We start from the raw sequence: 55169 nt of genomic DNA on the forward strand, positions 1-55169 counted from the left end.
GCCCGCATCATGCTGCGGCCGGAACAGGTGCTGCTGAAAAGGACGTCGCGAGAAGGCATGTCGGGCACGCCGGACATGCTGTTCGGCGAGGTGACGGAATCCGAATTCGCCGGTTCCATGTGCACCATCGCCGTGCGGCTCCTGAACAGTCCCGATCCTCCGGACGCTGCCGCAATCGGCAACACGCCGCTCATCCTGCGCAAACCCGGCATGGACGCTCCGGCCCTTGGCGAGATCGTCCGACTGACGGTTTCAGGCAAGGCGCATGTGTTTGCATGACTGGTCCTGCGCCGGCTTGGGGTCGGCGCCGCGACCGACGACGCTATTCGACGAGCTTGCCCGTCTCGGTCGAATAGGTGGGCCACCGCTCCAGGAAATCGCAATTGTGCACGACCACCCGTCGGGCGGCAGCGTCAATGAGGACGATCGCGTAGGTGGGCGGCGCCTGCTCGACCACCTCCTCCCCCACCAGATCGAGCACGAAGCGGGCATGCAGCCCGCGTTGCGCGGTAAACGGGATACCGGCGACGGTGCCGGCAATGTCGCGATGGACATGCCCGAAGAAGACGTGGCCGACATTACCGTGGCGCTTGAGCAGTTCCAGGAAGCGCGTGGGCTGTTCGAGCCCGAGCGGATCGAGCAGCGGCAGGCCGAGCTCGACCGGCGGATGGTGCAGGAAGATGTAGGCCTGCCGTCCCGCCGCTTCGCTGAGCCTGGCATCCAGCCAGGCTAGCCGCTCGTTGGACAACTCGCCGGTGACGCGGCCTTCGGCCAGGCTGTCGAGAAACAGCAGCGACGCCTCAGGTGTCTCGAAGACCGACTGCACGAAGCCATTGTCGTCGACCGGGTTTTCGGGAAATGCCGCGGCGAGATTGGCGCGCCTGTCGTGATTTCCCGGCAGCAGCCGATAAGGCAGGGAAAGCCTGCCCAGGGCCGATTTCAGATCGAAATAGCTCTCGGCTGCACCGGTTTCGGTCAGGTCGCCGGAGAAGACGCAAAGCGCGGCATCGCCGTGACGAGCGTTGATATGCGCGATGCAGCGATCGAGCCGCTCATGCAAATCCGCGCCGTAGCGGATTTCACCCCGCCGGCCGAGATGCACGTCGGTGACCTGGATGATTTTCATTGCGCGGCCCTTCTTCGATCCGACGGGGGAATTTCTGAACGCCCGGAGGGGGCAGGAATGAGCTAGCGGACGGCCGCGAAAATCAGAGCGCTGGAACCGGCACCGATGCCTTGAAGACGTCGAGGCGGCTTCCCGTCTCGGACGAGAAGAAATGCAGATCGGCCTCGGAAAACTGCAGGCCGACCGCGCTGCCGGGCGCCGGATGGACAGCCTCCGACGTCATCACGGAAAACGCCGCGCCGTCGAGGTCGACATAGACGACGCGGCCCGCGCCCAGTTCCTCGACCAGATCAACGCTGGCATTGAGCGCGCCCGTGGTGCCGGGAGCGACCAGGCGCACGGCTTCCGGCCGGATACCCACCGCGACCTTGCTTCCAACCGGCAGGCTGGCACGCGAAACGGCCAGGCGCCGGCTGCCGCCGAGCAGCGACAGGCCGTCGAGCGTGACCTCGCCTTCGAGCATGTTCATCGCCGGCGCGCCGACGAAGGTGGCGACGAAACGGCTGGCCGGCCGGCTGTAGATTTCGCTGGGCGTGCCGACCTGTTCGACGCGGCCGCCATTCATCACCACCAGCCGGTCGGCAAGCGTCATCGCCTCGACCTGGTCGTGCGTGACGAACACCGAGGTTGCGCTCAGCCGGCGGTGCAGCTTGCGGATTTCCGAGCGCATCTGCACGCGCAGCTTGGCGTCGAGGTTGGAAAGCGGTTCATCGAAGAGAAAAACCTTGGGCTCGCGGATCATGGCGCGACCCATGGCGACGCGCTGGCGCTGGCCGCCCGACAGCGCCATCGGCTTGCGGTCGAGCAGCTGTTCGAGCTCCAGGATGCGGGCGACTGCCTGGATGCGCTGGGTGCGCTCGGCGGTGGGAACGCCGGCGACCTTCAGCGAGTAGCCGATATTCTGCGCCACGCTCATATGCGGATAGAGCGCATAGTTCTGGAACACCATGGCGCAACCGCGCTCGCGCGGCTCGAGCTTGTTGACGATCGCGCCGTCGATGGCGATCGTGCCGCCGGAGATATCCTCGAGCCCGGCGATCATCCGGAGCAGCGTGGACTTGCCGCAGCCGGATGGGCCGAGGATGACGACGAATTCGCCCGACGTGATGTCGAGGTTGACCCCATGCACGACCTGCATTTTGGCGTAGCTTTTGTAGACGTCGCGAATGGTGATGGAGGCCATCTTTTCGTCTCCTACTTTTCGGTGGCGATCAGGCCGCGCACGAACCAGCGCTGCATGACCACGACGACCACCAGCGGCGGCAGCATGACGATGAGCGTGCCGGCCATGGCGATGTTCCATTCGGGTATGCCGCCGACATTCGGGATGAGCTGCTTGAGTTCGGTCACCGCCGTGGCATGCGACTGATCGGTGGTGATGAGCAGCGGCCACAGATACTGGTTCCAGGCCCACAGAAACATGATGGTTCCCAGCGCCGCCATGTTGTTGCGCGACAGCGGCAGCAGGATGTCGATGAAGAAGCGCACAGCACCTGCGCCGTCCATGCGCGCGGCCTCGGTCAGCTCATCCGGTACCGTCAGGAAGAACTGCCGGTAGAGGAAGGTCCCGGTGGCGGTGGCGATCAGCGGCAGGATCAGCCCGGTGTAGGAGTTGAGAAGGCCAAGGCTGAGCGAAACCTGGACGCCCGAGATTTTCTCGATGAGCCAGCTCAGCCCGGTCAGGTCGAGGATGGTCTGGTAGGGGGACAGCACATTGGCGACGACCGCGTAGGTCGGCACGATGCGCACTTCGAGCGGCAGCATCAGCGTGATGAAGACCAGCCAGAAGATCAGCATGCGTCCGGGATAGCGGAAGTAGACGATCGAGAAGGCGGTAAGCGCCGAGATGATGACTTTGCCCGCCGCCACGCCGGCCGCCATGATGAAGCTGTTGAACAGCTTGGGGCCGAGGTCGGCCGTCGTCCACGCGGTCTTGATGTTGATCCAGAAATCGCTGCCCGGCAGCAGCGACATCGGCACATCGTTGACGTCCTTCAGATTATGCGATGCGGCGATCACCACGATCACGAACGGTGCGACGCAAAACACGAAGCCCAGGAACAGGATCACATGCGTCAGGAAATTGAGGATCGGGGTGCGCTCGACCATGGCCGCCTCAGCGATAATGCACGCGCCGCTCGATGAAGCGGAACTGGAAGATGGTCAGCACGATGATGAGCAGCATCAGGATGATGCTCTGTGCAGCGGCGCCCGAATAGTCGAGGCCTTTGAAGCCGTCGGAATAGATCTTGTAGACCATCAGGTTGGTCGCGTTGGCCGGCCCGCCCGATGTCATGATGTCGACGATGCCGAAGGAATCCTGAAAGCTCTCGGTGATGTTGATGACCAGCAGGAAGAAGATGGTCGGCGTGATCAGCGGAAACTGGATATCCCAGAACCGCCTGATGACACCCGAGCCGTCCATCGCCGCCGCCTCGATCAGCGAACGCGGGATTGCCTGCAGGGCTGCGAGGAAGAAGATGAAATTGTAGCCGACATATTTCCATGAAAAGGCGACGATGATGGAAGCCATGGCATCGGTGCCGTCGAGGCCAGGATCCCAGAAGCCGGGCCAGACCTGGTTGACGACCGCCATGAAGCCGGCTTCCGGCGCCAGGATGAAGCGGAAAGCCATCGCCAGTGCCGGCGCGGCGATACCATAGGGCCAGATCAGCACCACGCGATAGAGCCGTGAGCCGGCAAGCTGACGATCCGTCAGGGTGGCGAGCACCAAAGCGATGAGCATGGCAAGACCGGTGCTGATCGCGGCAAAGGTCAGACTGGCCGTGATCGACTTCCAGTAGTCGGCGTTGGACAGGATCGAACGGAAATTGTCGAGCCCGACCCAGATGTTGCCGCCGCCCCAGGGCTGCTGCAGCGTCAGCGACCAATAGACCGCTTGGCCGGCCGGCCAGTAGAAGAAGGTGAAGATCAGGATCAGCTGCGGCACCGCGAACAGGATGCCGATCGACCATCTGCTGAAAGTGACGCGTTTTTCCATCGATCCGCCGACGCCGTTGAACCGCCAGCCCGCTTTCCCGAGATGAAACTAGATGTGAAATGGCCGCCCGTCGATTCCCGGCGGGCGGCCGCGGCAACACCTGAAATCAGGGCAGTGTCTTGTTCGGATAGGTCTGCTGGAAGCGGTCGAGGATCGCATCGCCGTTCTTGACCAGCGTGTCGATGCCTTCCTGGACGCTGACCTTGTTGGCGAAGATCGCCTGCATCTGCGTGCCGAATTCGGCTCGGATCTGGGTGAAATTGCCGAGACGGATGCCACGGGTGATTTCGGTCGGTTCCGAAGCGGTCAGGCTGGCGATCGCCACCTCACGGCCCTTGTAGGGCGCCTTGTCGTAGAAGCCCTGCGTTTTCAAGTAATCGAAGCCCGACTTCGTCACCGGAATATAGCCGGTGTTGGTCGACCAGAACAAAGCGGTCTTGGGGTCGTGGATGAAGTTGAGGAAGGCCGCCGCGCCCTTGTACTCGGCATCCGACTTGCCGGAGAGGACCCAGAGCGAAGCGCCGCCGACCAGCGAATTCTTGCGCTCTGTGCCGGCATAGACCGGCAACTCGGCGACGTCCCAGTTCATGCCTTCCTTCTGCGTCTTGCCGACCGTGCCGTGGTCGCCGACCGAGGTCATGATGACCTCGCAGGTGCCGGAGGCGAAGGCCTGGACCATGTCCTGGCCGAGATCCTTGGACTTGATCTTGATCAGGCCCGCATCATACCACTTCTTCAGGTCGGTGACGTACTGCACGAACTTGGTCTTGTTCATCTCGAGGCGGGCGTCGAGACCGTCATAGCCATTGTTCTTGGTGGCGATCGGCTGGTTGTGCAGCGCCGAGAATTGCTCCATCAGCTGCCAGCTTTCGTTGGCCGAGATGTTGATCGCCATCGGGCATTCATAGCCGGCGTCCTTCAGGGCCTTGAGGTCGGCGCCGACGTCTTCCCAGGTCTTCGGTGCCTCGGTCTTGCCGATCTTGGCGAAGGCGTCCTTGTTCCAGTACATCAGCGGGGTCGACGAATTGAACGGGAAGGACAGCATCTCGCCCTTCGACGTCGCGTAGTAGCGGGCGATGCCGGGGAAATAGTCGCTGTAGTCGATCTTGTAGCCGTTTTCTTCCATCAGCTTGTCGGCCGGCTTGTAGGCACCCGACAGCATCATCGTGGCGGTGCCGACGTCGTAGACCTGGACGACGGTCGGCTGCTTGCCGGCGCGGAAGGCGGCGATGGTGTTCTGCAGCGTGGCGTCGTAATTGCCCTGGCTGGTGCAGACGACTTCATAGTCGGATTGCGATGCGTTGAAGTTCTTGCACAGCGTATCGACGACGCGCGCGAGGTCGCCCGAAAGGCCGAACCAGAAATCGAATTTAACGGGTTCCGCGGCAGCCGGCTGTGCCAGCGCGATGCCGAGAGCGCCGGCGGCAAGGGCAGCTAAGCCCTGCTTGATGATGGACATGGATTTCATTCCCTCTTGAGTGGCTGATGACATCAGGCTTTGCGCAAGTCCTTTGCCGCTCTCATAGAGAAGGTATGTGACAGTTCTGTTGTGCCTTTTCAGGCCTGTGGACAGCCAAACTCTCCTCCCTCGACGGCACGCCGGCATGAAACCGCCACACCAGCGCTCCAGCTAGCTAGGGCGCCGCGGAGCGGCGTAAAGGCCAGGAGAACAAGAGTGGTTATCCGGCTAAATTGTATGGATGAAATGCCGGTCTCCAGGCTGTCGACCTGCCTACCCAGCCGCGCTAAGGCCGGCGATCCCGCACCGGTCGGCGGCATCGGCTCAGGCAAGACTGAGATTGCCATCCGATACAACCCGGAACAGCACGCTGCGGTTGTATGCGCAATAACTGATTCTTCAACCGTCGAGCCCTAATCAATACCATTGCCTAGATTGTCGCGGGAAGATCAGGTGAAGCGAGATGTTGACCGTCTATAATTGTATCGTGCACGAACACGATCTGAGACTGGTTGCACTGGCGGCGCTTATTTGTGGCATCTCTTCCTTTTCCGCGATCAATCTGCTTCGCCATGTCGACCGGTCGACCAACAAAAACCGCTACGCCTGGCTGATGATTGCAGCCACCTCGACCGGTTTCGGCATCTGGGCGACCCACTTCATCGCCATGATTGCATTCTCGCCCGGAATTCCGAACGCATACAATGCGGAACTTTCCGTGCTTTCGCTTGCCGCCGCCGTCATCCTGACCGCCGTCGGCATGTGGATCGCCACCTTGCGAGGCGGCATCGATCACTATCTTGTCGGCGGCGCCGTGCTCGGCGGCGGCATCGCCACCATGCACTATACCGGCATGGCGGCGTTCGAGGTCCAGGGCCGGATCGTCTGGGATCAGCTCCTCGTCGCCGTCTCGCTGGTGGCCGGCATCACGCTTGCCGCGCTCTCGCTTCTCGTCGTGCTGCGCCGGCCTTCGACATCAGGGACAATCGTCGCCGCCGTGCTTCTGACGCTGGCCATCTGCACCTTGCATTTCATCGCCATGGCCGCGGTGTCGATCTATCCGGACAGCTCCATAGAAATATCGAAATACACTGTCGAACCGATGTCACAGGCCTTCGCCGCCGCCGCGGTCAGCCTGGTGATCCTCGTGCTTTCGGCCGCGGCACTCTGGATCGATCTGCGCTTCCGCCGTCACAAGGTCGAGGCCGAACGCATGCATGGCCTGGCCAACGCCGCCGTGGAGGGTCTCATCGTCTGCGACGGCACCCGCATCGTCAGCGCCAATGACAGCATCGCGGCGCTGACAGGCATCGCGGCCGGCACGCTGAACACGATGCTGCTCGGCGATCTGTTCGGCGAGCGTGCCGCGTCGAGCATGGTCGAAGGACAGGCGCAGGAAGCCGAACTGCGAAGCCACGACGGCGCCCGCATACCCGTGGAGCTGATCGCCAGAAGCATCGACTATTGCGGCAAGCCGCACAATGTGGTCGCCGTTCGCGACATCCGCGAACGCAAGAAGGCCGAGCAGGAGATCGTCCGCCTCGCTCATTTCGACCCGCTGACCGGGCTTGCCAACCGCCGCAGCTTCACGAGCCGCCTCGAAGCCGAAATTGCCGCGGCGGACCGAGGCGGCAAGGGCGGCAATCTGGCGCTGCTGCTGCTCGACCTCGACCGGTTCAAGGAAGTGAACGATCTCTTCGGCCATGCCGCCGGCGACACCATGCTGCAAAAGGTTGCGCAATGCGCCTCCGCCGTGCTTCGCCACGGCCAGATGCTGGCGCGCCTCGGCGGCGACGAGTTCGCCATCATCGCGCCGAACCTTCCCGATCCCCAGGCGGCGGGCCGTATCGCCGAGGCAGTGCTTGCCGCCATGCGCGAGGAGAACAAGCTGTCGCCCGGCGGTGGCCTGGTCTCGGCCAGCATCGGCATCGCCCTCTACCCGCTCGACGCGGACGAACAGGCAGCCCTCGTCAGCCATGCCGACACCGCGCTCTACCGCGCCAAGGCCGAGGGCAAGGACACCTACCGCTATTTCGAGGCTGCGATGGGCGCCGAGGCGCGCGACCGGCGGGTGCTGGAACATGATTTGCGCCAGGCGGTGGCACGCAATGAATTTCGCCTCGTCTATCAGCCGCAGAAGGAAATCAGCAGCGGCAGGATGATCGGCTTCGAGGCCCTGATCCGCTGGCAGCACCCGCAGCGTGGAGAGGTTTCCCCGGCCGTGTTCATCCCGGTGGCCGAGGACAGCGGCGCCATCCTGCAGATCGGCGAATGGGTTCTGGCGACGGCCTGCGAGGAAGCCGCCCGCTGGAAGAACCCGCTGACGGTCGCCGTCAATGTTTCGGCCGTCCAGCTGCACAATCCGAATTTCAGCCGCAAGGTGCACGAAGTGCTGCTTCGATCCGGCCTGGCCCCGGGCAGGCTCGAGCTGGAGATCACCGAAACCGCGCTGGTCAAAGACATGCCGCGCGCGCTGGCGACCTTGCGACAGGTCAAGGCGCTCGGCGTCCGCGTCGCCATGGACGATTTCGGCACCGGCTATTCCTCGCTTTCCAACCTTCGCGCCTTCCCCTTTGACAAGATCAAGATCGACGGCTCCTTCATCAAATCCGTCGACAGGAACGGCCAGGTCGCTGCGATCGTTCGCGCCGTGCTGGGACTGGGTCGCGGCCTTGGCCTGCCTGTCCTGGCCGAGGGCGTCGAGACATTGGGCGAACTGCGCTTCCTCGACGCCGAGGACTGCGAGATCGGACAAGGCTTTTATCTCGGGCGGCCGAGCCCGATCGAGACGTTCGGCGAACTGACCGGCGTGACGGGGCCAGCGGTCAACGACGACGCCAGGCAACGCGGCGGCAGCATCCTGATGCTGGAGCCGGCCGCTGCGCTGCGCTCAATCTGACGAGCCAAGTGCGGCTTCGACCAGCCGCTTCGCGTCGGGGCTCGACCATTCAGCGGGTCCGTTCATATGGGCGATCAGGCAGCCATCGCCGTCGATCAGCATCGTCACCGGCAGGCCTAATGCCAGGCCGCGCTTCTTGACGTCGTTGAACAGCCCCATCGTCGAATCCCGGTAATAACCGAGCGTCTCGATGCCGATGTCGCCGAGAAACTTCTTCGGCTTGACGTCGTCGCCGGTATCGACATTGACCGCGACGACCTGGAAGGCATCGCTGCCCTTTTCCTTCTGCAGCGCGTCGAGCGCCGGCATCTCGGCACGGCAGGGCGCGCACCATGTCGCCCACAGATTGAGCAACAGCGTTTTTCCGGCATGGTCGGCGAGCGTCATCGGCTTGCCGTCGGGATCGTTGAAGGCAAGGCTTTTCAGCGATTGCGGCGGGTCGGCCGGCAAAAGTGCTGCAACCTGCCCGGTGGCGGCAGCCGCAACCTTCTTGGCACGGTCGGCCTTTGCCGCGCAGACGGCGTCGTCCTTGCCGTCGCCGGCGGTGGCTTGCGCCGGCGCGTTGTTGCCAGAACCGCTCTCGCTGACATATACCGCGACCGCGCCGGCCAGCACGCCCGCCACCAATGCGGCGAGGATGAGGCGCGGGGCCGGGAATAATCTATTGCCGTCTGCCATTTTCTTAAATCTGCTCCGGAGCACGGGTTATAGCGATGAGCGACAAGAAGGCCAGCAACCAGATGTGGGGCGGACGTTTTGCCTCGGGTCCGGCCGCGATCATGGAAGCGATCAACGCATCGATCTCGTTCGACCGCAAGCTCTACGCGCAGGACATCAGGGGTTCGATCGCGCATAGCGAGATGCTGGCGCAAACGGGCATTATTTCGGCGGCGGATCAAGAAAAAATCGCTCACGGGCTGAACACGATTCTGAAAGAGATCGAGGCCGGCAGCTTCGAATTCTCGACCCGTCTGGAAGACATCCACATGAATATCGAGGCTCGCCTCGCCGATCTGATCGGCCCGGCCGCCGGCCGCCTGCACACCGCCCGTTCGCGCAACGACCAGGTGGCGGTCGACCTCCGGCTCTGGGTCAAGGACGAGTGCTTGCGTGTCGCCGAAGCGCTGAAGGGACTGATCGGCGCCTTCCTGGAGCGGGCCGAGGAACATGCGGCGACCGTGATGCCGGGCTTCACCCATATGCAGGCGGCGCAGCCGGTGACCTTCGGCCATCACTGCATGGCCTATGTCGAGATGTTCTCGCGCGACCTGTCGCGGGTGCGCGACGCCATCGAGCGCATGGACGAAAGCCCGCTCGGCGCAGCAGCGCTTGCCGGCACCAGCTTTGCCATCGACCGCCACCAGACGGCCAGGGCGCTCGGCTTCCGCGAGCCGATGCGCAACTCGCTGGACAGCGTCTCGGACCGCGATTTCGCGATCGAGTTCCTGGGCCTGGCGGCGATCTGCGCCACCCATCTGTCGCGGCTGGCCGAAGAGATCATCATCTGGTCGACGCCGCAGTTCGGCTTCGTCAGGCTGTCGGACAGCTTCTCCACCGGCTCCTCGATCATGCCGCAAAAGAAGAATCCCGACGCCGCCGAACTGGTGCGCGGCAAGACCGGCCGCGTCACCGGCCATCTTGTCGGCCTGCTGACGGTGATGAAGGGCATGCCACTGACCTATGGCAAGGACATGCAGGAAGACAAGGAATCCGTCTTCGACGCCGCCGAGACACTCGACCTGATGCTGGCGGCGATGACAGGTATGGTGCGCGACATGACGGTGAATGCCGTCGCCATGAAGAAGGCGGCGGGCTCCGGCCATGCGACCGCCACCGACCTTGCCGACTGGCTGGTGCGCACGCTCGGCCTGCCGTTCCGCGAGGCGCATCACGTCACCGGCCGCGCGGTGGCGCTGGCCGAGGAAAAGAAGGTAGGTCTGGAGAAGCTCTCGCTCGAGGATCTGCAATCGATCCATCCCGGCATCACCGCGGACATCTTTTCGGTGCTGGCCGTGCAGAACTCGGTCAAGAGCCGCGTGAGCTTCGGCGGCACCGCACCATCGGAAGTCAGGAAGCAGATCCGCTACTGGAAAAAGCGTCTGGCCAAGGCGTGACCTCAGCGGCGGCCTGATTTGCCGGGGTGCAAAGGCTCAAAAATTTCGCTAGAAGCAGGCAACTGATTTTTCTCGGACGGATGGATCGATGACCGGAAGCAGGATTTTGGTGACGCTGACGTTGCTGGCGGCGATGGCCGTCGTGACGGCCTGCGGCAGGAAGGCCGGCCTCGACACCCCTTACGAGGCCGCCGTGCAGGCCCGCAAGGACGCCGAGAAAGCCAAGCAGCCCGTGCCGCCGGAGCCGGAAAAACCGGTCGAGGACAAGAAGTTCATCCTCGACCCGCTGCTCTAGAGCCGATGAGATCACCCGATCTCATCGTGCTCCAACTTCCGGAACCACTCTCGTGAACCATTTCGACTATCGCGACGGCGTGCTCTACGCCGAGGACGTGGCGATTTCAGACATCGCCGCAAGCGTCGGCACGCCGTTCTATTGCTACTCGACGGCGACACTGACCAGGCATTTTCGTGTCTTTGCCCAGGCCTTTGCCGGGCTCGACGCGCTGGTCTGCTATGCCATGAAGGCAAACTCCAACCAGGCGGTGCTGCGCACACTAGCCAGGCTCGGCGCCGGCGCCGATGTCGTGTCGGAAGGCGAGTTGCGCCGCGCGCTGGCCGCCGGCATCCCGGCCAGCAAGATCCTGTTTTCGGGCGTCGGCAAGACCGCGCGCGAAATGGACTTTGCGCTGTCAGCCGGCATCCTCTGCTTCAATGTCGAATCCGAGCCCGAACTCGAGCTGCTTTCCGCCTGCGCCGCCGCGCTCGGCAAGGTGGCGCCGGTCTCGCTGCGCATCAACCCGGATGTCGACGCCAGGACCCACAAGAAGATCTCCACCGGCAAGGCCGAGAACAAGTTCGGCATTCCCTGGCAGAAGGCGCGGCAGGTCTATGCCCGCGCCGCAAGCCTGCCGGGCATCAAGGTCACCGGCATCGACACCCATATCGGCAGCCAGATCACCGAGTTGCAGCCTTTCGACGATGCCTTTGCCCTGCTCGTCGATCTGGTCGGCGCGCTGCGCGACGACGGGCATGCGATCGAGCATGTCGATCTCGGCGGCGGCCTCGGTATCCCCTACCGCGTCGACAACAGCCCGCCACCGCTGCCCGACGCCTATGCCGAGATCGTCAGGAAGCACGTCACCAAGCTCGGCCTCAAGGTCATGTTCGAACCGGGCCGCCTGATCGTCGGCAATGCCGGCATTCTGGTCTCGGAAGTGATCTTCGTGAAGGAAGGCGACGCCAAGAATTTCCTCGTCGTCGACGCCGCCATGAACGACCTGATCCGGCCGACGCTGTACGACGCCTTCCACGACATCAGGCCGGTGGTGCAGCAGCCGGCGGCAGCACCGCGCATGACGGTCGACGTGGTCGGCCCGGTCTGCGAGACCGGCGACTATATTGGCCTCGACCGCGACCTGCCCAGGCTGAAGGCCGGCGACCTGATCGCGATTGCCACCGCCGGCGCCTATGGCGCTGTGCAGGCCGGCACCTACAATACCAGGCTGCTGGTGCCGGAAGTGCTGGTCGACGGCGACCGTTTCCATGTCGTGCGCCCGCGCCAGACCTATGACGAACTGATCGGACTGGACTCGGTGCCCGACTGGTTGAAATAGGCCGCGGTCCCGAACCGGGGTCCACTTCAAACCCCAGAGAGCAAGATATGGCCAGCAGCACCTTGATCACCCGCGAACGCATTGCCGCGATGGAGCCCCGCATCCGGCCCTTCGTGCGCCACACGCCTGTGCTGCGCGTCGACATGGCTGATTTCGGCCGCCCGCCTTTGGCTGTCGACCTCAAGCTCGAATGCCTACAGCATTCCGGCTCGTTCAAGGCACGCGGCGCCTTCACCAACCTCCTCGAACGCCCCGTGCCCGAGGCCGGCGTCGTCGCCGCGTCGGGCGGCAATCATGGCGCGGCGGTCGCCTATGCAGCCATGCGGCTCGGCCACAAGGCCACCATCTTCGTTCCCGAAGTGAGCCCGCCGGCCAAGCTCGACCGCATCCGCAGCTACGGCGCCGAACTGGTCGTCGGCGGCGCCCGCTATGCCGAGGCACTGGCCGCCAGCGAGAGCTTCGCCGAGAAAACCGGCGCGCTGCAGATCCACGCCTTCAACCAGGAGGAGACGCTGGTCGGCCAAGGCACGCTCGGCCTCGAGATCGAGGCCGACCTGCCCGAGATCGACACCTTGCTGGTCGCCGTCGGTGGCGGCGGCCTGATAGGCGGCATCGCCGCCTGGTTTGCCGGCCGCATCAGGATCGTCGCCGTCGAGCCGGAAGGCGCGCCGACGCTGCATCGCGCTTTCGAGGCCGGACGGCCAGTCGACGCACCGGCCGAAGGCATCGCCGCCGATTCGCTGGCGCCGAAGCGGGTCGGCGAAATGATGTTCCCGATCGCCGAAGCCTATGTCGAGCGTTCCCTCCTGGTCAGCGACGACGACATCATCGCCGCCCAGAAAGCGCTGTGGGACCGGGTGCGAATCATCTCCGAACCGGGCGGTGCGGCGGCCTTCGCGGCGGTGCTGTCCGGCCGCTACCAGCCGGCGCCGGGCGAGCGTATTGCGATTCTGGTGTGCGGCGCGAACGCCAATCCCGCAAAATTCTGACCATAACCGGTCAAGAATTCTTCTCGTTTCAGGAACCGCCTCGCCTTTGCCGTGTTTGCTGGTAAACTTGGAGTCGTAAGGTTCGGGCTATCCCGCCCGGACAGGAAGGGCCGATGACGGAACGACCCACTTCCAGCGGCGATCGCGGACTGGCCGGGCGTCTTGCCTTGAGCCGGCTGGCGACGCGGGTCTCAATGGTTGTCGAACGCGGCTGGCCGTTGCTTCTGCCGCTGATCATGGTCGCCAGCCTGTTCCTCAGTGTGTCATGGCTTGGCCTGTTTTCGCTTCTGCCCGATCCGGCGCGCATCGGCCTCCTCGCGGCGTTCGCCATCACCGGCCTTGCCGCCCTCTATCCGCTGCGTTTCTTCCGCCTGCCCTCCGCCGCCGAGATCGATCGCCGCATCGAAGCGGCCAACGAGCTTCTGCACAGCCCGGTTCTGGTGCAGACCGACCGGCCAAGCGGCCGCGATAGTATCTTTTCGCAGGCGCTGTGGCGCGAACACCAGAAACGCATGGCGGAGCAGCTGGGCAACCTTGGCGCCGACCGGCCGCGCACGCGCGTGCCGGAGCGCGACCGCTGGGGCTTGCGCGCCGTGGCGGTGCTGCTGCTCGTCACTGCCTTTGCCTTCTCCTTCGGCCCCTCGGGCGGCAAGTTGAGTGACGGCTTCGTGGCGCGCGCGGCGCGCGACACCGTGCCGCCACGCATCGATGCCTGGGTGACGCCGCCAGCCTATACCGGCAAGCCGCCGATCTTCCTCACCGCCGACGCCAACCAGGCCGCTGCGACATTCACCGTTCCGCAAGGCAGCGATGTCTCGCTGCGCGTCACCGGCGGCTCGGGCGAGGAAACGCTTGCCTACGCCGACAAGGACGGCAATGCCCGCGCCATCGACCCGGCCGGCTCCCCGGCAGCCACGCCTGTGGCGAACACGGTGGCGCCCAAGGTGCGCCAGTTCACCGGCAAGCTGACCAGCGACGGCACGCTGACGCTGAAATCCGGCGAGGATGACCTTGGCCACTGGGCCTTCGCGGTGATCCCGGACAAACCGCCGACGATCCGTTTCGTCGGCGAACCCAAGCGAGCCGTCAACGGTGCCTTCGAGCTCAACTACCAGATCGACGACGACTATGGCGCAGCCTCCGCCAAGGCTGTTTTCGCGCCTGCCGACCCGCAGGCGGCGAATGCGCGTCCGCTCTATGGCCCGCCCGACTTGCCGTTGGTGCTGCCGCGCCGCGGCGGCAAGGGCAATGCCGCCAAGACCAGCAAGGACCTGACCGAGCACGTCTGGGCCGGCAGCAACATCAAGCTGACGCTTGTCGCCACCGACGACGCCGGACACACCGCGAGCAGTGAAACCAAGACCCTGGTGATGCCGGAACGGCCCTTCTCCAATCCGCTGGCGAGAGCTGTGATCGAGCAGCGCCGCATGCTGGCGCTCGACGCCAATGCCAAGCCGCGCGTGCTCGACCTGATGGATGCCATCACGCTGCGCCCCGAAGACACCTTCGACAACATGGCGCACTATCTCGCCATCATGAGCGCCCACAGCCGGCTGAAGATGGCCGGCAACGACGACCAGTTGCGCAACGTGGTGTCCTATCTCTGGGAGATCGCGCTCGGCATCGAGGAAGGCAATCTGTCGGCGGCCGAAAGGCGGCTGCGTCAGGCACAGCAGGCCCTGCAGGACGCCATCAAGAATGGTGCCAGCGACGCAGAGATCGACAAGTTGATGAAGGAACTGCGCGAGGCGATGAACCAGTTCCTGCAGGAGTTCGCCGAGCGCGCGCAGCAGAACCCGAACGCGCCGCAGATGCAGCAGAACGGCCAGGAGCTGCGCCAGAGCGACATCGATCGCATGATGGACGAGATCGAGAACCTGGCAAAGTCAGGCGACCGCGACCGCGCCCAGCAGCTTCTGTCGGAATTGCAGGACATGATGAACAACCTGCAGGCCGGCCGTCGCCAGCCCGGCGGCGAGCAGGATAGCGAGATGCGCCAGCAGATGGACAAGCTCGGCGAGATCATGCGGCGCCAGCAGGAGATGATGAACGACACCTTCCGCATGGACCAGATGCAGCGCGGCCAGCGCCAGCGCGGCGAGAATCGCGACGAACAGCTCGGCGAAAACGGTGGCGGCCAGGATGAGGACAAACCCGGCCAGGGCGACGACCGCGATCCGCTCGCCCGCCCGAAGCAGATGACGCCGCAGGAATTCGCCGAAGCGCTGAAGCAGCTTCAGGAAGGCCAGGGCAAGCTGCAAAGCGACCTCGAGCAGCTGAAGAAGGGCCTGGAAGGCATGGGCATGCAGCCCAATGAGGGATTTGGCGAGGCCGGCAAGTCCATGGGCAATGCCGAACAGGCGCTCGGCGAAGGCGAGGGCGACCAGGCGGTCGGTCATCAGGGCCGCGCGCTGGAGGCGCTGCGCAAGGGCGCCAAGGACATGATGAAGCAGATGCAGGCCATGCAGGGCGACGAGGGCGGCAGTGAGCAGGGCGGCCGCCAGCAGAACGCCGATCGCGACCCGCTCGGCCGGCCGCGCGCCACAAGGGGTCCCGACGACGGCACCGAGGTGAAGGTGCCTGACGAGATCGACGTCCAGCGCGCGCGCCAGATCCTGGAAGCAATCCGCAAGCGGCTCGGCAATGCGCTCAGCCCCGACATCGAACGCAGCTATCTTGAGCGGCTGCTGGAACTGAAATAGCGCCCTGCCACTCCAACCTTCTCGAACAGTCGCAACGACATGCCGAAGCTCGGTGCCATCACCCCGATCCTGCGCATCTTCGACATCGCCAAGGCGCATGAATTCTATCTCGGTTTCCTCGGTTTCGAGGTGCGGTTCGAACATCGCTTCGACGACAATGCGCCGCTCTATACAGGCATTGCCCGCGACGGTTGCGAACTGCATCTGAGCGAGCATCACGGCGATGGCTCGCCGGGCTCCCACATACGCATCGCGGTGGCCGATATCGCGGCATTGCATCGCGAACTGATCGGCAAGAAATACCGCTTTGCCAGGCCGGGGCTGGAAGAGACGCCCTGGCGGACGAAGGAAGTCACCGTCGGCGATCCGTTCGGCAACCGCCTGACCTTCTACGAGGACATGCCCGCCCCGACAGTCACAGATCCGGCGTGATACCCGCCTGACCAGTGAGCATGAAGGCCTCGCGGATCGCCTGTTCCATGCTGTCGATGGCTTCACCGGAAACGCTCGGATTGCGGTGCAGCACGACATTCGAGGAATCGATATCGCCGAAGCCGTCGGCTGCGCCGAGCTCGCGGCAGCCGGCGGGAATGTTGCTGCGGGAGATCGGCGCGATCGCCAGGCCCGAGGTCACGGCAAGCGTCAGGCCGCCATTCGTGTCGCTGGTATAGGCGACGCGGTAGCCGACGCCGCGCTGCTCCAGCGACTTGATGGCGAAGTCGCGGCACCAGCCGCCGCGGTTGTAGAGCGCGATCGGCACCGGCCGTTCCTCGTGCATGTGATGGATGGCCGACGTGACCCAGACCGTAGGGTCATGCATCAGCACCTCGCCGCCCGACAGACCTTCCCATTCGAACACCACGGCGAGATCGAGCTGGCCCGCTGCCAGCGCCCGCATCTGCGAATCGGAATGGGCGTAGCGCACCGTGACCTCGACCTGCGGATGGCGTTTGGCGAAGGCGCCGAGCGCGCGCGACAGGATCGAATGTCCATATTCGGCCGGGATGCCGATGCGCACCGGGCCATCGAGCGGCGGCGCCACCAGCGACGCCGCCGTCTCGTCGAGCAGCGAGACGATGCGCCTGGCATTGACGATCAATTCACCGCCGCGGCGCGTCAGCGAAACGCCGCGCGAGCCGCGCTCGAACAGGCTGTCGCCGACCATGCTCTCGAGCTTCTTCATCTGCATTGAGACAGCCGACTGGGTGCGGCCTGCCTGTTCCGCCGCCTTGGTGAAATTGCCGGTCTCGGCCACCGCGACGAAGGTGCGCAGGAGGTCGCTGTCGAGGGTAGGCTTCATCGCAATTCGCCATAAGAATTTTTGATCGCTGGCATCATTTCAATTCGTTTGCAACATGTCAAACACCAGCCGATAGTCACCTCTCCCATTGGATATGCAACCGCGAAATCGGTTGCGGACCAATCGAAGAGTCCTCACTCATACCCGCTGCCCTAAAACGGTGGCGGGTTCTTTTTACTGGTACACGCAGTGGCTCGCGGGGGGCCGAAGCATATGCAGAACCGGATGACGTTTGGCATCCTGAGCCTCTGTCTGGGCGTCCTGGTCTTTTCGCTGCAGGACCCGCTCGTCAAAGCGGTATCGGGAGCCTATCCGGTGACCGAGGTGATGGCGATCCGCGCGATCGTCGCTCTTCCCATACTGATCGTTCTCGTCCACGCCGATGTTGGATTGCGGGCTTTGCTGTCGCGGCGCTTCGGCCTGCTGACATTGCGCGCCTTCATCCAGTTCTCGTCCTATACGGTCTATTATCTGGCGATCGCCGCCCTGCCGCTGGCCGACGCGGTGGCGCTTTATTTCATGGCGCCTTTATTCATCATGGCGCTGGCCGGCCCCTATCTCGGCGAGCGCGTCTCATGGCAGACGCTGGCGACCGTTCTGATCGGCCTGGTCGGCGTTCTGGTGATGCTGCGCCCCGGCGCCGGATTGTTCGACTGGGCGGCCCTGCTCTCGCTCGGCTCGGCGGCGCTCTATGGTTTTTCGCAACTTATGGCGCGCAGGATCGGCGATACCGAATCGTCGACGGTCATGGCCTTCTACCAGAACGGCGCCTATCTCACTGGCGCCATCGTGGTCGCCGGCGCGTTCCACCTCGCCGGCATCACCCATGCGGTCCATCCGAGCCTCGAATTCCTGGTGCGGCCATGGGTGTGGCCGGCGCTGCCGGATTTCCTCAAGATGGCCGCCTGCGGCTTCGTCGCCGCGGCCGGCATGATCCTGTTGTCGCAGGGCTACCGGCTGGCGCCGGCCAACCGCGTCGCCACCTTCGAATACACCGGCATCCTCTGGTCGCCGCTCTGGGGGTTTCTGTTCTTCGCCGAAGTGCCCAGGGGAACCACGATGCTAGGTGCGGCGCTGATCATCGGCGCCGGGCTGTTGGCGCTTAACGTTAGCCGTCGCAGGCAGACGGTGACCGTACTTGCCGCGAGCGGCGATCCAGCCTGACGCCTTTCAGGCGAAACAGGTCAGCGCGCGTCCAACACGGGCGCGGATCTCGGCCAGCGTAAACGGCTTCTGCACGACGTCGAGAATGATGCCGTTCAGTTCCTCGGCGCGCTCGCGCTGGTCGGCATAGCCGGTCATCAGCATGATCTTCATCGCCGGGAACAGCTTCGCTGCAGCGGTCGCCATCTCGATGCCATCCATCTCCGGCATGCGAATGTCGGAAACCACCAGATCGTAGCCGCCACGGGCCTGCTGGATCAGCGCCAGCCCTTGTGCGCCATCGGCGGCGATGGCCACGCTGTGCCCGTCGCGTTCAAGCGCGCGGGCGGCGAGAGTGCGGACGGACTCATCGTCCTCGACGATCAGAAGCTTTGCCATGGGCGGCATATTTGGCGGTGAAAAGTTGACTTTTCCTGAACCGCGAACAGCTTTTATGCATCCCCTTTGACGACGCCTACGAACGGCAATTCGCGAAACGCGTGCGCGACATCCATGCCGTAGCCGACGACGAAATAGTCGGGGCAGTCGAAGCCGACATAATCGGCGTTGAGCGCCGTCTGGCGGCGCATGCGCTTGTCGAGCAGCACGGCGATCGAACAGCTTTTGGCGCCGCGCGACAGCATCAGGTCGCGGGTGAAGGAGAGCGTCTTGCCGGATTCGAGAATGTCGTCGATCAAAAGCACGTCGCGGCCGGCGACCTCATTGTCGATGTCGCGCAGCACCCTCACCTCGCCGCTGGTGGTGCCGGCGCCATAACTGGAAATGAAGATGAACTCGACCTCCGGCGACAGGCCGACATCGTGCATGGCGCGTATGAGGTCGGCGGCAAAGATGAAGGAGCCCTTCAGCACCGAAATCACCAGGAGGTCGTGGTAGTCGTGACCGGCTATCTCTTTGGCGAGTTCAAGATTGCGTCGGGCGATCGCCGACGCCGAAAACAGGACCTCGATGTCCTTGCCGCGCACAACTGGCATTTGTTGGCTCCTCCAGGCGCTCCGCCTACAGGGCCACGACCTTTTGGGCCTGCGGAAGCGCTGTAGACCTTTTTGATTTTGCACACGATCTCAGGAAACCGGTTCCTGGACCGAGCCTTAGCCGGCGAATGTGACCGATACGGCCTTGACCCCGTTTCTAGGCACATCGAGGCGGCTGGAAAAGCCGAATCTTTCGCCGGGCGCCAGGGACCGGCTGGATGTCCCCAGTGTATAGCGCGTTACCTGGCTGTCATTGCCGGTGACCCGGATCTCCAGAGGCGGCAACGGTGCGGCCTTTGCCCCGTCATTGGCGGCTTCGCCATCGACGAACAGGACCGGCTTCAGCCCCGACGCATCGATGCGCGAGGTGACGCCCGAGATGCTGAGCGCTGCGGCCTGCTGCTCGGCGGCCCAGAACGGCGATTGCCGCACCAGTGCGTGGCCGCCCGAGACCCAGAAGGCGGCAAGTGCTGCACCGACGCCGGCGATCCAGAAGATCGGCCCGCCGCGCGAGGCCGGCGGGCGCTCTGCCGCGACTTCGGGTTTGCGCAGCATGTCCATGCCTTCGATCGAGGGCGCATCGCTCATGCGCGATGCAGGCGGCGACAGGGTTTCCGCCTTGACGCCATGGCGCGGCAGCACCTCATAATCGGCATCGACGATGTCGGCGGCCGGCGCGCGCGGTTCCGCCGCGGCACTTGTCCCCAGCCCGGTCATGATTTCGCCGGAAACCGGGCGCGCGGTTCGATCTTCAGCCATAATGGCCCTTGTTCGTCTTCGTTTCTTTTGCGTAAACGGAAATGGTTAACGCTTCCCCACCGGAACCCCTGTGTTGAACCGAAAAACACCGAAAATTAACCGACCTTTAACCATGCCGGCCGATGGTCGTTTGAGAGAAAGGGCTGGCACGCCGCCGCCGCAAGTTTCAGGTCGTCGAACGTGATCCGCTTTGAAAATGTCGGCCTCCGCTATGGCATGGGTCCGGAAATCCTCCGTGACATTTCCCTGCACATTCCGGAGCGCTCCTTCCAGTTCTTGAGCGGCCCTTCGGGCGCTGGCAAGACGACGCTGCTGCGCCTTCTGTTCATGTCGCTGAAGCCGACGCGTGGGCTGATCACCATCTTCGGCAAGGACCGATCGCGCATCTCGCGTAGCGAACTGCCGCATCTGAGGCGCCGTATTGGCGTGGTGTTCCAGGATTTCCGTCTGCTCGACCACATGACCACCTATGAGAACGTGGCCTTGCCGCTGCGCGTGCGCGGGCGCGAGGAAGCGAGCTATCGCACCGACGTCACCGAATTGTTGAAATGGGTCGGCCTCGGTGAGCGCATGCATGTGCTGCCGCCGGTGCTGTCGGGCGGCGAAAAGCAACGCGCCGCGATCGCCCGAGCGCTGATCGAGCAACCCGAGATCCTGCTCGCCGACGAGCCAACCGGCAATGTCGACCCACCGCTGGCGCGCCGGCTGCTCAGGCTGTTCATCGAGCTCAACCGTCTCGGCACCGCGGTGGTGATCGCAACCCATGATCTCGGCCTGATGGAGCAGGTCGACGCGCGGCGCATGATCCTGGCCGGCGGAAGGCTTGATGTCTATGACTGAGCTTTCCGCAGAACACCTGCACGAACAGCCCGCCGAGATGGCCGGCCCGGTGCAGCGCGTCCAGCGCAAGATGGCGCCGATCGTGCCGGCGCAAAACATTGCTGGCCGGGCTCTGGTGCTGGTCATAGCCATCATGACCTTCCTGTCCTGCCTGACCTTCGGCGCCGTGACGCTGGTGCGCGACACCGCGTCTGTCTGGGAGAACCAGATCTCGCGCGAGGCGACTATCCAGATCAAACCTGTCGAAGGTCTCGATATGGAGGCAGCCCTTGCCCAGGCCTCGCAGATCGCCGGCGAATTCCCCGGCGTGAAGGAGACCAAGATCATCGACCGCGACGCGACCGCCCGGCTGCTGGAGCCGTGGCTGGGCTCGGGCCTCAACATCGACGAATTGCCGGTGCCGCGCCTGGTCGTCGTCACCATCGACGAGAACAACCCGCCCGACTTCGCCGCCATGCGCGCCGCGATCACGCCCAAGCTGCCGAGTGCCGCACTCGACGATCATCGCACCTGGGTCGACCGGCTGGTGGCCATGGCCCGCACCACGGTGACCATCGGCATCGCCGTGCTGGCGCTGATGCTATCGGCCACCGTGCTGACTGTGGTGTTCGCAACGCGTGGCGCCATGGCCGGCAACGGCCACATCATCGAGGTGCTGCATTTCGTCGGTGCCGAGGCGCGCTTCATCGCGCGCGAATTCCGCTGGCACTTCCTGGTCACCGGTATGAAGGGTGCTGCCGCCGGGGGGGCCGCCGCCATTCTGGTATTCATTGTCTTTTCCTGGTGGTCGTCGCGCAATATGGCGACGCCGCAGGCCGACCAGGCAACCGCCCTGTTCGGCAATTTCGCCATCGGATCGGCGGGTTATCTCGGCGTCGGCCTGATGGTTCTGGTGATCGGCGCGCTGACGGCAGCGACGTCGCACGCCACCGTGGTCACCTATCTCAGCGACATCGACATCCGTCAGCCGGACGCGGGCTGATGCGCACGATGGCGGCATGCATGAAACGAAACGGGCTCAGGAACGATCACGGGTAGAAAACTGACGTAACGCAATGTGCGCATTTTTTCCTATCAAAGGCCACATTTCAGGATTAACCATAGGATGATGGACGCGAGGGACTCAACCGGAACGGCTGGACAGATGCCAGTGGTTGGTTCCCTTTTGCATGCCCGAGGCTGGTCGAGCCGATTGGCAAGAGCCCTGCGCATCTCCGCTTTCTCCATTCTCGTGCTGGCCGCATTGTTTGCCGGCGGTTTCGGCTGGTTCGCCAGCACCGTCAGCCACATGACCACGCCAGCCAATCCGGCCAAGGCCGACGCCATCATCGTGCTCACCGGCGGCCAGTCGCGGCTCGATGCAGCAATGGACCTGCTTGCCTCCGGCAAGGGCGAGCGTCTGCTGATCAGCGGCGTCCACCCTTCGGCCAGCCGCCGCCAGCTCCAGGCCGCGACCGGCGGCGACAAGGCGCTGTTTTCCTGCTGCGTCGACATCGACCGTGCCGCGCTCGACACGATCGGCAACGCCGAGGAGAGCGCCAAATGGGTGGAGAGCCACGCCTACGGTACCGTCATCCTCGTCACCAACAACTACCACATGCCGCGCAGCCTGCTGGAGATGAACCGGCTGCTGCACGGCGCCAGGCTCGAGCCCTACCCGGTGGTCAACACCAATCTCGGCGATGGCGGCTGGCTGACCAAGCCGGAAGCGCTGCGCGTGCTTCTGACCGAATACAGCAAATATGTGCTGGCGCTGGCGCGTGGCATCGTGCCGTCTCGCCAGACCGGCGGCAGCGTTGCTGTGGCGCAAGCCGCCACGGCGCACAACTGAGCGCTGCTGGCGGGCATCAGTCTGCGGCAGCAGTGCCCAGCGCGGCACGCAGACCGGCAATCTCCGCTTCAAGACCTTCTATGCGCCGGTCGCGCTCGGCCAGCGCGGCTGCCACGTCGGCCGCCTCGAAGCGCTGCGGAATGTGCTGCGGGCAATTGGCGTCCCAGGCCGCGACGGTGAACAGGATGACCTGCTCGGGGCGCGCCTTGTAATCCCCTGGCATCAGCTTCGCCATCAGCTCGGCGTCGTCCTCGACGATGCGGGCCGTGCCCCAGATCTTGATGCGTTGCCTGCGGGCGTAGTCGATCAGGAACAGGAAAGCCCGGGAATTGTCGCTCAGATTGCCCTGGGTGATGAATTGCCTGTTGCCGGAGAAATCGGCAAAGCCGATCGTGCGCCCGTCGAGCACTTTCAGAAACCCGGCTGGCCCGCCCCGATGCTGGATATAGGGTTGGCCCTCGCCATTGGCAGTCGCCAGGAAGATGCTGGTCTGCGCCTCGATGAAGCCAGCGAGGTCGGGGGTGATTTCCGATTGCCAGCCGCCGCGCTCCTCGACGCGGGCATAGGCATCGCGCGAACCCTTGCGGCTCTGGATCGCCTTGACGGTCGGTGTGAAGGCGACGTCGCTGGTGAAGGTGTGGGCATTCATGGAAACCTCCTCGAGGCACCTGTGGTCATCGCCCACGACAGATAGAACCTTCCATCTTTCGGATGTAGATGGCATATCTGCAACTCATACTTCCATTTTTCGGGAGAATTATGGATCGTCTCGAGGCCATGTCGCTGTTCGTCGCCGCGGCGGAGACCGGCAGCCTTTCCGCGGCGGGGCGCCGTTTCGGCATTCCGCTGGCGACGGTCAGCCGCAAGGTCTCCGACCTGGAAAGACATCTGAAGACGCGTCTTTTGAACCGGTCGACGCGACGGCTGACGCTGACCGATGCCGGGCAGGCCTATCTGGCCGCCTGCCGGCGCATCCTGGACGAGGTCGGCGAGGCCGAACGCAGCGCCGCCGGCGAATACAGTGTGCCCACCGGCGAACTGATCATCACCGCGCCGATCGTCTTTGGCCGCTTGCATGTGCTGCCGATCGTCACCGCCTTCCTAGCGGCCTACCCCGAAGTGGCGGTCCGGCTGACGCTCGCCGACCGGATCACCCAGTTGGTCGAGGAACATATCGACCTTGCCGTGCGCATCGGCGATCTGCCCGTCTCGAGCCTGGTCGCCATCCGCGTCGGCTCGATCCGCCGCGTCGTCTGCGCGAGCCCCGCCTATCTTGCCGCCCACGGCACACCGCGAACTCCCGGTGATCTGGCTGGACACAGGTGTATCACTTTCGAGAACCTCTCCGCCCCCGCCGCCTGGACCTTCGTCGCCGGCAAAAGCGAACTTGCCATTCCGGTCCGCTCCCGGCTTCGGGTCAACACGGCGGAAGCCGCGATCGATGCCGCTATCGCCGGCGTCGGGGTGACGAAGGTGCTGTCCTACCAGATCGCCGCCGAGGTCCGCTCCGGCACGCTGTGCCCCATCCTGCGGGAGTTCGAGTTGCAGCCATGGCCGGTGAGCCTCGTCCATGCCGGCCAGGGCCTGCTGCCGGTAAAACTGCGCGCCTTCCTCGACTTCGCCGCGCCGCGTCTGAAGGAGCGCCTGACGCAGGCAGTGTGGTAGATTGCGCGTAAGCCCGGGATCATTCCCGGCATCGCGTTTCCTTTTTGCCCGCGCTTGGTGTAACCAACGCACACCTCCTCACGGGCCCTTCCCGCATGCTCTACATCCGCTCGCTGGCGTTCAACCTCGTCTTCTACGTCAACCTGATCGTCCAGATGATCCTTTGGACCCCGTATTACTTCCTCTCGCCGCGCCACCGTGCCTGGTTCGTGCCGAAATTCTGGTCAGGCACCTGCATGTGGCTCTACGACAAGATCGCCGGCACCAAGAGCGAGATCACCGGCCTGGAAAACCTGCCCGAGGGCTCGTTCATCCTGGCGCCGAAGCACCAGTCGTTCTGGGACGCGATCGCCTTCTTCCCATTCCTGCAGGACCCGCTCTACATCCTGAAGCGGGAACTGACCTGGATCCCCTTCTTCGGCTGGTACATCATGAAGATGCGCATGATCCCGGTCGATCGCGGCAGCCGCTCAAAGGCGCTGAAGGCGGTGGTCTCCGCGACCAGGGAAGAGATGGCGCGCAATCCGCGCCAACTGATCATTTATCCCGAAGGCACGCGCCGCGCGCCGGGCGACGAGCCGGCTTACAAATACGGCATCGTCGAGCTCTACACCCAGCTTGGCGTCCCCGTGGTGCCCGTGGCGCATGTTGCTGGCCTCTACTGGCCACGCCGCAAGTTCCTGCGCTACCCCGGCACCATCAAGGCTCGCTTCCTGCCCCCGATCCCCGCGGGGCTCGACAGGGAAGAGTTCATGGAGCGGCTGATCGGCGAGACGGAAGCCGCCTGCGACCAAATGCTTGTCGAGGCCGTGCGCGCGCCGAACCCGCCGCCGATGCCGCCGACGGCGGTGAAGCGACTGGCGGAACTCGGCGCGGCGAGCAAGGCGAAGGCCTGATCCCCCGACAGTCCCGCCGGTCGGCTCAGGGCCACGTCGCCAGTGCCGTGGTCAGCACCAGCGTTGCCGCGAACACCAGATTGATGATCCGCGAAGCCAGCGGCTGGCGCAGGAAGCGGGCGAATGCCGCCCGGCGAGAAGCCACAGCGCATGGATGGCGACGATCATCGAGGCCAGGACTGCCAGCCTGGCCGGGATGCCGAGATCACCGGCTCCCGATGAGGCGCCGGCGAGCACGGCGGCAATCGCCACATAGGCTTTCGGGTTGGCGACGGCGAGCAGGAACCCGCCGAGGAAAGTCGGACGGTCAGCGCCACTTTCACGCGCGGCCAGCGGCGGCGCGGTCCCTATTTTGTAGGCAAGGTAGAGGATGTAGGCCGCCGAGGCGATCGCCAGCAGAGGCGCCAGTCTCGGCATCGAGGCAAGCACCGCCATGATGCCGGTGGCGACAACCAGCAGCACCGCGATGGTTCCGACGATGACGCCCGACGCGTAGCGGAGCGAATCGCGCAGGCCGAAGGCGGCGCCGACGGCGGTGACGCTGATCGTCGCCGGGCCCGGACTGCCCATGACGACGGTTGCCGCCAGCACCAATGCGAGCAATTGCTGCCACTGCTGCGTATGCGAAAGAACCTCTCCGGCCATCTCGGCTTCCCGCATCTTGCCACGATGCGAAAAGGCTATGACAGGCGGCACGGTGCGTCTTGAACGATCGTGCGTCGGCGAAAGGCCGCCGGCGGCTATGCGCTCGCCTCGTCCAGCGCGGCCATATCGTCCAAGCCGAGCTTCAGCGAAGCGGCGCGCACCAGGCTGTCCAGCTGGGCGAGCGTCGTGGCGCTGGCGATCGGTGCGGTGATGCCTGGCCGCGTCATCACCCAGGCCAACGCCACCTCCGCTTGCGTAGCCGAATGACGCTCGGCCACTGCATCGAGTGCGCTCAGGATGCGCATGCCGCGTGGATTGAGATAGTCCTTGACGCCTCCGCCGCGCTGGCTTTTGCCGAGGTCGGCCTCGCTGCGGTATTTGCCGCTCAGAAACCCCTTGGCGAGACCGTAATAGCTGATGACGCCAATGTCCTCCGTGAGACAGAGATCGCGCAGCGGACCGTCGAAGGATGAGCGGTCGTAGAGATTGTAGGCTGGCTGCAGCACTTCGTAGCGCGGCAGGCTGCGCAGGCTTGCAACATCCAGCGCCGCGCGCAACTGGCCGGCATCGAGGTTGGAGCAGCCTGCATGGCGGATCTTGCCCTTGGCGAGCAGGCTCTGGTAGGCGCCGAGCGTTTCCTCATAGGGCGTCGCCGGATCCGGCCAGTGCGACAGATAGAGGTCGATCACATCGGTTTGCAGCCGCTTCAGCGATTGATCGACCGCCTTTTCGATATAGGCAGCAGAGAGATCCCGCCTGCCCTGGCCCATGTCCGAGCCGACTTTGGTGATGACGATGACCTTGTCGCGGTTGGCGCGGCTTTTCATCCATTTGCCAATGATGGTCTCGGATTCGCCGCCCTTATTGCCGGCGACCCAGCGCGAATAGGCGTCCGCCGTATCGATGGCGTTGAGGCCGGCGCCGGCAAAGCGGTCGAGCAGGTCGAAGGAGGTCTTTTCGTCGGCGGTCCAGCCAAAGACATTGCCGCCCAGAACCAGCGGTGCGATGGAAAGGTCGGTACGACCGAGACGGCATTTCTGCAAGATCTGGCTCCGTGATGCGGGGGGACGGGCGAAAACCCGAAGGTTCGGGGCTGGAGCTAAGCTAGGTCTCGTCTTGCCAAGGTCAAAGGCCTGGCTGTTCTTTCCTGCGGGCCAGCGCTTCACAAAGGCGCGAGGCGCCGGGCAACCTCTTCCAGCCAATGGTCGCTTATGCCCAGTGCCTCCAGATGTTCCAGCGTGCTGAGCAGATAATCCTCGTTCCTGCCAGACTGGCCGACGGCGCCGCGGACGATTTCAGCCGCATGCGCTGCATCGAGCCCGCCGGCATACTGCTCATGCACGCGGTCGACGATATAGGCGACCGCGCTCACCGTCTCGCCTCCGCTCGTGCCATTCTTGTCGAGGCGGATATCGAGCGAGCGTTCGAGGTAGACGCTCGTCACCAGTTCGCGTTCGCGCAAATAGGTGAGCACCTCGTCACGCAACTCGCCGGGCACGCGAAACGCCAGCCCGACACAGGAGCCGCCACGGTCGAGGCCGAGCACAAGGCCCGGCCGCTCACGCGTGCCGCGATGCACGAAGGAATAGACGCAGAGCGACCGGCGGTAGCCGTAGAGACGGGCACGCCGCGTCTCGACATGCGCGAATCCCGGTCTCCAGATCAGCGACCCGTAGCCAAAAACCCAAAAATCGCCCATATCGCCAAGCCTGATTGCACGAGAGTGACGACACCGCATCGGAATCGGTGCTTTTTCCGTCTATCTGCTTGTTGCGTAAACGACAGCCCACCCGCAACAGGCGGCGTTAATGAAAGCTGCAGCATGACGTCAAGTGACGAGCGCCCGCCGAAGTTTCGCCGCCGGCTGTTCTGGCTTGTCGCTTTCATCGCCGTGCTGTTCGCCATCTACAGTGGCGGCTGGTTCTATCTGGCCGACCGCGTCCGGAGCGAAGCCGACAAGGCGGTGGCCGCGCTCAACGGCAACGGCATCGAGGCCGGCTGCTCCAACCTGACCGTCAGCGGCTATCCGTTCAGCTTCGCCGTCTCCTGCGATACGCTCGCCTATGAGGACGACACCAGGAATGTCGCCGCCTCGACCGGCAGCTTCAATGCCGTCGCGCAGATCACCCGGCCTCTGTCGCCGGTCGCCGACCTGCGCGGACCGCTCAGGACCTCCATACCGGGCATGACGCCGCTCTGGATCGACTGGGACAGACTGCGGGCAGACGTGAAGCTCTCCTGGCCGCTGCCGCGGCGCATTGCGCTGAAGGCCGAGGGCCTGTCCGGCCAGACCGACCCAGCCGACGACACGGATCCCGTCTCGCTGTTCAGCGCCGGAACGGCGGCGGGGCAATTGCAGCCCGATGGCCAGGACATCGTCTACACTGGAAGCTTCGGCGATCTCGAGATCGACGCCAACGCCATCGGCGGCCACGTGCTGCCGGCGCTCGACGGCAGCGGCGAGGCGACGCTGAAGAACGGCGTCGCGCTGATCGGAAAGCAGGTAAAGAGCCTGCGCGGCCAGGCCGTCGACATCACCAGCCTGGACCTCTCGTCAGGCACGGCGCGCGTTACCGTCTCCGGGCCCCTGTCGGTCGATGCCGAGGGCCTGATCGATGCCGATCTGACGATCAAGCTGAAAGATCCCAAGGCGGTGGCGGCAATCCTCGGCGCCGCTATCCCCGAGCGTAAGAGCGAGATCGAGCAAGGTTTTGCCGGCCTGGCGATGCTCGGCAACGAACCGTCGCTGCCGCTCAGGATCGTCAAGGGCAAGGCATCGCTCGGCTTCATTCCGCTGGGCAAGGTCAAGCCGGTCGATTAGGAACAACGAATGAGCAGACCGGTAAGGCTCCTGAGCGTTGGCGCGCTGACGCTGGACACCATCCTTCGTCTCGACACGCTGCCCATGCATCAGGGCAAGTTTGTCGCCTCCGATGCTGCCCAGATGGCCTCGGGCATGGCGACAAGTGCTGCTTGCGCCGCGCGACGTCTCGGCGCCGAGGTCTCGCTCTGGGCAAGTGCGGGTGACGATGCCGTCGCCGACCAACTCATTGCCGACATCGAGGCCGAAGGTGTCGACTGCGGCTTTGTCCGGCGCGTCAAGGGCGCCCGTTCGGCACTGGCCGCGGTCCTGGTCGACGCCCATGGCGAACGCATCATCGTGCCCTTTTACGACCCGAAGGCGCAGGCCGATCCCGAGAAATTACCTGCCGATCTTTCCGGCTTCGACGCCGTGCTGGTCGACGTGCGCTGGCCGGGCGCCGCCGCACTGGCCCTGACCGCGGCGCGGGCGATGGGCCGTCCGGCGATCCTCGACGCCGACACCGCGCCGTTGGAGGTGCTGGAACAGCTGTTGCCTCTAGCCACGCACATCGTCGCCTCGGAGCCGGCGGCACGCATCGTCTGCGGCCAGGCGCTGGATCCGGAGACCGCCTGCGCCGATCTCGCCAGCCGCACCGATGCCTTTGTCGCGGTGACCGGCGGAGCACAGGGAAGCTGGTGGCATGACCATTCAGCCGGCTGCGTGCGCCATGTCGCGGCGCCGCGGATCAAGGCGGTGGATACGCTTGCCGCCGGCGACGTGTTTCACGGCGCCTTTGCCGTCGGCCTTGCGGAAGCCATGCCTCCCGAGCAGGCCTTGCGCTTTGCCAGTGCTGCCGCCGCGCTCAAATGCCGACGCTTCGGCGGCCGGCTGGGCGCCCCGGACCGGGCCGAGACGCTTGCGATGATGGCGGCCCACTGGCCGGCCGATCCAGCAAGCTGAGGCCAGCCTATCCTTTGGCCGGGTGCTCGACCGCTTGCCGGCCGAAATCCGGCACGTCGATGTCCTGGCCGGCCTCGATGATCGAGCGGCGCACGGCGCGGGTGCGGGTGAACAGATCGAACAGCTTTTCGCCGTCGCCCCAACGGATCGCCCGCTGCAGCGAGGCGAGATCCTCCGAGAACCGCGCCAGCATTTCGAGGATGGCGTCCTTGTTGTGCAGGCAGACATCGCGCCACATGGTCGGATCGGAGGCAGCAAGACGGGTGAAATCGCGAAAGCCCGAGGCCGAATATTTGATGACTTCCGATTTGGTCACCGACTGCAAATCGTCGGCGGTGCCGACGATGTTGTAGGCGATGATATGCGGCAGATGCGAGACGATGGCCAAAGTCATGTCGTGATGCTGTGGGTCCATCGTGTCGATGTTGGAGCCGCAGCGGCGCCAGAACTCCGAAAGCTTTTCCAACGCCGCCGGATCAGTACCGGGAACCGGCGTGAAGATGCACCAGCGATTGTCGAAGAGGTCGGCGAAGCCGGCGTCCGGTCCGGATTTTTCCGTACCGGCCAGCGGATGGCCGGGAATGAAATGCACCCTCTCCGGCACGTGCGGCTGCATCTGCGCGATGACGGAGGCCTTGGTCGAGCCGACATCGGTGAGGATGGCGCCCTTCTTCAGCGCCGGCGCGATTTCTTCGGCGATCGCGCCGGAGGAGCCGACCGGCACCGAGACGATGACCAGATCGGCATCGCGCACCGCCTCTTTCGCATCTGTGGTGTAAGAATCGCCGAGGCCGAGTTCCTGCGCCCGCGCCAGTGTAGTCGGGCTGCGCGTCGCGATGGAGACGTGGCCGGCCAGCCCCTCGCGGCGGATGACGCGGGCCAGCGACGAGCCGATCAGGCCGATGCCGACCAGCGCGATTTTTTCGAACAGCGGTGATGTCATGGTGTTCTAGCTTTTCAGGAATGTCGCGAGGGCGGCAATGACGCCACGATTGGCTTCTTCGGTGCCGATGCTCATGCGCAGTGCATTGGGAAAGCCGTAGCCGGAAACGCGCCGCAAAATGAAGCCGCGCGCCGCAAGGTAGTCGTCCGCGGCGGCCGCCGAATGCTTCTTGTCGTCGGGAAAGTGGATCAGCAGGAAATTGCCGACGCTCGGCGTCACCCTGAGCCCGAGCTTTGTCAGTTCCTCACTCAACCATGTCAGCCATTTCTCGTTGTGCATCACGCTGCGCTCGACATGGGCGCGGTCACGGATGGCGGCGATGCCGGCCTCGATCGCCGTGGCATTGACGTTGAAGGGGCCGCGAATGCGGTTGATCGCATCGACAATGTGCATCGGACCATACATCCAGCCGATCCGCGCTCCGCCAAGGCCGAGCTTGGAGAAGGTACGGGTCATGACCACGTTCTCGGCGCTGCCCGCCAACTCGATACCGGCTTCATAGTCGTTGCGGCGCACATATTCGGCGTAAGCCGCGTCGAGCACCAGAAGCACGTTTTTCGGCAGGCTGGCATGCAGGCGCCGCACTTCCTGGAACGGCACATAGGTGCCGGTCGGGTTGTTGGGATTGGCGAGGAACACGATCTTTGTGCGCGGCGTCACCGCCGCCAATATCGCATCGATGTCGGCGCGCTCGTCGGTTTCCTTGACCGCGACCGGTGTTGCACCGGCCGACTGGATGTAGATCTTGTAGACCATGAAGGCGTGTTCGGTGAAAATCGCTTCATCGCCCGGCGCCAGATAGGTCTGCGCCAGCAGGCCCAGTATCTCGTCGGAGCCGTTGGAACATATGATGTTCGCAGCATTCAGCCCATGCACCTCGGCGATCGCCTCGCGCAGCCGCCTGGCGGTGCCGTCGGGATAGACGTCAAGCTTTGCCGCGACTTCGCGCGCCGCCTCGATCGCCTTCGGCGATGGGCCGAGCGGGTTCTCGTTCGACGACAGTTTGTAGACCTTTGCGACACCGGCCGGCGCCGTGCTCTTGCCTGGCACGTAGGCGTCGATGTCCATGATGCCTGCGCGGGGCGTTGGCCGTGCCTGATCCGGTCTCTTGTTCATGTCTAACAAATCCATCGAGATTTCTTCCGCCGGAAGCCGCAGCGGAGATACTAGCCGTGGCCCGGAATGTCGAGAGCCGGCAGAGGTGCGAACGGCCGGCCGTTGACGGCAAGGCGCGCGAGTTCTAGAAGAATGTGACAGTTCCGTGGTGATTTGGCCGGTCGGCTTGCAGCCACGTTAAACAACTCGCTAAAGGGCCGTTTGCATCCTGTAACCGGCTTTGCGAAGGCACTGCCGGTTTTTTATTGTCCGCCGCCGGCCGGACGATGCGTAATGCAAGAGAGATATGATGGCCGTTCCGCGCCCTGGAAGAACCAACAGCGAGATCGACGCACCGTCGAGCCCGGTGTTGCGTTTTGGCGCCGACAAGCCGCTGAAGCTAGACGCCGGCACGCTTTTGTCGCCGTTCCAGATCGCCTACCAGACCTACGGCACGCTGAACGACGCGCGCTCCAACGCCATCCTCGTCTGCCATGCGCTGACCGGCGACCAGCATGTCGCCAGCACCAATCCGGTGACCGGCAAGCCGGGCTGGTGGGAGGCGCTGATCGGCCCCGGCAGGATCATCGACACCAACCGTTTCTTCGTCATCTGCTCCAACGTCCTCGGCGGCTGCCTGGGTTCCACCGGCCCAGCCTCGACCAATCCGGCCACCGGCAAGCCCTACGGGCTCGACCTGCCGATCATCACCATCCGCGACATGGTGCGGGCACAGCTTATGCTGGTCGACCATTTCGGCATCGAAAAACTGTTTTGCGTGCTCGGCGGCTCGATGGGCGGCATGCAGGTGCTGGAATGGGCCTCGACCTATACCGAGCGCGTCTTCTCGGCGCTGCCGATCGCCACCGGCGCCCGCCATTCCTCGCAGAACATCGCCTTCCACGAGGTCGGCCGGCAAGCCGTGATGGCCGACCCGGACTGGCATGGCGGCAAATATTTCGAGCATGGCAAGCGCCCGGAAAAGGGGCTCGCGGTGGCGCGCATGGCCGCACACATCACCTATCTGTCGGAAGCAGCACTTCACCGCAAGTTCGGCCGCAATCTGCAGGATCGCGAGGCGCTGACCTTCGGCTTCGACGCCGACTTCCAGATCGAGAGCTACCTGCGCCATCAGGGCATGACCTTCGTCGACCGCTTCGACGCCAACTCCTACCTCTACATGACCCGTTCCATGGATTACTTCGACCTCGCCGCCGACCATGGCGGACGGCTGGCCGATGCTTTTGCCGGAACGAAGACCCGCTTCTGCCTGGTGTCCTTCACGAGCGATTGGCTGTTCCCGACCGAGGAGAGCCGCTCGATCGTGCATGCGCTGAACGCCGCCGGCGCCTCCGTCTCCTTCGTCGAGATCGACACCGACCGCGGCCACGACGCCTTCCTGCTCGAGGAACCGGAATTGTTCGCCGCCATCAACGGCTTCATCGGCTCGGCCGCGCGGGCGCGAGGGCTCAGCGCATGACCCCGAAAAGTTGCAGACTTTTCGGACCGGGATCATGCGCCAGGCAGGAGGCGAGGCCATGAGCGTAAATCGCGCCCAGCGCGTCGACCTCGAAGTCGTCGCCGGTCTCATCCCGGCGCGGTCCCGGGTGCTGGACGTCGGCTCCGGCGACGGCCTGCTGCTCGAATTGCTGCAGGCGACCAAGCAGATCGACGGTCGCGGCCTGGAGCTGTCGCAGCGCGGCGTCAACGAATGCGTGGCGCGCGGCCTCAGCGTCATCCAGGGCGACGCCGACACGGACCTCGAATTCTATCCCGACAAGGGTTTTGATTTCGTCGTCCTGTCGCAGACCCTGCAGGCCACCCGCAACCCGAAGCTGGTGCTCGACGAGTTGCTGCGGATTGGCAACCGCGCCATCGTCTCCTTCCCCAATTTCGGCCACTGGCGGGTACGGCTGTCGCTGTTCGTCAAGGGGCGGATGCCGGTGACCAAGGACCTGCCCTATTCCTGGTACGACACGCCAAACATCCATTTCTGCACCATCCGCGACTTCGTCAATCTGTGCGAGGAACTCGGCGCCACGGTGGAAAGGGCGACCGCTCTCGACGCCAACGGCCAGAAGATCGGCCTGTCGATGCCGTGGTGGTTCTGGAATTTCTTCGGCCAGCAGGCGGTGTTCCTGCTGAAGCGATGATTGCGATGCACCTTTTTCGCCGGCGCGCGACAACGGTTGAAATCCCGCCGGACATCTTGTCGGGGATAAGGGTCGGAATTCTTGTCTGCACCTCACCGCGCAGCGGCAGCAATCATCTCGCGGGATTGATGGCTTCCGCCGGACTGGGCTACCCCCTGGAGTGGTTTGGTGGCCGCCGTTTGCTGGAACGGCCGGACTATCCTCGCGACCCCCGCGCGCAGCTTCTGCGTGCGTTGACGGAAGGGCGATCTTCCTCCGGAGTCTACGCTGTCAAACTTTTCGCGAGCCAATACGCTCGAGTAGCCAAGACATTGAACCTGCCCGCCAGCCTTCCAAATCCACGGTATGTGCGCCTGACGCGCACTGATCTGCTTGGCCAAGCGATCTCATGGACACGCGCCCGTCAAACTCGCAGATTCCGCTCCATCGAAGTCAGTCACACGCCGCCGCGCTACGACGGTGGCGCGATTGCCCAATCGCTGGAAAGAATTTTGATGGAAAATCTCGCTTGGGATGGCTGGTTCGCAAAAAATGGACTGCCTTGCCTTTCGCTGACCTACGAGCAAATTCAGCAAGACCCTCGAGCAAGCCTCGAACAAATTGCCCGCCTGGCGGATGTCGAGCCCGTCTGGGAAGCGGACCTCAAGTCAGGCCTCGAGATCCAGCGCGACACAATCAATGACGAATGGAGGAAACGCTTTCTGTCAGAGTACGCCGATGCTCCGAGCTTCCGACACCACAGGTACCGTATTCGTGGTTTCCTGAGGTAGTAGAATTCGAGAAATTCCCTCGATCGATGCACTGAACGCTCAACTACAGGTAGCATCTCGATCGTTTGACAGGAGGCCACCGGGGTTATAGCGACATACACTCTGGTAAAACTGGTGCTGCCATGGCCGATGACCGCCCCACATATTCAATCATCGTCGAAATGGAGAACGCCAAGTCAATTGACTGGGACGAGATCGGCGTCGGGTTGATGGCTTTGGCGCGCGAAATCGCCGCGGTTTCTTCGACCGGTTTTGCAAGGCCGAAAGTTGTTGTCTCACACGGCGGGCAAGACGCGGACGCCCAATCGCTGCGAAGCCACTTCAAGGCTGAAGCGCCTGAACTGGGACAGGTGGCCGACGTCAGCTTCGCAGCATGCCCTGATGGCCGATATTACGATCTCAAGAACAATGGCATCCCCGCCAGCAACGGAAATGTCGTGGTCTTCTTGGACTCTGATACGGTCCCGGAACCCGGTTGGCTCCCGACTCTCCTGGAACCATTTCAAGATCCTGAAACCGTTTGTGTGAATGGGCATACCTATCTTTCACACGATGATTTCTTCTCGAGAACTTTTGCTTTGATCTGGTTCTTCCCAATGGCTCAGGGAGACAAGCGATTCGCGTCCAAACGGGCGATCAACGCCAACAACATAGCCTTTCGACGCGACTGGATCTCCAGCCATCCCTTCCCGCCGCACAATGGCTTCAAGGTTTCCTGCACGCTGCTGATGCATCAGCTTTGGTGCGAAGGCCATAAAATCATCAATGTCGATGCTCGCGTCTATCACTACTCTCCGCGTGGTTGGCGATTTTTCTACTGGCGAGCCTTGGTGACCGGCAGGGATGCGGACAGAAAGTTTGTCGAGCTTCATTCGCCCACTCGCGCCCAGCGAATTGTGAAGTCGTTCAGCCGATGGGCAACCATGTCGTGGCGCACGATAAGACGTGTTGTTCGTAACGCGCCGCAGACAGGCATGCCGCTTTGGCAAATCCCGTTTTCGCTGACGGTCGGCCTGGCATTTTACACATTGGCATTCTTTGGCCACTTCAGCCTGGCGACAGGCCTCGTTCGCGATGAGATCGAGGTCGTGCCCGATTATGTCGGACATAGCTAAGCTTCCAGGGCAACGACGTCCTGCTCCTGCTTGGCTACTCCAGTACATCCGTTGCCTTGTGCGGATGCTCGACGCCGTCGACGAAGATGACGTCGGCCTGCGAGTTTTCGGTGCGCAACGCCAGGATCGCCTGATAGGCGGGCGAGTTATACCACCCGCGTACATGGTCACGGTCGGGGAATTCGATGACGATCAGATGTCCCGGCCAGCTATTCTCGACGACCTCTACCGCACCACCATGCACCAGGAAGCGGCCGCCGAAGGGTTCCAGCGTGGCGTCGATCTTGTGCAGATATTCGACAATCTCAGGTCCCAATGTGGCCTGGCGCATATGGGCAACGGCGTAAGCGGTCATAGCTGAACTCCTGTTTTGCAACCGGGGGCAGTCTTGCCGACATGCGCTAGGCAGGTCGATTACGTGACAGGTAATAGCGGCTGCTACTTCCCCAGGTGGCAGTTGGATCGGCCCCGACAGTCCTTCCGGATGGGCTTGCCGGCCGAGAGACGGTGTTGCAGTTCAGGCGCGGCTTGTGAAATTCGAGGGGCGCACGGCTTGCCTGCCGACAGTCGAGATGACACAGGCTTTTCTTTTTTGTACGGTCGAATCGAACGCATCCTGGGGTGGGTATGGAAGGCGGCCATCAAATCTATCCGCACATCGCAGAACCCGGGGCATAGTCGCATGGGCAAAACCATCGACCCGGCTCCCCTTATCACGGTGATCACACCGACCCACAATCGTCGCGACCAGGTGGTGCGCGCGGTGGAAAGCGTGCTGGCGCAGAGCCTTACCCAGTTCGAGCACATCGTTGTCGATGACGGTTCGACTGACGCCACGGCCGCGGCCCTTGCCGCCATCCGCGATCCCCGGCTGGTCTATGTCGGCGCGAAATGGCGCGGCGCCAATGCCGCCCGCAACGCTGGCATCGAACGCGCGCGGGCGCCGATCGTGGCTTTCCTCGATTCGGACGATGTCTACCTGCCGGACCGGCTGGAGCGGACGCTGGCACGCTTCGACGAGAACCCATCGCTGGAAATCCTCATCAGCTCGTTCGTCTCGGTGAAAGGCGGCCGCAGCACCAAATGCGTCAATCGCGAAGCTTTCCTGACCCGCAGTTCGCTGGAGAAGGCGCTGGTCGGGCAGGCGATCTTCATCGCCGGCTCCGCCATTACCGCCCGCCGCGAATCCCTGCTGGCGATCGGCGGTTACGACAGCGACATCGCGCGCATGCAGGATCGCGAATTGCTGCTGCGTTTTGCCCGGCGCAGCGGCGCGCTGCTGTCCGAGGACATCGACTGGAAGAAGTACAATTCGGAGAATTCGATCTCCGGCCGCCGCGACGGCTATGTCGAAGCCTACGCAAATCTGATCGACAAGCACCCTTACATCGCCGATCGCTATCCCGACGTCCCGCCCTACATGATCGCGCGCCAGATCATCGCCGATGCGATGAAGGGCAGGGTTTCCCAGGCATTCGCCGGTTACCTCGCCAACCGGTCGTCGAAAGCACTCGGCTACTCGCTGCCGCAGCTGTTGCGGGGCTATGTTGGAGGCCGGCGCTGGCGCCGCGATCTCTACGATGAGTTCCGCGAGAAATACGGCACGCGGCCGGTCTGAATCATCCCTGAGACCTCACAGCTTATCGATCGAGTTCCGGAAAATACGGGTCTGAAAAGAACCGCCGGTCGCGCTCACCCTGCAGGCAGTCGATGGGAGGCGCCGCGTCGATCCGGGCTGTCATCGCGTTGCCGATGCCGCTCACTTCGAGGATGAGCTTGCGGCGAATGGCGGTCGAGAATTCGGAAGCTGCGTAGATCGGCAGCACGAAGGACCCAGGGCCGCCGGTGACGCATTGCTCATAATAGCTGTCGAGATGGCTGAAGGTCGGCGAAGGGCTGATCAGGATCGGCAGGCCGTTGATGACGATGCCCTTTGCCAGCGCCGCATCGCGCGTCCCGGTGACCGGCGGGCCGATATTGTTGGGGCCGTCGCCTGAAATGTCGATAACGCGCCGCACGCCAGCGAAGGCGGTCTTTTCGAAAAGATCGGCGCCGAAGGCAAGTGCGCCGGAAATCGAGGTGCCGCGAAAGCTGCGGAACGGGCGGGCCGCGATCCTGTCGGCGAAGGCGTTGGCACTGTCACTGCCGTCGATGATCTGCCAGGCGAGGATGGCGTCGTCGCGGACGGTGCCCGCCCACTCGAAATAGGCCAGCGCAATGCGCCCGTTCGTGCCCGAACGCACCGCCTTGATGAAATCCGGATGCCTGAGTGCCTCGACATAGCCGGCGCGCTGCAGGGCAAACTCCTTCTCGTTCATCGACAGCGAGATGTCGACGGCCAGCACCAGTTCGACGTCCACGGCAAGCGTGTCGGCCGGCGCAGGCATGGGTGCTGCCTGGGCACAGGCGAAACAGGCAAGCAGGCTGAGCATGTCGAGCATGGCTGCGTGCGTCCGAGTGATGCGGACAATTTTCACTGCGATCGCGGCAAAATAAAGCTTACCGGGTTGCGTCTTCGGCGAGCCTACTTCTTCCGCCTTGCGGCGGGCGGCGGCGGCTCGATGGCGCCGGCCCTGACGCGGGCCGGCTTGAGCGCCGATCCGCCGGTATCCTTCACGATCGTCAGCGAGCGCGGGAAGAACTGGTTGTTGTGCTGGCCGCGGCCGATATTGAGGATGGCGGCGTCGGGCAGGCGCCGCGCCAGCATCGACAGCACCTGCCTCAGCGTCGCGCCGTCGAACGTATCCAGCGCCTCGTCGATGATCACCCATTTCGGCCGCCTGAGCGCAAGCCTGGCAAAGGCCAGCAGGCGCTGCTCGTCATCGGCCAGCTCGTGCTCCCAGCGCGCCGAGCGGTCGAGCGAGGATGCAAGCCGCTCGAGACCGACCTCGGCCAGCACCGCCGCGATCTCGGCATCCTCGACCGGTGGCGTGCCATTGGTATGGTTGAGCACCTCGCGCAGCGTGCCGAGCGGGAAATAAGGGGTTCGCGGAACGAAGATCGGCGCCTCGCCGGCCGGCATGCCGATCCGCCCGCTGCCCCATGGCCAGAGGCCGGCAATGGCGCGAAAGAACAGCGTCTTGCCGGCGCGCGGGTCGCCGGTGATCATGACGCGCTCGCCGGGGTGGATCTCGACATGCGGCTCGGCAAGCTTTGTGCACCCATCCGGCGAGGCGACCTCGAGCCGCTCGAAGCTCAGCTTGCCATCCGGGTTTTCGCCGAAGACGATGCGCTTTTCCTTGTCGTGGAGGATATCGGTTTCGCCAAGTGCGATGCGGAAATCGGCGACGCGCATCAGCGTCGCCCGCCAGTCGGCGATGCCGCCGATATTGTTGATGAACCAGCGCAGCGAGGAATGCACCTGGTTGAAGGCGCCGACCGCCATCATCAGCCCGCCGAAGCTGATATCGCCGGCGAAATAGACCGGCGACGCGACCAGGATCGGCGCCACCACGGTGATCCAGCCATAGGTGTCGGTGACCCAGGACAGGTTGATCTGCGCGCTGTAGATGCGCTTCATGGCGCCGAGCACCGTGCCAAGATCGAGCTCGAGTTGCCGCCTGGCGTCAGCCTCGCCATGCGCCAGCGCGATGGCGTCGACATTTTCGTTGACGCGAACCATCGAGAACCTGAGTTCCGCCTCGCGCGTGTAGCGATCGCTGTTGAAGCGGATCAGCGGCCGTCCGACCAGCCAGCTCAGCCACGAGGCGATGCCGGCATAGAGGATCGCCGCCCACACCATGTAACCCGGTATCGCCAGCGAACGGCCGCCTATGTGGAAGACGAAGCCCGAGGACAGCGTCCACAAGACACCGATGAAGGACACAAGCAGGATGAAGGACTGCAGCAGGCCGACACCGAGATCGGTCGACAGATCCGACAAATGCGCGGCATCCTGCTGCATGCGCTGGTCGGGATTGACGCCGATGGCACCTGCGTGCGCCAGCCGGAAGGCGCGCGCCGGCCGCATCCATTCATCGATCAGGTCAAGTGTCAGCGCCTGTCGCAGCTTCAGCCGGATCGTCTGGTTGAGCCAGGTCTGGCCGACGTTGAGCACCAGCAGCCCGCCGGCAATTTCGGCAAAGACGAGAAGCTGGTGCAGGAAGCTCTGCATGTCGCGCCGCGCCAGCGCATCGTAGAAGGGCTGGTTCCAGCGGTTGAGCAGAACCTGCCCGATCGCGGTCGCGACAATGACGGCCACAATGCCGATCGAGGCCCAGGCGAGTGGCTTGCGTACCGGCGATGTCTTCAGCGCCTGCCGGATCGTCTTCAACTGGTCGCCGAGGCTGCTGGCTTCGACCGACACGGCGGCCTGTTCCGCACCGGCTATGACATCCGCTTGATCCGCCATGCGCGATATCCCTGCATTCGCAAGAGTGGTGGAGCCGATCAGAACCATGACCGGCCATGTTCAGGCGGCGGCACCGCACTCGACAGATAGGGAGTGACAAAGCCCGGGTCCGATCACGAACGCGTCACCCGCCCGGGGAAGCCGCCTCACCGCTGCGCGACCGGCCGAGCCTGGTCGCGCCTTGCGGCGAGAGCACCGGCACGAAGACGCGGCGCGATGCACGCTGGGCGACCGGTACGCCCTGATAAAGCCGCTTCTGCGCCTCGACCACGATGACTCCGGAAAAGATCGGCCAGAACCGCCGGCCGGCGCGCTCCAGCACATTGTGGAACCGCATCATGAAGCGCCGGGGCGACGGCGGGAAGAACAGCGCGTCGGACCATGCCGCCGGGGTGAAATGCGCCTCGCGCAGCAATTCGGTGAGCTGGCCGCGCGAGAACGGCCGGCCATTGCCGAACGGCGTATGCTCGAAACGCGCCCAGACGCCGCGGCGGTTGGGCACGACGATGACGACGCGGCCGGCTGGCGACAGCACCCGCCAGATCTCGTTCAGCGTCTCGCGCGGGTTCTCGACATGCTCGAGCGAATGGACGAGCAGCATGCGGTCGATGCAGGAATCGACCAGCGGCAATTCCTCGTCGAAGACCAGCGCCGTCGCCGTCGGACCCGTCGCCGGCCAGACCACCGCGCCCTGCGTTGCCGGCATGAAGGCAAAGACGCGCTCGGCATCGGCGCCGAACCGCTCCAGCCACGGCAAGGTGTAGCCGAGGCCGACCAGCCGCTCATTCGGCACCGCGGCCCATATCGAGGACAGCGCCATGGTGATCGAGTGTTCGGCAAGCCGGCCGAGCGTGGTCGAATAGAAGGAGCGGAGATCGACGATATCGGAATGCATGGCCGGGACGGTAGCCGCGATATCCGCCGAGTTCAACAAAGCTCAATTCCAGATGACATCGGCAGGCAAGCGCCCTATGTCTGCGGCGACAAAATGGAGAGATGCGATGCCGGTCGAAATCGAACAGTTCATGTGCCGCAGCGACAATTTCGGCGTTTTGGTGCACGACCCCAAGAGCGGCCAGACCGCGATCATCGACGCGCCCGAGGAGGCGCCGATCCTGGCCGCGATCCAGCGCACCGGCTGGACGCCGACGATGATCCTGACCACCCACCACCATGTCGATCATGTCGAGGCCAACCTGGCGCTAAAAGAGCGTTTCAAGCTGCGCATCGTCGGCCCGGAAGCGGAACAGGCGAAGATCCCCGGCATCGACGAGACGGTCGAAGAAGGCTCGGTCGTCCATCTCGGTGACGAACGGATCGACGTGATCGCCACGCCCGGCCACACGGCCGGCCATGTCTCCTACCATTTGCCGGCCTCGAAGGTGGCGTTCACCGCCGACACCCTGTTTGCGCTGGGCTGCGGCCGGCTGTTCGAATGCAAGCCGCCGGTGATGTACGACTCACTGAAGAAGCTGGCAGCACTTCCCGCCGAGACGGTCATCTATTGCGGCCATGAATATACCCTTTCGAATGCCCGCTTCGCGCTGACCGTCGACCCGACCAATTCCGCCCTGAAGGAGCGCGCCGCCCGGATCGAGGCGCTGCGCGCCGACGACAAGCCGACCCTGCCGACGACGATCGGCGAGGAATTGTCGACCAATCCGTTCCTGCGCTGGCACGACCCGGCAATCCGCAAGCATCTCGGCATGGAGAAGGCCACCGACGCCGACGTTTTCGCCGAAATCCGCAAGCGCAAGGACAATTTCTGAGCGCGGTGCTGGCCTCCAGCCGATGACAAGCGCCGCCGAAATCATCGCCACGCTCGGCCTGAAGCCGCATCCGGAAGGCGGCTGGTACGCGGAAACCTTTCGCGATGGCGCGGAAGGTGCGCGCGGCTACTCGACCGCGATCTACTTCCTTCTGGAAGAGGATCAACTGTCGGCCTGGCACCGGGTCAAGGATGCGGCCGAGGTCTGGCATTTCTATGCCGGTGCACCGCTGGCGCTGTCGATGTATGAGGAAGGCAGCACCGTGATCGAGCAGGTGCTCGGCACCGCCCTTGCGGCGGGCGAGCGGCCGCAGATCGTGGTGCCCGCCGGCTGGTGGCAGTCGGCGCGCAGCCTTGGCGAATGGACGCTGGTCGGCTGCACCGTGGCGCCGGGCTTCGACTTCGCCGCCTTCGAGATGGCCGAACCCGGCTGGCAGCCGGAAAGGTCTTAGCTGAGCAGGAATCCCAAGGTGATGACCAGCTGGGCGGCGTAGTAAAGCGTCCAGACCGCGTAGCGCATCCAGATGCGGGGCGAGATGGCCGCAAGCAGGAACTGTTCCGTGGCCAAAAGCCCATCCGACGCCATGAACAGAATGGCGCCCCCGATCACCAGGCTGCTGCTGGTGGTGAGCGCCGATATTCCCATGGCGAGGATCGCGGCGACATAGACGCCGATCGGGAGACGCAAAGTAGGGCCGACACGGCGCCAAAGGGCGGCCAGCATGACGATCGCGAATGACGCCATCGCCAGCGCAATCGCCCCACGCCATGACTCGGTGCCGAGCAGCCCCATCCCGCCGCCACTATGCAGGAACAGCGGCACATAGAGGATGTGCGCCGCCAGAAAACTGGCCAGCCCGCCGAGAAAGGCCTTTTCGCCGTCGCGCGACAGGAAGGCGTCGCCGACAGCACTCAGCGCCAGCGCCGCGACGAGCAGCCATGGCCCGCCCTGCATGAAGGACAGCACCGCCAGCATCGCCACGGCAAGCGTCTTTGTCGCCGAGCGCGCGAGCCGCGGCGGCATGCCGAGCGTGAAGGCATAGATCACCGCCGCCACCAGCGAGAACACCAGTGTCGCATTGGCGTTGGCGTCGATGCCGCCGGGAAACGGCATCGTCATGCGCTGGCCTCGCCTGTCGCCGGCTTGCGCATGAACAGCGATTTCGCCGCCAGTGCGGCACCGCCGGTGATGAGCAAGCAGGCGGCGAGGATGCGCAGCGACGGCTCGGCGACGCCGGCCGCGATCAGCACCAGCGTCGACAAAAGCGGCGCGGCGTAGCTTGCCGCGCCCAGCACCTGAATGTTACCGCGCTTGACGCCGATGTCCCAGGCGTAGAAGGCGGCGCCCACCGGCATCAGCCCGAGACCAAGCACGGCCAACCACTGGCCGGCACCGTCGGGCAGCACTGTTTTTTCCAGCAAGAGGTGGCAGATCAGCGAAAGCGCCGAAGTCGCCGCGCAAAACCAGGTGACGATCGAGGTCGGCACCGACGGGAACCGCCTCGACAGCAACGAATAGGCCGACCACAAAAGCGCGCAGACGCCGGCCATCGCATAGCCGAAGGCATAGCGCGCGTCGAAGGCGAGCCCGCCACCCTTGGTGACGATGAGGACGGTGCCGGCAAGCCCCAGCAGCGCGCCGACGACATGGTTCCAGGCCAGCCGCTCGCCCGGCATCAGCGCCGATCCGAGCACGATCAGCAGCGGCCACAGATAGGCGATCAGGCTCGCCTCCACCGCCGGCGCGTTGCGCAGCGCGGTGAAGTAGAAGAAGTGGTAGCCGAACAGGCCCACAATGCCGATCACCCACACTTGCGGCGGGATTTTCTCGACTTTTCCGGAGACCGGCATCACCATTCGCGCGCCCAGCCCGACGCAGGTGCCGATGGCGAAGGTGATGGCCGACAACAGAAAGGGCGGCACCTGCCCGGACGCGTCGGTGAGCAGCGCCAGCAACGCCCACATGGCGACTGCCGAGAACCCGATCAGCGTTGCGCGCCCCATGCCCGTCTCCGGCGGCGCGCGACGGCGCCTAGTTGATTGCCTCGAAACGCCCGGCGCTGATGGTCAGTGTGCCGATCTGTGTGCCGACCGTGGCGCGGATCGGCGCATATACCCCGCTTTGGCCGACTGGCGCAAACGTCACCATCATCTTGCTGCGGTTCTTCAGGTAATTCAAAGCCTTGCGGCCCTTGCGATAGCCCGCCACCGGCTCGAAGCCCATGCGGCAGGTCACCGTGTCGCCCTTGTAGCCTTGCACCGAGATCGAGCCTTTCGCTGCGTAGGTCAGCGTCAGGTCGGCGCGCATCTCGCCGTCGTAGAACTTCACCGTGCGCCCGCAGACATTGTCGAGACTGTCGGCATGGATGACGGTGGCCGCCATCGGATCGAGCACCGACGATAGATCGCCGGCCCCCAGCGGAACCCAGCTTTTGGGATCGCGCTTGCCTGGCGCAGGGACGACCTTGGTGGCGGTGACGGCGCCATTGGCGAAGCGGATGTCGACCACCGATGCCTTCTTGCCCGACGTGTAGTCGGCACGGAAAGCCTGAGGCTGCATCCGCTTGCCGGAAATGATGCCTTTCGACGAGATGGTGCCCTTCGTGTCGTCGAACAGCTTGGCAAGACCGGCGGCGGAGACCGTGCCGTTGATCGAATAGGTATCGCCTTGATAACTGCTGGAGAACGTCGCCCTGGCCACCGAAAGACCGAGGAACGACACCGTATATTCGCCCTTGAAGGACTGCGGCGCCGCCGCGGCGGCAGCATTCGGCAGGGCGGTGGCAAGCAAGGCGCAGAGGGCATATGGCGTCCGGAGCATGGCGGTGGATCGATCCTCGATTTCAGCCGGAAGGCGGGCAACTTCAGGCTGGCATGTCCCTTTGCGACCGCTTATAGGCCAGAATCCGGCCTTTATATGAAACAGGCGCCAGGCATGCCGGAGCTTGACGCGCCAACGAAATGCAACTATGGAACGCCAACTTTTTCCATAAGGCCGCCTGACCGAGACCGCGCGCCACCCGGCGCGGGTTGAATGGTTTGGCCAGACCGAGAACTGAAGGTTAGAACCATGTCCCGCACTTGCGAACTCACTGCCAAGGCCGTCATGACCGGCAACAATGTGAGCCACGCCAACAACAAGACCAAGCGCCGCTTCCTGCCGAACCTGGTCAATGTGACGCTGATTTCCGAAGTGCTGAACCAGAACGTGCGCCTGCGCGTTTCGGCCAACGCGCTGCGTTCGGTCGAGCATCGCGGCGGCCTCGATGCGTTCCTGGCCAAGGCCGACGCCAAGGAATTGTCGCAGCGCGCCCGCCTGCTGAAGAAGCAGATCACCAAGAAGCTCGCCGAGCAGCCCGCGGCCTAAGACGTTCTTCGGACGGAATACCGTCCGAGCCGTTGAGCCCAAAGGCGCGAGACGGTTTTCGGCCAGACATATGAGCAATGCAGCGCCGTCCGGATTGGGTGGCGCTTTGCTGGTTCCATTACCCAGGATAAAAAAATGAATTCCTTCTCGCGATACCTGCCCTTCGTGGCCGCCATGGCGCTTGTCGTCGTGGCGTCGAACATCCTCGTGCAGTTCCCGATGCAGGGCCAGATCGGCGGCCTGTCACTGGCCGACATCCTGACCTGGGGCGCCTTCACCTACCCCTTCTCCTTCCTGGTCACCGACCTCGCCAACCGCCGCTATGGCCCGACCGTGGCGCGCCGGATCGTCTTTATCGGCTTCATGACGGCGCTGATCTGCTCGATCCTGGTCCCGCCCTTCCTGTTCCGTCACGGCCTGATCGAGTTCGAGACCGCCGCTGACCGGCTGGTCCGCATTGCGGCTGCCTCGGGCGCTGCCTTCCTGACGGCCCAATTGCTCGACGTCACCGTGTTCAATCGGCTGCGCCGGCAGAGCTGGTGGCGCGCGCCGATCGTCGGCACGCTGGTCGGCTCGGTGTTCGACACGCTCGTGTTCTTCACCGTCGCCTTCTCGGCTGCCTTCGCTTTTGCCGGCCCGAACGACAGTTTCGCGCTCGAAACGGCGCCGCTGCTGGGCGTGTTGCCGGTCGAGACGATGCGCTGGGTGTCCTGGGCGCTCGGTGACCTCTCGGTGAAGCTGATCATCGCCGTGGTGGCGCTGATCCCCTACCGGCTGCTGGCCGCCCGCTGGAACCAACCGGCGCTGGCGACATAGCCATGATTCCAGAAAGTGGAAACAGGCCGTGATCCCCTGGGTCCAACTGGACTCGGCAAGGACGCCGGACGGCGGGCAAGAACTTCGCCTGAAGCGGCGCGGCACTGAATTCTCGATCATGCTCGGCACCAACGAGCTGATGAACAGCCGTCTCAGCGGCTCCGAGGAAGCGCTGGCCAGTCTCTCCTGTGAAAAGATTGCCGGCCGCAAGCAGCCCAAAATTCTGATCGGCGGCCTTGGCATGGGCTTTACGCTGCGCGCCGCCCTTGCCGAACTCGGCGGCGATGCCAGCATCACCGTCGCCGAACTCGTTCCCGCCGTCGTCGCCTGGGCGCGCGGCCCGATGGCCGAGATCTTCAATGGTTGCCTCGACGATCCCCGCGTGACTGTCCGAGAGATCGATGTCGGGCACATCATCCGCTCGGATATCTCGGCCTGGGACGCCATCCTGCTCGATGTCGACAACGGCCCCGAAGGGATCGTCCATAAGGGCAACGACGCGCTCTACGGTGCGGCCGGCCTCGGTGCCGCCCGTGCCGCGCTCAAGCCCGGCGGCGTGCTGGCGGTGTGGTCGCAAGGGCCGCACAGCGGTTTCGCGCGCAGGCTCAAGCAGGCGGGCTTCGCGGTCGAGGAGGTCAACACCCGCGCCAACGGCAAGCGCGGCGCGCGCCACGTCATCTGGATCGCGACCAACGGTAAATAGGCCTGCTGGCTCGAAATCGCGGGCTCGTTTTGACCGGCGGCCTCAATCCTCGTGCAGGACAAATTCCAGATAGAGGTTGCGCTGCAGGATCGAATGGTTGTCGTCTGACATCAGCGACACCATCAGCGCGCCGTCGTCACGGGTCCAGACATCCAGACCTTCCATATTGTCGATCTGGTAGCCCATGTCGGCGTCCAGCAGCACCGGCCCGTCGGCGACGGCGCCCTTCTCGACGCTCTCGCCATAGATGCGCCGCAGCCGCATCTTCACCCCGCCGGCCATCGAGAAGCTGCGCTCGAGCAGCAAAAGATCGCCGTCCGGCAGGAAGGCGCCGTCGGTGATGTCGAAATCGCCATTGCGCTTGACGGTGAAGACGCCCTTGTGTGGCCCTTCGATGATTGCCGCATAGATGTTGCCGGCCTTGTCGAGGCTCTTTTCCGACACCACCACCAGCCCGCCCTCATGCTGACCATAAGGATGGGCATGGGTGACCGTCTCGAAGCCGCGGTTCTGCCGCAACTCCTTGGCCGGAACCTGAAAATCCAATTGCTTGAACGGCGCCTTCATGCCGTCTGGATCGATCTTGAACTGAGCGACACGCTGGTTGCGTTCGAAACCGACCGTGGCGATGCCGTCCTTGACCGCCAGGCCCTCGGCATCGACCTGCCACTTCTTGTCGATCGGTTGGCCCGCCTCATCGACCATCTGCTGCATGCGGAAATTCTGGATGCCCGAAGGACGCTTGTCGGCATCGTGGGTCACGCTGCCGAAGAACCAGAAGCCGGTGTCGGCGACGCCGATGAAGTCGCTGCCGGGTTTCAGGAAGCGAAAGGCCGACAGCGCTCCGAAATCGCGCGATGGCGAGGTCATTTCCAGTCCACCGACGAATTCGAGCGGCCCGAACTGCTTGTCGTCATGGCCGATGCGGAATTGGCCTATCGGTCGCGCCATGATTTCGACCGGCTCGACGGAGTCCGGTCCGGCAGCAACCGCCGGCGACAGCATGCCGGCCAGCATGCAAGCAGCAAAAATCGTGTGCCTGAGGCCCCCGTCCGAAATGCTCATCCGGCGCGCCGATAGCCGCCGCGGCGCGTCTCGCGTGCGCTTTCCTCGCCAAACAGAGAGGCAAGCTGCTCGGTCATGGCGCCGGCCAGTTCCTCCGCATCGACGATGGTGACGGCGCGCCTGTAGTAGCGGGTGACGTCATGGCCGATGCCGATGGCCAGAAGTTCCACCGGCGAGCGCGTTTCGATCAGTTCGATGATGGCACGCAGATGCCGCTCGAGATAATTGCCCGGATTGACCGACAGCGTCGAATCGTCGACCGGCGCGCCGTCCGAGATCATCATCAGGATTTTTCTCTGCTCCGGCCGGGCGATCAGCCGGTTGTGCGCCCAAAGCAGCGCCTCGCCATCGATGTTTTCCTTCAGCAGCCCCTCGCGCATCATCAGGCCGAGATTGCGGCGTGCCCGCCGCCACGGATGGTCGGCGGATTTGTAGATGATGTGGCGCAGATCGTTGAGCCGGCCGGGGTTTGGCGGCTTGCCGTCCTTCAGCCACTTCTCGCGCGCCTGCCCACCCTTCCAGGCGCGGGTGGTGAAGCCGAGAATCTCGACCGAGACGCCGCAGCGCTCCAGCGTGCGCGCAAGGATATCGGCGCAGGTGGCGGCGACGGTGATCGGTCGGCCACGCATCGAGCCCGAATTGTCGAGCACCAGCGTCACCACCGTGTCGCGGAATTTGGTGTCGCGCTCCTGCTTGAAGGACAGCGGCTGCATCGGGTCGATGACGACGCGCACCAGCCGGGCCGGATCGAGATAGCCCTCTTCGAGGTCGAAATCCCAGGAGCGGTTCTGCTGCGCCATCAGCCGGCGCTGCAACCGGTTGGCCAGCCGGCCGACGACGCCGGAGAGGTTGGCGAGTTGCTTGTCGAGGAAGGCGCGCAGCCGGTCGAGTTCTTCCTCTTCGCAAAGCTCCTCGGCGCCAACGGTCTCGTCGAAGGCTGTCGTGAAAACCTTGTAGTCGATCTCTTTCGGCAGGTTGGTAAAGGGATTGTCGTTGCGACGCGCCTCGCCGGGCGTCTCCGCGTCGGAATCGTCATCGTCGGAGAGATCGTCGGCGGTTGCGTCGGACGCCTCCGTCTCGGCCGACTGCTCATCGTCGGCCGATGCTTCGGCATCATCGGACTGCGACTGCTCGGAGCCGGAATCGTCCTCGCCGCCCTCCTCGCTTTGCTCTTCGCCTTGCGGCTGGTTATCGTCATTGTCCTCGGAGTCTTCGGTCTCCTGGTCGTCGCCGAGCTCCTCGGCCATTTCCATGGAAACCAGCATGTCGCGCACGACGCGGGCGAAGGCCTGCTGGTCGTCGAGCTTGGCCGACAGCCCGTCGAGATCTGCGCTTGCTTTCTCCTCGACCCAGGGGCGCCAGAGGTCGACCAGCCGCTCGCCGCTCTTCGGGACAGTGCGGCCGGTCAGCTTCTCGCGAACCATCAGCGCCAGCGCCTCCTCGATCGGCGCGTCGGCCTTATCCTTGACGTCGATGAGGTTGGCCCTCGCGTATTTGTCCTCGAGCATCGAGCCAATGTTGTCGGCGACGCCCTGCATGGCGCGGCTGCCGATCGCCTCGACGCGGGCCTGCTCGACCGCATCGTAGATCGAGCGCGCCAGCTTGCCTTCCGGCGCCAGCTTGCTGTGGATGCGTGCATCATGGCAGGCGCGCTTCAGCGCCATGGAATCGCCGAGGCCGCGGGTGATCGCGATATCGGTCCTGGAGGCTTTCTTCGGCAGTTCGGGCAGGCGGGCGCGGCTGCCGGCAAGTGCGGGCCTGTCCTTGGCGAAACCGACTTCGAGATCCTTGTCGCCGGCGATCGCGCGCATGCAGACGGTCACCGAGCGCTTGAAGCTGTCAGCTTCAGACCCCGTCTTCGACTTGTTGCGCGTGTTGTCGCCCGGACCCGCCATGGAGACTCTGTTTAGCCCAGCACCACATTGGCGGCCGATTCGGGCAAATCTTCGCCGAAGGCGCGCTGGTAGAACTCGGCCACCACCGAACGCTCCAGCTCGTCGCATTTGTTGAGGAAGGTCAGCCGGAACGCCATGCCGATATCGCCGAAGATCTCGGCGTTCTCGGCCCAGGTGATCACCGTGCGCGGGCTCATCACCGTCGACAGGTCGCCATTGATGAAGGCAGAGCGCGTCATATCGGCGACGCGCACCATCTTGTTGACGATGTCCTTGCCCTTGCTGTCGCGATAGTGCTTGGCCTTGGCCAGCACGATGTTCACCTCATTGTCGTGCGGCAGGTAATTCAGCGTGGTGACGATCGACCAGCGGTCCATCTGCGCCTGGTTGATCTGCTGGGTGCCGTGATAGAGGCCGGTGGTGTCGCCGAGCCCAACCGTGTTGGCGGTCGAGAACAGCCGGAAGGCCGGATGCGGGCGGATGACCCGGCTCTGGTCGAGCAGCGTCAGCCGGCCCGACGATTCCAGCACGCGCTGGATGACGAACATCACGTCCGGACGACCGGCATCATATTCGTCGAAGCACAACGCGACATTGTGCTGGTAGGCCCAGGGCAGGATGCCGTCGCGGAATTCGGTGATCTGCAGCCCGTCCTTGACGACGATGGCATCCTTGCCGACGAGGTCGATACGGCTGACATGGCTGTCGAGGTTGACGCGCACGCAGGGCCAGTTGAGGCGCGCCGCGACCTGCTCGATATGGGTCGACTTGCCCGTGCCGTGATAGCCCGACACCATGACGCGGCGGTTGTAGGCAAAGCCGGCCAGGATCGCCATCGTCGTGTTCTTGTCGAACAGATAGTCGGGATCGACGTCGGGCACATGCTCGCTGGTCACCGAATAGGCCGGTACCACCATCTTGGAGTCGAAGCCGAATTTGTCCTTCACCGACACCGTCGTGTCGGGCAGGTTGGCGATGTCGCGATCGACCTTGTTCATCTCTATCAACGTCTCCACGGGCGAAACGCCTGATTTCGCCGGCAATCGATTTTGTCCGGGGGCGGTCTTAGAGCCTTTTCCAACCTTATGAAAGTTGGAAAACGACACGAACCGTATGGTCGCTCAGCACAATCCCGCCTGCTTGAGCACGCGATAGGCCTGCAGCACATCGCGGAACCGGTCTTCCGAACCTCTGTCGCCGCCATTCGCATCCGGATGGTGGCGTTTCACCAGTTCCTTATAGCGTGCCTTGATATCCTTGCCAGTCGCCTTTGTATCAAGGCCAAGCGTTTCCAGTGCCTTGGCCTCAAGCGGCTTGGCCTTGCGCTCGCGCGCCTCGCGCGGATCCTTCGGACCTTTGAACAGGTCGAACGGATCGCGCATGCGGTTGTAGTAGCCGGCGCGACCGGAACGCTGCTGCGCGAAGTCAGGCGAGGATCGCGTCGAAGCGCCATTGATGCCCATCTTCCACGTCGGCCGGTGGCCGGTCATCGCTTCCTTCTGGAAACGGGCGATCTCACTGTCGGGCACGCCGGAGAAATAGTTGAAGCCCTTGTTGTACTCGCGCACATGATCGAAGCAGAACTGGAAATACTCGCCTTCCTTCATGCGTCCGACCGGCGCGCGATGGGTGCCGGCCTCCTTGCAACCGTCCCACTGGCAGATCGGCGAGCGCGACTTCAGCTCCGCGTCCTTCTCCGGCCGGATGCGGATCTTCTCGAAATATTTGGGATACGGTTTCATCTCACCCATTTATGGGCTGTTCGCTAGTGCGAAACAAGAATTGACATTTCGGCGATCATCGCCCTAACCGCTGAATCGCGGCTTAAAGCGGGCAAATGACGAATTTTGCGGCAATGCCGGAGCATGATCCGAAAGTGGAATCCGGTTTTCGGAAAAGGTCATGCTCAAACAAAATGATAGAGCCCCATCCCGTTTCCATCGGGATGGAACACGCTCTAGATGTGGTGAAGGGAAGTTCCAATGTCCATACAGGCGACGATGGAAGGCAAGCTGAACAAGGCGTTTTCGCCGGAACGGCTGGTCATTATCAACGAAAGCCATCTCCACGCTGGCCACCACCATCACGGCTCGGACCATCATGGCGCCTATGACGGCACCGGCGAGACGCATTTTCGCGTCCGCATCGTTTCGCCCGTCTTTGCCGGCATGAGCCGCATCGAGCGCCACCGCGCCGTCAACGAATTGCTGGCCGACGAGCTGAAAGCCGGCGTCCACGCGCTGGCAATCGAACCGGCGGCACCCGGCGAACAGACGCGCTGGTAGGCACTGCCCGTCGACCGATGCCGCTCAACCCGGCTCCCTGGAAACGCCGCGGGCAAAACGGTCAGATTACCGCTTCGATGAGAAACGGCCCGTGGCGCGACAGGGCGCTGTCCAGCAGGGCATCGAACCGCTCGCACGTGTCGGCGCGGGCCGCCTCCACGCCCATGCCCTTCGCCAGCGATACCCAGTCCAGCGCGGGCTGGTCGAGATCGAGCATGCGCCTGGCATTCTCGCCGATCGCGCCCACCCCGACATTCTTCATCTCGCCATGCAGGATTGCGTAGGTCCGGTTGGAAAAGACGATCGTGACCACGTCGAGATTTTCCCGCGCCTGGGTCCACAATCCCTGCACGGTGTACATGCCGCTGCCGTCGGCTTGGAGATTGATCACCTTGCGATCGGGACACGCGATCGCTGCCCCTGTTGCCAACGGGATGCCTTCGCCGATCGATCCGCCTGTCGTCATCATGTAGTCGTGCGGCGCGGCAAAGGCCGACAGGGCGAAATAGCGCCGGGCCGACGTGACCGCCTCGTCGCAGACGATGGCATTGGCAGGAAGTTTCCGCGCCACTGAAAGGGCGATCGCATCGTCGGTCAGCTTGCCGCGCGGCGCAGGCTCGTCTGGAAAGCCCGTTGCTGCGGAGAATTGCTGCGTCGACCTGATGCCGAGTTCGTCGCGAAGCGCCTCCAGTGCCGCCTTCAAATCCTCGCCGTGCGCTGCCAGCGAAAGCACCTCGCAACCGTCTCGAACCAGCCGTCCCGGCTTTCCCGGATAGGCGAAGAAGGCAACAGGCTCCTTCGCGCCGACCAGGATCAGCACGTCGATATCGCTCAGCAGCGCCGTTGCCGCATCGATCGGATAGGGGATGCGCATGGGCGCGACCCGCCCGCGACCACGCTCCATCCGCGCGACCAGAACCTCGCTGAACAAGCGGACATCGTGCGCTGCCGAAATTTGACCGGCGATCGCCAGCGCATCGGCGCGCGCCGCGCGTCCGCGAACGATGATACCGGCACGGCCTGGGGCGCCACGGATCGCCTCGGCTGCATTTTGCACAGCGCCCATATCGACGGCGGGCTGCGCGAGCTCCACCTTGCGGGCCGAAACGATAGGAGCCTCGCCCCATGCCGCGTCCGCCGGCAGGATCAGGGTAGCGATGCCCGGCGGTGAAAGGGAAGCGCGGAAGGCCGCCTCGGTGGCCGCTGCGACATCGGCGGGACCTTCGATACGGCGAACCCAGTTCGACATCGGCGAAGCGAGGCTCTCGATATCGCTGGTAAGCGGTGCATCGAGCGCCAGATGATAGGAGGCGTGGTCGCCGACAATGTTGATCATCGGGCTCAAGGCGCGCTTGGCGTTGTGGATGTTGGCCAATCCATTGGCCAGTCCGGGCCCGGTGTGCAGCAGCGTCGCGGCCGGTCGATCGGTCATCCGCGCGTAACCGTCGGCTGCACCTGTCACCACGCCTTCGAAGAGGCCGAGCACGCAACGCATCTCAGGCTTGCGGTCGAGTGCGGCGACGAAGTGCATTTCAGAAGTGCCGGGATTGGCGAAGCAGACATTCACGTCGTTTGCCAGCAGCACGTCGCACAGTACGTCGGCCCCATTCATCGCATTCCCTCCTGCCTGGCGATCCCCGGGCAATTGAGCCCACGTATGCCCACACCGCAATGACCCGGCGCGAACTTTGACGTGATCCAGCCCAGGAGAGCGTTTACTTGCGACGCGGCATCACCAGGCGAAATTGCGCCAAAGCCGGGCAACCATCGCCTCCTGTAAACGCATGCGCGGCGGCGGATGCGAAAACCTACCGAGATCTGCCCTTGAAGCGCCGCCGGCAATCACCACGTATTTCTTAGGCGGGCATTTCGGCGAGATCGGGTGCTTTCCTAAAAGTCGGTGCATATCTCTTCTTGACGTGAAGGGAACCACAATGCCTTCCGGCAGTTGGATGTATCATGAGCCGACTCACCCAGAATGGGGGCTCTGAGAGCAAACATCATGCGCGAGAATCAATCCGACGTCTTCGATCTGTTCTCGAAGGTCTATGCGAACGCAGCCCAGGAAGAGATCAGCCTCCAGCAATATCTGCTCGCCTGCCGAGAGGACAAATCCATGTATGCCTCGGCGCCCGAACGGATGGTCGAGGCAATCGGCGAGCCAAATCTTGTCGATACCAGCAAGGACGAACGGCTCGGCCGCATTTTCTCGAACCGCACCGTCAAGGTGTATCCGTCCTTCTCCGACTTCTACGGCATGGAGGACACGATCGAGCGCATTGCGGGCTATTTCCGCTATGCCTCCCAAGGGCTGGAGGAGCGCAAGCAGATCCTCTACCTCCTCGGTCCGGTCGGCGGCGGCAAGTCGTCCCTTGCCGAACGGCTGAAGAAACTGATGGAGCAGCGCCCGATCTACACGCTGAAGGTCGGCAACCAGATCAGCCCGGTTTTCGAATCGCCGCTTGGCCTGTTTCATCCCGATCGCATGGGCGATCTGCTGGAGGACAAATATGGCATAGCGCGGCGGCGCCTCAACGGGCTCATCTCGCCCTGGGCATCCAAGCGCCTCGATGAATTGTCCGGCGATATCTCCAAGTTCAGCGTGGTCAAACTGATGCCGTCGCGGCTGCGCCAGATCGGCATTGCCAAGACCGAGCCAGGCGATGAGAACAATCAGGATGTCTCGGCCCTGGTCGGCAAGGTCGACATCAGGCAATTGGAAAATTTCAGTCAGTCCGATCCGGACGCCTATTCCTTTAGCGGCGGACTGAACCGGACCACGCAAGGCCTGCTCGAATTCGTCGAGATGTTCAAGGCCCCGATCAAGGTCCTGCATCCGCTGCTGACCGCGACCCAGGAAGGCAGCTACAACGGCACCGAAAATTTCGGCGCCTTTCCCTACCAGGGGATCATCGTCGCCCATTCCAACGAGTCGGAATGGCAGCAGTTCAAGAACAACAAGAACAACGAGGCCTTTCTCGACCGCATCCTCGTGGTCAAGGTGCCGTACTGCCTGCGCATCACCGAAGAGAGGCAGATCTACGAAAAGCTGCTGCGCGAGAGCGAGCTGGCGGCAAGCCCCTGTGCCCCGGAAGTGCTG

Annotated in this window: 55 protein-coding genes, 1 pseudogene and 1 riboswitch (2 of these 57 cut by a window edge); of the genes and pseudogenes, 28 read left to right on the forward strand and 28 right to left on the reverse strand. The window is 63.8% G+C overall.

Annotation, left to right across the window (positions count from 1 at the left end):
* Positions 1 to 279, forward strand: partial view of an ABC transporter ATP-binding protein gene (locus A6B35_RS00510; protein ID WP_006199877.1) — the 3' end only. It extends 804 nt beyond the left edge of the window; only the last 279 of its 1083 coding nucleotides appear in the window; its start codon lies off the left edge, out of view; the stop codon is at positions 277 to 279.
* Positions 280 to 322: 43 nt separating this feature from the next.
* Here the strand turns inward: A6B35_RS00510 and A6B35_RS00515 are convergent, their stop codons facing one another.
* The 5 genes from A6B35_RS00515 to A6B35_RS00535 form a co-directional block, all read right to left on the reverse strand.
* Positions 323 to 1126, reverse strand: a complete 804-nt coding sequence (locus A6B35_RS00515; RefSeq protein WP_006199876.1) for a phosphodiesterase — start codon at positions 1124 to 1126, stop codon at positions 323 to 325.
* A gap of 82 nt (positions 1127 to 1208) precedes the next feature.
* A complete protein-coding gene (gene ugpC / locus A6B35_RS00520) occupies positions 1209 to 2309 on the reverse strand; it encodes a sn-glycerol-3-phosphate ABC transporter ATP-binding protein UgpC (protein ID WP_006199875.1) in 1101 nt (366 codons plus the stop codon).
* An 11-nt stretch (positions 2310 to 2320) separates the two neighbouring features.
* Positions 2321 to 3235 (reverse strand): ABC transporter permease subunit, encoded by a 915-nt coding sequence (locus tag A6B35_RS00525; protein ID WP_006199874.1) that lies wholly within the window; start codon positions 3233 to 3235, stop codon positions 2321 to 2323.
* A gap of 7 nt (positions 3236 to 3242) precedes the next feature.
* Positions 3243 to 4127: a carbohydrate ABC transporter permease gene (locus A6B35_RS00530; protein WP_006199873.1), complete on the reverse strand. Its 885-nt coding sequence runs from the start codon at positions 4125 to 4127 to the stop codon at positions 3243 to 3245.
* 106 nt (positions 4128 to 4233) lie between these two features.
* Positions 4234 to 5586, reverse strand: a complete 1353-nt coding sequence (locus A6B35_RS00535; protein ID WP_040581927.1) for an extracellular solute-binding protein — start codon at positions 5584 to 5586, stop codon at positions 4234 to 4236.
* Positions 5587 to 6049: 463 nt separating this feature from the next.
* Between A6B35_RS00535 and A6B35_RS00540 the strand changes: the two genes are divergently transcribed.
* Complete coding sequence (locus A6B35_RS00540; protein ID WP_006199870.1) at positions 6050 to 8485, forward strand: sensor domain-containing diguanylate cyclase; 2436 nt, start codon at positions 6050 to 6052, stop codon at positions 8483 to 8485.
* On the opposite strand, the gene tlpA is transcribed toward A6B35_RS00540, so the two are convergent.
* On the reverse strand, positions 8477 to 9163 hold the full coding sequence (gene tlpA / locus A6B35_RS00545) for a thiol:disulfide interchange protein TlpA (protein WP_006199869.1): 687 nt from the start codon (positions 9161 to 9163) through the stop codon (positions 8477 to 8479). The two genes, A6B35_RS00540 and tlpA, sit on opposite strands and share 9 nt — an antisense overlap.
* A 35-nt stretch (positions 9164 to 9198) precedes the next feature.
* Between tlpA and argH the strand changes: the two genes are divergently transcribed.
* From argH to A6B35_RS00575, 6 genes are all read left to right on the forward strand, one after another.
* Positions 9199 to 10599: an argininosuccinate lyase gene (gene argH / locus A6B35_RS00550; protein ID WP_006199868.1), complete on the forward strand. Its 1401-nt coding sequence runs from the start codon at positions 9199 to 9201 to the stop codon at positions 10597 to 10599.
* A gap of 88 nt (positions 10600 to 10687) precedes the next feature.
* Entirely contained in the window at positions 10688 to 10894 is a 207-nt protein-coding gene (locus A6B35_RS00555) for a hypothetical protein (protein WP_006199867.1), read from the forward strand.
* Between the two features lie 52 nt (positions 10895 to 10946).
* Entirely contained in the window at positions 10947 to 12215 is a 1269-nt protein-coding gene (lysA, locus tag A6B35_RS00560; RefSeq protein ID WP_006199866.1) for a diaminopimelate decarboxylase, read from the forward strand.
* Positions 12216 to 12262: 47 nt separating this feature from the next.
* Entirely contained in the window at positions 12263 to 13204 is a 942-nt protein-coding gene (locus A6B35_RS00565; protein WP_065518127.1) for a threonine/serine dehydratase, read from the forward strand.
* A gap of 113 nt (positions 13205 to 13317) precedes the next feature.
* The gene (locus tag A6B35_RS00570; protein WP_040582041.1) at positions 13318 to 15906 is read left to right on the forward strand and encodes a TIGR02302 family protein; all 2589 of its coding nucleotides are present in this window, start codon (positions 13318 to 13320) and stop codon (positions 15904 to 15906) included.
* A gap of 39 nt (positions 15907 to 15945) precedes the next feature.
* Positions 15946 to 16338 carry a glyoxalase superfamily protein gene (locus A6B35_RS00575; protein WP_006200209.1) on the forward strand — a complete coding sequence of 131 codons (393 nt, stop codon included), beginning with the start codon at positions 15946 to 15948 and terminating at the stop codon, positions 16336 to 16338.
* On the opposite strand, the gene A6B35_RS00580 is transcribed toward A6B35_RS00575, so the two are convergent.
* Entirely contained in the window at positions 16322 to 17206 is an 885-nt protein-coding gene (locus A6B35_RS00580) for a LysR substrate-binding domain-containing protein (RefSeq protein ID WP_006200210.1), read from the reverse strand. The two genes, A6B35_RS00575 and A6B35_RS00580, sit on opposite strands and share 17 nt — an antisense overlap.
* Before the next feature lie 213 nt (positions 17207 to 17419).
* On the opposite strand from A6B35_RS00580, the gene A6B35_RS00585 reads away from it, so the two are divergent.
* Positions 17420 to 18370: a DMT family transporter gene (locus tag A6B35_RS00585; protein ID WP_006200211.1), complete on the forward strand. Its 951-nt coding sequence runs from the start codon at positions 17420 to 17422 to the stop codon at positions 18368 to 18370.
* 6 nt (positions 18371 to 18376) lie between these two features.
* On the opposite strand, the gene A6B35_RS00590 is transcribed toward A6B35_RS00585, so the two are convergent.
* From A6B35_RS00590 to A6B35_RS00600, 3 genes are all read right to left on the reverse strand, one after another.
* Complete coding sequence (locus A6B35_RS00590; protein WP_006200212.1) at positions 18377 to 18748, reverse strand: response regulator; 372 nt, start codon at positions 18746 to 18748, stop codon at positions 18377 to 18379.
* 53 nt (positions 18749 to 18801) lie between these two features.
* Complete coding sequence (gene hpt / locus A6B35_RS00595) at positions 18802 to 19344, reverse strand: hypoxanthine phosphoribosyltransferase (RefSeq protein ID WP_006200213.1); 543 nt, start codon at positions 19342 to 19344, stop codon at positions 18802 to 18804.
* A gap of 117 nt (positions 19345 to 19461) precedes the next feature.
* A complete protein-coding gene (locus A6B35_RS00600; RefSeq protein WP_040582042.1) occupies positions 19462 to 20106 on the reverse strand; it encodes a hypothetical protein in 645 nt (214 codons plus the stop codon).
* Positions 20107 to 20283: 177 nt separating this feature from the next.
* Between A6B35_RS00600 and ftsE the strand changes: the two genes are divergently transcribed.
* The 3 genes from ftsE to A6B35_RS00615 all read left to right on the forward strand — a co-directional run bounded on the left by ftsE (position 20284) and on the right by A6B35_RS00615 (position 22774).
* Positions 20284 to 20943: a cell division ATP-binding protein FtsE gene (gene ftsE / locus A6B35_RS00605; RefSeq protein ID WP_006200215.1), complete on the forward strand. Its 660-nt coding sequence runs from the start codon at positions 20284 to 20286 to the stop codon at positions 20941 to 20943.
* On the forward strand, positions 20936 to 21925 hold the full coding sequence (locus A6B35_RS00610; RefSeq protein ID WP_006200216.1) for a cell division protein FtsX: 990 nt from the start codon (positions 20936 to 20938) through the stop codon (positions 21923 to 21925). Before ftsE ends, A6B35_RS00610 begins: the two co-directional genes overlap by 8 nt.
* Positions 21926 to 22048: 123 nt before the next feature.
* A complete protein-coding gene (locus tag A6B35_RS00615) occupies positions 22049 to 22774 on the forward strand; it encodes a YdcF family protein (protein WP_040582043.1) in 726 nt (241 codons plus the stop codon).
* Positions 22775 to 22790: 16 nt separating this feature from the next.
* On the opposite strand, the gene A6B35_RS00620 is transcribed toward A6B35_RS00615, so the two are convergent.
* A complete protein-coding gene (locus A6B35_RS00620; RefSeq protein ID WP_006200218.1) occupies positions 22791 to 23423 on the reverse strand; it encodes a pyridoxamine 5'-phosphate oxidase family protein in 633 nt (210 codons plus the stop codon).
* 110 nt (positions 23424 to 23533) lie between these two features.
* Between A6B35_RS00620 and A6B35_RS00625 the strand changes: the two genes are divergently transcribed.
* On the forward strand, positions 23534 to 24439 hold the full coding sequence (locus A6B35_RS00625; RefSeq protein ID WP_006200219.1) for a LysR family transcriptional regulator: 906 nt from the start codon (positions 23534 to 23536) through the stop codon (positions 24437 to 24439).
* A 95-nt stretch (positions 24440 to 24534) separates the two neighbouring features.
* Positions 24535 to 25335 carry a lysophospholipid acyltransferase family protein gene (locus A6B35_RS00630; RefSeq protein WP_006200220.1) on the forward strand — a complete coding sequence of 267 codons (801 nt, stop codon included), beginning with the start codon at positions 24535 to 24537 and terminating at the stop codon, positions 25333 to 25335.
* Positions 25336 to 25360: 25 nt separating this feature from the next.
* Here A6B35_RS00630 and A6B35_RS00635 read toward each other — a convergent pair.
* The 3 genes and pseudogenes from A6B35_RS00635 to A6B35_RS00645 form a co-directional block, all read right to left on the reverse strand.
* Positions 25361 to 25980, reverse strand: a pseudogene (locus A6B35_RS00635) (LysE family translocator).
* Positions 25981 to 26075: 95 nt separating this feature from the next.
* Positions 26076 to 27023, reverse strand: coding sequence for an aldo/keto reductase (locus tag A6B35_RS00640; RefSeq protein ID WP_006200222.1), 948 nt, complete (start codon positions 27021 to 27023; stop codon positions 26076 to 26078).
* A 119-nt stretch (positions 27024 to 27142) separates the two neighbouring features.
* Complete coding sequence (locus A6B35_RS00645) at positions 27143 to 27679, reverse strand: gamma-glutamylcyclotransferase (RefSeq protein ID WP_006200223.1); 537 nt, start codon at positions 27677 to 27679, stop codon at positions 27143 to 27145.
* A gap of 123 nt (positions 27680 to 27802) precedes the next feature.
* On the opposite strand from A6B35_RS00645, the gene A6B35_RS00650 reads away from it, so the two are divergent.
* Positions 27803 to 28801, forward strand: coding sequence for a DUF2125 domain-containing protein (locus A6B35_RS00650; RefSeq protein ID WP_006200224.1), 999 nt, complete (start codon positions 27803 to 27805; stop codon positions 28799 to 28801).
* A gap of 9 nt (positions 28802 to 28810) precedes the next feature.
* The gene (locus tag A6B35_RS00655) at positions 28811 to 29743 is read left to right on the forward strand and encodes a sugar kinase (protein WP_006200225.1); all 933 of its coding nucleotides are present in this window, start codon (positions 28811 to 28813) and stop codon (positions 29741 to 29743) included.
* 7 nt (positions 29744 to 29750) lie between these two features.
* On the opposite strand, the gene A6B35_RS00660 is transcribed toward A6B35_RS00655, so the two are convergent.
* Both A6B35_RS00660 and hisC read right to left on the reverse strand, forming a co-directional pair.
* Positions 29751 to 30686, reverse strand: a complete 936-nt coding sequence (locus A6B35_RS00660) for a prephenate/arogenate dehydrogenase family protein (RefSeq protein ID WP_006200226.1) — start codon at positions 30684 to 30686, stop codon at positions 29751 to 29753.
* Between the two features lie 6 nt (positions 30687 to 30692).
* The gene (gene hisC, locus A6B35_RS00665) at positions 30693 to 31802 is read right to left on the reverse strand and encodes a histidinol-phosphate transaminase (RefSeq protein ID WP_006200227.1); all 1110 of its coding nucleotides are present in this window, start codon (positions 31800 to 31802) and stop codon (positions 30693 to 30695) included.
* Positions 31803 to 31937: 135 nt separating this feature from the next.
* Positions 31938 to 32015, forward strand: a riboswitch (SAM riboswitch).
* Positions 32016 to 32091: 76 nt separating this feature from the next.
* On the opposite strand from hisC, the gene metX reads away from it, so the two are divergent.
* From metX to A6B35_RS00685, 4 genes are all read left to right on the forward strand, one after another.
* Complete coding sequence (gene metX, locus A6B35_RS00670; RefSeq protein WP_040582067.1) at positions 32092 to 33261, forward strand: homoserine O-acetyltransferase MetX; 1170 nt, start codon at positions 32092 to 32094, stop codon at positions 33259 to 33261.
* A gap of 58 nt (positions 33262 to 33319) precedes the next feature.
* Positions 33320 to 33934: a methionine biosynthesis protein MetW gene (metW, locus tag A6B35_RS00675; RefSeq protein WP_006200229.1), complete on the forward strand. Its 615-nt coding sequence runs from the start codon at positions 33320 to 33322 to the stop codon at positions 33932 to 33934.
* Positions 33883 to 34704 (forward strand): Stf0 family sulfotransferase, encoded by an 822-nt coding sequence (locus tag A6B35_RS00680; RefSeq protein ID WP_139032175.1) that lies wholly within the window; start codon positions 33883 to 33885, stop codon positions 34702 to 34704. Before metW ends, A6B35_RS00680 begins: the two co-directional genes overlap by 52 nt.
* 122 nt (positions 34705 to 34826) lie before the next feature.
* Positions 34827 to 35819, forward strand: coding sequence for a glycosyltransferase family 2 protein (locus A6B35_RS00685; protein ID WP_006200231.1), 993 nt, complete (start codon positions 34827 to 34829; stop codon positions 35817 to 35819).
* Between the two features lie 34 nt (positions 35820 to 35853).
* Here the strand turns inward: A6B35_RS00685 and A6B35_RS00690 are convergent, their stop codons facing one another.
* Positions 35854 to 36174: a DUF1330 domain-containing protein gene (locus A6B35_RS00690; RefSeq protein ID WP_006200232.1), complete on the reverse strand. Its 321-nt coding sequence runs from the start codon at positions 36172 to 36174 to the stop codon at positions 35854 to 35856.
* A 327-nt stretch (positions 36175 to 36501) separates the two neighbouring features.
* Here A6B35_RS00690 and A6B35_RS00695 point away from each other — a divergent pair, with 327 nt between their 5' ends.
* On the forward strand, positions 36502 to 37437 hold the full coding sequence (locus A6B35_RS00695) for a glycosyltransferase family 2 protein (protein WP_006200233.1): 936 nt from the start codon (positions 36502 to 36504) through the stop codon (positions 37435 to 37437).
* Positions 37438 to 37459: 22 nt separating this feature from the next.
* Here the strand turns inward: A6B35_RS00695 and A6B35_RS00700 are convergent, their stop codons facing one another.
* The 3 genes from A6B35_RS00700 to A6B35_RS00710 all read right to left on the reverse strand — a co-directional run bounded on the left by A6B35_RS00700 (position 37460) and on the right by A6B35_RS00710 (position 41065).
* The gene (locus tag A6B35_RS00700; protein ID WP_006200234.1) at positions 37460 to 38260 is read right to left on the reverse strand and encodes a DUF1194 domain-containing protein; all 801 of its coding nucleotides are present in this window, start codon (positions 38258 to 38260) and stop codon (positions 37460 to 37462) included.
* Positions 38261 to 38343: 83 nt separating this feature from the next.
* A complete protein-coding gene (locus tag A6B35_RS00705; RefSeq protein WP_040582069.1) occupies positions 38344 to 40170 on the reverse strand; it encodes an ABC transporter ATP-binding protein/permease in 1827 nt (608 codons plus the stop codon).
* A 124-nt stretch (positions 40171 to 40294) separates the two neighbouring features.
* Positions 40295 to 41065 (reverse strand): class I SAM-dependent methyltransferase, encoded by a 771-nt coding sequence (locus A6B35_RS00710; protein WP_006200236.1) that lies wholly within the window; start codon positions 41063 to 41065, stop codon positions 40295 to 40297.
* Positions 41066 to 41171: 106 nt separating this feature from the next.
* On the opposite strand from A6B35_RS00710, the gene gloB reads away from it, so the two are divergent.
* Both gloB and A6B35_RS00720 read left to right on the forward strand, forming a co-directional pair.
* Positions 41172 to 41939 (forward strand): hydroxyacylglutathione hydrolase, encoded by a 768-nt coding sequence (gene gloB, locus A6B35_RS00715; RefSeq protein WP_006200237.1) that lies wholly within the window; start codon positions 41172 to 41174, stop codon positions 41937 to 41939.
* Positions 41940 to 41961: 22 nt separating this feature from the next.
* Positions 41962 to 42390, forward strand: a complete 429-nt coding sequence (locus A6B35_RS00720; RefSeq protein ID WP_006200238.1) for a cupin domain-containing protein — start codon at positions 41962 to 41964, stop codon at positions 42388 to 42390.
* On the opposite strand, the gene A6B35_RS00725 is transcribed toward A6B35_RS00720, so the two are convergent.
* From A6B35_RS00725 to A6B35_RS00735, 3 genes are read right to left on the reverse strand one after another with little or no spacing between them, the layout of a single operon-like run.
* Complete coding sequence (locus tag A6B35_RS00725) at positions 42387 to 43058, reverse strand: lysoplasmalogenase family protein (protein WP_006200239.1); 672 nt, start codon at positions 43056 to 43058, stop codon at positions 42387 to 42389. The genes A6B35_RS00720 and A6B35_RS00725 overlap by 4 nt on opposite strands.
* Complete coding sequence (yddG, locus tag A6B35_RS00730; RefSeq protein WP_006200240.1) at positions 43055 to 43942, reverse strand: aromatic amino acid exporter YddG; 888 nt, start codon at positions 43940 to 43942, stop codon at positions 43055 to 43057. The genes A6B35_RS00725 and yddG overlap by 4 nt, the downstream gene beginning before the upstream one ends.
* Before the next feature lie 28 nt (positions 43943 to 43970).
* Complete coding sequence (locus A6B35_RS00735; protein ID WP_006200241.1) at positions 43971 to 44759, reverse strand: DUF3108 domain-containing protein; 789 nt, start codon at positions 44757 to 44759, stop codon at positions 43971 to 43973.
* Positions 44760 to 45008: 249 nt separating this feature from the next.
* On the opposite strand from A6B35_RS00735, the gene rpmB reads away from it, so the two are divergent.
* The 3 genes from rpmB to A6B35_RS00750 all read left to right on the forward strand — a co-directional run bounded on the left by rpmB (position 45009) and on the right by A6B35_RS00750 (position 46824).
* Positions 45009 to 45305 (forward strand): 50S ribosomal protein L28, encoded by a 297-nt coding sequence (gene rpmB, locus A6B35_RS00740; RefSeq protein ID WP_006200242.1) that lies wholly within the window; start codon positions 45009 to 45011, stop codon positions 45303 to 45305.
* A gap of 135 nt (positions 45306 to 45440) precedes the next feature.
* Entirely contained in the window at positions 45441 to 46121 is a 681-nt protein-coding gene (locus A6B35_RS00745) for a queuosine precursor transporter (protein WP_006200243.1), read from the forward strand.
* A gap of 28 nt (positions 46122 to 46149) precedes the next feature.
* Entirely contained in the window at positions 46150 to 46824 is a 675-nt protein-coding gene (locus A6B35_RS00750; RefSeq protein ID WP_006200244.1) for a spermidine synthase family protein, read from the forward strand.
* Positions 46825 to 46866: 42 nt separating this feature from the next.
* Here the strand turns inward: A6B35_RS00750 and A6B35_RS00755 are convergent, their stop codons facing one another.
* The 4 genes from A6B35_RS00755 to A6B35_RS00770 form a co-directional block, all read right to left on the reverse strand.
* On the reverse strand, positions 46867 to 47889 hold the full coding sequence (locus A6B35_RS00755) for an esterase-like activity of phytase family protein (protein ID WP_006200245.1): 1023 nt from the start codon (positions 47887 to 47889) through the stop codon (positions 46867 to 46869).
* A complete protein-coding gene (cobT, locus tag A6B35_RS00760; RefSeq protein ID WP_006200246.1) occupies positions 47886 to 49784 on the reverse strand; it encodes a cobaltochelatase subunit CobT in 1899 nt (632 codons plus the stop codon). The genes A6B35_RS00755 and cobT overlap by 4 nt, the downstream gene beginning before the upstream one ends.
* Positions 49785 to 49795: 11 nt before the next feature.
* Positions 49796 to 50782 carry a cobaltochelatase subunit CobS gene (gene cobS / locus A6B35_RS00765; protein ID WP_006200247.1) on the reverse strand — a complete coding sequence of 329 codons (987 nt, stop codon included), beginning with the start codon at positions 50780 to 50782 and terminating at the stop codon, positions 49796 to 49798.
* A 123-nt stretch (positions 50783 to 50905) separates the two neighbouring features.
* The gene (locus A6B35_RS00770) at positions 50906 to 51535 is read right to left on the reverse strand and encodes a J domain-containing protein (protein WP_040582048.1); all 630 of its coding nucleotides are present in this window, start codon (positions 51533 to 51535) and stop codon (positions 50906 to 50908) included.
* A 231-nt stretch (positions 51536 to 51766) separates the two neighbouring features.
* Between A6B35_RS00770 and A6B35_RS00775 the strand changes: the two genes are divergently transcribed.
* On the forward strand, positions 51767 to 52069 hold the full coding sequence (locus A6B35_RS00775; RefSeq protein ID WP_006200249.1) for a BolA family protein: 303 nt from the start codon (positions 51767 to 51769) through the stop codon (positions 52067 to 52069).
* Positions 52070 to 52130: 61 nt separating this feature from the next.
* Here the strand turns inward: A6B35_RS00775 and A6B35_RS00780 are convergent, their stop codons facing one another.
* Entirely contained in the window at positions 52131 to 53681 is a 1551-nt protein-coding gene (locus A6B35_RS00780; protein ID WP_006200250.1) for an acetolactate synthase large subunit, read from the reverse strand.
* Positions 53682 to 54071: 390 nt separating this feature from the next.
* On the opposite strand from A6B35_RS00780, the gene A6B35_RS00785 reads away from it, so the two are divergent.
* Positions 54072 to 55169 carry the 5' portion of a PrkA family serine protein kinase gene (locus A6B35_RS00785; RefSeq protein ID WP_006200251.1) on the forward strand. It continues 852 nt past the right edge of the window, so 1098 of the gene's 1950 nt are visible here — the first part of the coding sequence; its start codon is at positions 54072 to 54074; the stop codon falls past the right edge of the window.

The sequence above is a fragment of the Mesorhizobium amorphae CCNWGS0123 genome (assembly GCF_001686985.1).
Taxonomy (GTDB): domain Bacteria; phylum Pseudomonadota; class Alphaproteobacteria; order Rhizobiales; family Rhizobiaceae; genus Mesorhizobium; species Mesorhizobium amorphae.

Bases quoted from the DNA above. Each gene is read 5' to 3' on its own strand.
- A6B35_RS00570 (WP_040582041.1), top strand. From the start codon at position 13,318: ATGACGGAACGACCCACTTCCAGCGGCGATCGCGGACTGGCCGGGCGT.
- hisC (WP_006200227.1), bottom strand. From the start codon at position 31,802: ATGAACAAGAGACCGGATCAGGCACGGCCAACGCCCCGCGCAGGCATC.
- A6B35_RS00585 (WP_006200211.1), top strand. From the start codon at position 17,420: ATGCAGAACCGGATGACGTTTGGCATCCTGAGCCTCTGTCTGGGCGTC.
- rpmB (WP_006200242.1), top strand. From the start codon at position 45,009: ATGTCCCGCACTTGCGAACTCACTGCCAAGGCCGTCATGACCGGCAAC.
- tlpA (WP_006199869.1), bottom strand. From the start codon at position 9,163: ATGGCAGACGGCAATAGATTATTCCCGGCCCCGCGCCTCATCCTCGCC.
- A6B35_RS00575 (WP_006200209.1), top strand. From the start codon at position 15,946: ATGCCGAAGCTCGGTGCCATCACCCCGATCCTGCGCATCTTCGACATC.
- A6B35_RS00710 (WP_006200236.1), bottom strand. From the start codon at position 41,065: ATGCATTCCGATATCGTCGATCTCCGCTCCTTCTATTCGACCACGCTC.
- A6B35_RS00615 (WP_040582043.1), top strand. From the start codon at position 22,049: ATGATGGACGCGAGGGACTCAACCGGAACGGCTGGACAGATGCCAGTG.
- A6B35_RS00655 (WP_006200225.1), top strand. From the start codon at position 28,811: ATGAGCAGACCGGTAAGGCTCCTGAGCGTTGGCGCGCTGACGCTGGAC.
- A6B35_RS00530 (WP_006199873.1), bottom strand. From the start codon at position 4,127: ATGGAAAAACGCGTCACTTTCAGCAGATGGTCGATCGGCATCCTGTTC.
- A6B35_RS00540 (WP_006199870.1), top strand. From the start codon at position 6,050: ATGTTGACCGTCTATAATTGTATCGTGCACGAACACGATCTGAGACTG.
- A6B35_RS00700 (WP_006200234.1), bottom strand. From the start codon at position 38,260: ATGCTCGACATGCTCAGCCTGCTTGCCTGTTTCGCCTGTGCCCAGGCA.
- metW (WP_006200229.1), top strand. From the start codon at position 33,320: ATGAGCGTAAATCGCGCCCAGCGCGTCGACCTCGAAGTCGTCGCCGGT.
- A6B35_RS00620 (WP_006200218.1), bottom strand. From the start codon at position 23,423: ATGAATGCCCACACCTTCACCAGCGACGTCGCCTTCACACCGACCGTC.
- A6B35_RS00770 (WP_040582048.1), bottom strand. From the start codon at position 51,535: ATGGGTGAGATGAAACCGTATCCCAAATATTTCGAGAAGATCCGCATC.
- ugpC (WP_006199875.1), bottom strand. From the start codon at position 2,309: ATGGCCTCCATCACCATTCGCGACGTCTACAAAAGCTACGCCAAAATG.
- A6B35_RS00725 (WP_006200239.1), bottom strand. From the start codon at position 43,058: ATGACGATGCCGTTTCCCGGCGGCATCGACGCCAACGCCAATGCGACA.
- yddG (WP_006200240.1), bottom strand. From the start codon at position 43,942: ATGGGGCGCGCAACGCTGATCGGGTTCTCGGCAGTCGCCATGTGGGCG.
- A6B35_RS00630 (WP_006200220.1), top strand. From the start codon at position 24,535: ATGCTCTACATCCGCTCGCTGGCGTTCAACCTCGTCTTCTACGTCAAC.
- A6B35_RS00525 (WP_006199874.1), bottom strand. From the start codon at position 3,235: ATGGTCGAGCGCACCCCGATCCTCAATTTCCTGACGCATGTGATCCTG.
- A6B35_RS00580 (WP_006200210.1), bottom strand. From the start codon at position 17,206: ATGAAGCCTACCCTCGACAGCGACCTCCTGCGCACCTTCGTCGCGGTG.
- A6B35_RS00690 (WP_006200232.1), bottom strand. From the start codon at position 36,174: ATGACCGCTTACGCCGTTGCCCATATGCGCCAGGCCACATTGGGACCT.
- cobS (WP_006200247.1), bottom strand. From the start codon at position 50,782: ATGAACAAGGTCGATCGCGACATCGCCAACCTGCCCGACACGACGGTG.
- cobT (WP_006200246.1), bottom strand. From the start codon at position 49,784: ATGGCGGGTCCGGGCGACAACACGCGCAACAAGTCGAAGACGGGGTCT.
- A6B35_RS00650 (WP_006200224.1), top strand. From the start codon at position 27,803: ATGACGTCAAGTGACGAGCGCCCGCCGAAGTTTCGCCGCCGGCTGTTC.
- A6B35_RS00515 (WP_006199876.1), bottom strand. From the start codon at position 1,126: ATGAAAATCATCCAGGTCACCGACGTGCATCTCGGCCGGCGGGGTGAA.
- A6B35_RS00565 (WP_065518127.1), top strand. From the start codon at position 12,263: ATGGCCAGCAGCACCTTGATCACCCGCGAACGCATTGCCGCGATGGAG.
- argH (WP_006199868.1), top strand. From the start codon at position 9,199: ATGAGCGACAAGAAGGCCAGCAACCAGATGTGGGGCGGACGTTTTGCC.
- A6B35_RS00645 (WP_006200223.1), bottom strand. From the start codon at position 27,679: ATGGGCGATTTTTGGGTTTTTGGCTACGGGTCGCTGATCTGGAGACCG.
- metX (WP_040582067.1), top strand. From the start codon at position 32,092: ATGGCCGTTCCGCGCCCTGGAAGAACCAACAGCGAGATCGACGCACCG.
- hpt (WP_006200213.1), bottom strand. From the start codon at position 19,344: ATGCCAGTTGTGCGCGGCAAGGACATCGAGGTCCTGTTTTCGGCGTCG.
- A6B35_RS00590 (WP_006200212.1), bottom strand. From the start codon at position 18,748: ATGGCAAAGCTTCTGATCGTCGAGGACGATGAGTCCGTCCGCACTCTC.
- A6B35_RS00755 (WP_006200245.1), bottom strand. From the start codon at position 47,889: ATGAGCATTTCGGACGGGGGCCTCAGGCACACGATTTTTGCTGCTTGC.
- A6B35_RS00720 (WP_006200238.1), top strand. From the start codon at position 41,962: ATGACAAGCGCCGCCGAAATCATCGCCACGCTCGGCCTGAAGCCGCAT.
- A6B35_RS00695 (WP_006200233.1), top strand. From the start codon at position 36,502: ATGGGCAAAACCATCGACCCGGCTCCCCTTATCACGGTGATCACACCG.
- gloB (WP_006200237.1), top strand. From the start codon at position 41,172: ATGCCGGTCGAAATCGAACAGTTCATGTGCCGCAGCGACAATTTCGGC.
- A6B35_RS00625 (WP_006200219.1), top strand. From the start codon at position 23,534: ATGGATCGTCTCGAGGCCATGTCGCTGTTCGTCGCCGCGGCGGAGACC.
- A6B35_RS00735 (WP_006200241.1), bottom strand. From the start codon at position 44,759: ATGCTCCGGACGCCATATGCCCTCTGCGCCTTGCTTGCCACCGCCCTG.
- A6B35_RS00610 (WP_006200216.1), top strand. From the start codon at position 20,936: ATGACTGAGCTTTCCGCAGAACACCTGCACGAACAGCCCGCCGAGATG.
- A6B35_RS00660 (WP_006200226.1), bottom strand. From the start codon at position 30,686: ATGACATCACCGCTGTTCGAAAAAATCGCGCTGGTCGGCATCGGCCTG.
- A6B35_RS00745 (WP_006200243.1), top strand. From the start codon at position 45,441: ATGAATTCCTTCTCGCGATACCTGCCCTTCGTGGCCGCCATGGCGCTT.
- A6B35_RS00535 (WP_040581927.1), bottom strand. From the start codon at position 5,586: ATGTCCATCATCAAGCAGGGCTTAGCTGCCCTTGCCGCCGGCGCTCTC.
- A6B35_RS00705 (WP_040582069.1), bottom strand. From the start codon at position 40,170: ATGGCGGATCAAGCGGATGTCATAGCCGGTGCGGAACAGGCCGCCGTG.
- A6B35_RS00555 (WP_006199867.1), top strand. From the start codon at position 10,688: ATGACCGGAAGCAGGATTTTGGTGACGCTGACGTTGCTGGCGGCGATG.
- A6B35_RS00780 (WP_006200250.1), bottom strand. From the start codon at position 53,681: ATGAATGGGGCCGACGTACTGTGCGACGTGCTGCTGGCAAACGACGTG.
- A6B35_RS00685 (WP_006200231.1), top strand. From the start codon at position 34,827: ATGGCCGATGACCGCCCCACATATTCAATCATCGTCGAAATGGAGAAC.
- A6B35_RS00775 (WP_006200249.1), top strand. From the start codon at position 51,767: ATGTCCATACAGGCGACGATGGAAGGCAAGCTGAACAAGGCGTTTTCG.